Origin of the sequence: Acinetobacter sp. YH12094 (assembly GCF_013419295.1) — a bacterium.
Lineage (GTDB): Bacteria > Pseudomonadota > Gammaproteobacteria > Pseudomonadales > Moraxellaceae > Acinetobacter > Acinetobacter amyesii.
On the sequence record NZ_VPAK01000017.1, the window covers coordinates 1 to 57,671 of the forward strand.

General features: G+C 40.1%; 48 protein-coding genes, 1 pseudogene and 1 riboswitch (1 of these 50 running past the window's edge). Of the genes and pseudogenes, 27 read left to right on the plus strand and 22 right to left on the minus strand.

Features of this window, described 5'->3' with window-relative positions; all coding sequences use genetic code 11:
• Positions 1-320 precede the first annotated feature (320 nt).
• The 6 genes from FTU34_RS12540 to FTU34_RS12565 all read left to right on the plus strand — a co-directional run bounded on the left by FTU34_RS12540 (position 321) and on the right by FTU34_RS12565 (position 9,172).
• The gene (locus FTU34_RS12540; RefSeq protein ID WP_180035810.1) at positions 321-1,607 is read left to right on the plus strand and encodes a sensor histidine kinase KdpD; all 1,287 of its coding nucleotides are present in this window, start codon (positions 321-323) and stop codon (positions 1,605-1,607) included.
• A 92-nt stretch (positions 1,608-1,699) separates the two neighbouring features.
• On the plus strand, positions 1,700-4,459 hold the full coding sequence (glnE, locus tag FTU34_RS12545) for a bifunctional [glutamate--ammonia ligase]-adenylyl-L-tyrosine phosphorylase/[glutamate--ammonia-ligase] adenylyltransferase (protein WP_180035811.1): 2,760 nt from the start codon (positions 1,700-1,702) through the stop codon (positions 4,457-4,459).
• Positions 4,460-4,477: 18 nt separating this feature from the next.
• Positions 4,478-5,404 carry a branched-chain amino acid transaminase gene (locus FTU34_RS12550; protein ID WP_078191262.1) on the plus strand — a complete coding sequence of 309 codons (927 nt, stop codon included), beginning with the start codon at positions 4,478-4,480 and terminating at the stop codon, positions 5,402-5,404.
• Positions 5,405-5,487: 83 nt separating this feature from the next.
• Positions 5,488-6,375 (plus strand): mitochondrial fission ELM1 family protein, encoded by an 888-nt coding sequence (locus tag FTU34_RS12555; RefSeq protein WP_180035812.1) that lies wholly within the window; start codon positions 5,488-5,490, stop codon positions 6,373-6,375.
• 198 nt (positions 6,376-6,573) lie between these two features.
• Positions 6,574-8,193: a sulfatase-like hydrolase/transferase gene (locus tag FTU34_RS12560; RefSeq protein ID WP_180035813.1), complete on the plus strand. Its 1,620-nt coding sequence runs from the start codon at positions 6,574-6,576 to the stop codon at positions 8,191-8,193.
• 172 nt (positions 8,194-8,365) lie between these two features.
• Complete coding sequence (locus FTU34_RS12565) at positions 8,366-9,172, plus strand: polysaccharide deacetylase family protein (RefSeq protein ID WP_180035853.1); 807 nt, start codon at positions 8,366-8,368, stop codon at positions 9,170-9,172.
• Here the strand turns inward: FTU34_RS12565 and FTU34_RS12570 are convergent.
• Positions 9,169-10,107 carry a glycosyltransferase family 2 protein gene (locus FTU34_RS12570; RefSeq protein ID WP_180035814.1) on the minus strand — a complete coding sequence of 313 codons (939 nt, stop codon included), beginning with the start codon at positions 10,105-10,107 and terminating at the stop codon, positions 9,169-9,171. The two genes, FTU34_RS12565 and FTU34_RS12570, sit on opposite strands and share 4 nt — an antisense overlap.
• A 1-nt stretch (position 10,108) precedes the next feature.
• The gene (locus tag FTU34_RS12575; protein WP_180035815.1) at positions 10,109-11,077 is read right to left on the minus strand and encodes an ELM1/GtrOC1 family putative glycosyltransferase; all 969 of its coding nucleotides are present in this window, start codon (positions 11,075-11,077) and stop codon (positions 10,109-10,111) included.
• Positions 11,078-11,255: 178 nt separating this feature from the next.
• On the opposite strand from FTU34_RS12575, the gene FTU34_RS12580 reads away from it, so the two are divergent.
• The 3 genes from FTU34_RS12580 to FTU34_RS12590 are packed head-to-tail and all read left to right on the plus strand — an operon-like array spanning position 11,256 to position 14,276.
• Positions 11,256-12,341: a glycosyltransferase family 4 protein gene (locus FTU34_RS12580; RefSeq protein ID WP_180035816.1), complete on the plus strand. Its 1,086-nt coding sequence runs from the start codon at positions 11,256-11,258 to the stop codon at positions 12,339-12,341.
• 58 nt (positions 12,342-12,399) lie between these two features.
• On the plus strand, positions 12,400-13,551 hold the full coding sequence (glf, locus tag FTU34_RS12585) for a UDP-galactopyranose mutase (RefSeq protein ID WP_180035817.1): 1,152 nt from the start codon (positions 12,400-12,402) through the stop codon (positions 13,549-13,551).
• Positions 13,551-14,276 (plus strand): DUF4422 domain-containing protein, encoded by a 726-nt coding sequence (locus FTU34_RS12590; protein WP_257222615.1) that lies wholly within the window; start codon positions 13,551-13,553, stop codon positions 14,274-14,276. Before glf ends, FTU34_RS12590 begins: the two co-directional genes overlap by 1 nt.
• A 107-nt stretch (positions 14,277-14,383) precedes the next feature.
• Here FTU34_RS12590 and FTU34_RS12595 read toward each other — a convergent pair whose 3' ends face one another.
• The 5 genes from FTU34_RS12595 to FTU34_RS12615 form a co-directional block, all read right to left on the minus strand.
• Entirely contained in the window at positions 14,384-15,274 is an 891-nt protein-coding gene (locus FTU34_RS12595; RefSeq protein ID WP_180035818.1) for a capsular polysaccharide synthesis protein, read from the minus strand.
• Between the two features lie 39 nt (positions 15,275-15,313).
• On the minus strand, positions 15,314-15,532 hold the full coding sequence (locus FTU34_RS12600) for a hypothetical protein (RefSeq protein WP_111885360.1): 219 nt from the start codon (positions 15,530-15,532) through the stop codon (positions 15,314-15,316).
• A 125-nt stretch (positions 15,533-15,657) separates the two neighbouring features.
• Positions 15,658-16,524: a lysophospholipid acyltransferase family protein gene (locus FTU34_RS12605; protein WP_180035819.1), complete on the minus strand. Its 867-nt coding sequence runs from the start codon at positions 16,522-16,524 to the stop codon at positions 15,658-15,660.
• Between the two features lie 315 nt (positions 16,525-16,839).
• Entirely contained in the window at positions 16,840-18,624 is a 1,785-nt protein-coding gene (aspS, locus tag FTU34_RS12610; RefSeq protein ID WP_180035820.1) for an aspartate--tRNA ligase, read from the minus strand.
• Between the two features lie 159 nt (positions 18,625-18,783).
• Positions 18,784-19,563 carry a DUF4184 family protein gene (locus FTU34_RS12615; protein WP_180035821.1) on the minus strand — a complete coding sequence of 260 codons (780 nt, stop codon included), beginning with the start codon at positions 19,561-19,563 and terminating at the stop codon, positions 18,784-18,786.
• A gap of 147 nt (positions 19,564-19,710) precedes the next feature.
• Here FTU34_RS12615 and znuD point away from each other — a divergent pair, with 147 nt between their 5' ends.
• Both znuD and FTU34_RS12625 read left to right on the plus strand, forming a co-directional pair.
• Positions 19,711-21,795 carry a zinc piracy TonB-dependent receptor ZnuD gene (gene znuD, locus FTU34_RS12620; RefSeq protein ID WP_180035822.1) on the plus strand — a complete coding sequence of 695 codons (2,085 nt, stop codon included), beginning with the start codon at positions 19,711-19,713 and terminating at the stop codon, positions 21,793-21,795.
• 109 nt (positions 21,796-21,904) lie between these two features.
• Positions 21,905-23,371, plus strand: coding sequence for a phospholipase D family protein (locus tag FTU34_RS12625; protein ID WP_180035823.1), 1,467 nt, complete (start codon positions 21,905-21,907; stop codon positions 23,369-23,371).
• 89 nt (positions 23,372-23,460) lie between these two features.
• On the opposite strand, the gene FTU34_RS12630 is transcribed toward FTU34_RS12625, so the two are convergent.
• A complete protein-coding gene (locus tag FTU34_RS12630) occupies positions 23,461-23,919 on the minus strand; it encodes a hypothetical protein (RefSeq protein WP_180035824.1) in 459 nt (152 codons plus the stop codon).
• A gap of 183 nt (positions 23,920-24,102) precedes the next feature.
• Here FTU34_RS12630 and FTU34_RS12635 point away from each other — a divergent pair, with 183 nt between their 5' ends.
• The gene (locus tag FTU34_RS12635) at positions 24,103-24,567 is read left to right on the plus strand and encodes an RcnB family protein (protein ID WP_373686504.1); all 465 of its coding nucleotides are present in this window, start codon (positions 24,103-24,105) and stop codon (positions 24,565-24,567) included.
• A gap of 68 nt (positions 24,568-24,635) precedes the next feature.
• Here FTU34_RS12635 and FTU34_RS12640 read toward each other — a convergent pair whose 3' ends face one another.
• Positions 24,636-25,133 (minus strand): phosphate-starvation-inducible protein PsiE, encoded by a 498-nt coding sequence (locus FTU34_RS12640; RefSeq protein WP_078194156.1) that lies wholly within the window; start codon positions 25,131-25,133, stop codon positions 24,636-24,638.
• 170 nt (positions 25,134-25,303) lie between these two features.
• Here FTU34_RS12640 and FTU34_RS12645 point away from each other — a divergent pair, with 170 nt between their 5' ends.
• Both FTU34_RS12645 and FTU34_RS12650 read left to right on the plus strand, forming a co-directional pair.
• A complete protein-coding gene (locus tag FTU34_RS12645) occupies positions 25,304-25,936 on the plus strand; it encodes an FMN-binding negative transcriptional regulator (RefSeq protein ID WP_180035856.1) in 633 nt (210 codons plus the stop codon).
• 14 nt (positions 25,937-25,950) lie between these two features.
• On the plus strand, positions 25,951-26,496 hold the full coding sequence (locus tag FTU34_RS12650) for a GNAT family N-acetyltransferase (RefSeq protein WP_180035825.1): 546 nt from the start codon (positions 25,951-25,953) through the stop codon (positions 26,494-26,496).
• A 111-nt stretch (positions 26,497-26,607) separates the two neighbouring features.
• Here the strand turns inward: FTU34_RS12650 and FTU34_RS12655 are convergent, their stop codons facing one another.
• From FTU34_RS12655 to FTU34_RS12665, 3 genes and pseudogenes are all read right to left on the minus strand, one after another.
• Positions 26,608-28,389 (minus strand): acyl-CoA dehydrogenase C-terminal domain-containing protein, encoded by a 1,782-nt coding sequence (locus FTU34_RS12655; protein ID WP_180035826.1) that lies wholly within the window; start codon positions 28,387-28,389, stop codon positions 26,608-26,610.
• Positions 28,390-28,582: 193 nt separating this feature from the next.
• On the minus strand, positions 28,583-30,385 hold the full coding sequence (locus FTU34_RS12660) for an acyl-CoA dehydrogenase C-terminal domain-containing protein (protein ID WP_180035827.1): 1,803 nt from the start codon (positions 30,383-30,385) through the stop codon (positions 28,583-28,585).
• Positions 30,386-30,701: 316 nt separating this feature from the next.
• Positions 30,702-31,332, minus strand: a pseudogene (locus tag FTU34_RS12665) (hypothetical protein).
• A 134-nt stretch (positions 31,333-31,466) separates the two neighbouring features.
• Between FTU34_RS12665 and baeS the strand changes: the two are divergent.
• The 4 genes from baeS to FTU34_RS12685 all read left to right on the plus strand — a co-directional run bounded on the left by baeS (position 31,467) and on the right by FTU34_RS12685 (position 37,485).
• Entirely contained in the window at positions 31,467-33,137 is a 1,671-nt protein-coding gene (gene baeS, locus FTU34_RS12670) for a sensor histidine kinase efflux regulator BaeS (protein WP_180035828.1), read from the plus strand.
• Positions 33,138-33,149: 12 nt separating this feature from the next.
• Positions 33,150-33,836 carry a response regulator gene (locus FTU34_RS12675; RefSeq protein ID WP_078191240.1) on the plus strand — a complete coding sequence of 229 codons (687 nt, stop codon included), beginning with the start codon at positions 33,150-33,152 and terminating at the stop codon, positions 33,834-33,836.
• Between the two features lie 243 nt (positions 33,837-34,079).
• On the plus strand, positions 34,080-35,777 hold the full coding sequence (locus FTU34_RS12680; protein WP_180035829.1) for a carboxypeptidase regulatory-like domain-containing protein: 1,698 nt from the start codon (positions 34,080-34,082) through the stop codon (positions 35,775-35,777).
• A 352-nt stretch (positions 35,778-36,129) separates the two neighbouring features.
• On the plus strand, positions 36,130-37,485 hold the full coding sequence (locus FTU34_RS12685; RefSeq protein ID WP_180035830.1) for an amino acid permease: 1,356 nt from the start codon (positions 36,130-36,132) through the stop codon (positions 37,483-37,485).
• A 247-nt stretch (positions 37,486-37,732) separates the two neighbouring features.
• On the opposite strand, the gene FTU34_RS12690 is transcribed toward FTU34_RS12685, so the two are convergent.
• The 5 genes from FTU34_RS12690 to FTU34_RS12710 all read right to left on the minus strand — a co-directional run bounded on the left by FTU34_RS12690 (position 37,733) and on the right by FTU34_RS12710 (position 42,035).
• Positions 37,733-38,044, minus strand: a complete 312-nt coding sequence (locus FTU34_RS12690) for a 3-hydroxybutyryl-CoA dehydrogenase (protein WP_180035831.1) — start codon at positions 38,042-38,044, stop codon at positions 37,733-37,735.
• 136 nt (positions 38,045-38,180) lie between these two features.
• The gene (locus FTU34_RS12695) at positions 38,181-38,552 is read right to left on the minus strand and encodes an MmcQ/YjbR family DNA-binding protein (protein WP_218950078.1); all 372 of its coding nucleotides are present in this window, start codon (positions 38,550-38,552) and stop codon (positions 38,181-38,183) included.
• Between the two features lie 36 nt (positions 38,553-38,588).
• Positions 38,589-39,194, minus strand: coding sequence for a murein L,D-transpeptidase family protein (locus FTU34_RS12700; protein ID WP_180035832.1), 606 nt, complete (start codon positions 39,192-39,194; stop codon positions 38,589-38,591).
• 112 nt (positions 39,195-39,306) lie between these two features.
• Complete coding sequence (locus FTU34_RS12705; protein WP_180035833.1) at positions 39,307-40,752, minus strand: YdiU family protein; 1,446 nt, start codon at positions 40,750-40,752, stop codon at positions 39,307-39,309.
• Between the two features lie 122 nt (positions 40,753-40,874).
• Positions 40,875-42,035 (minus strand): acyl-CoA desaturase, encoded by a 1,161-nt coding sequence (locus tag FTU34_RS12710; RefSeq protein ID WP_078194143.1) that lies wholly within the window; start codon positions 42,033-42,035, stop codon positions 40,875-40,877.
• Positions 42,036-42,224: 189 nt separating this feature from the next.
• Between FTU34_RS12710 and FTU34_RS12715 the strand changes: the two genes are divergently transcribed.
• Positions 42,225-42,758 (plus strand): META domain-containing protein, encoded by a 534-nt coding sequence (locus FTU34_RS12715; RefSeq protein WP_180035834.1) that lies wholly within the window; start codon positions 42,225-42,227, stop codon positions 42,756-42,758.
• 66 nt (positions 42,759-42,824) lie between these two features.
• Here FTU34_RS12715 and FTU34_RS12720 read toward each other — a convergent pair whose 3' ends face one another.
• The 3 genes from FTU34_RS12720 to FTU34_RS12730 form a co-directional block, all read right to left on the minus strand.
• A complete protein-coding gene (locus tag FTU34_RS12720) occupies positions 42,825-43,538 on the minus strand; it encodes a glycerophosphodiester phosphodiesterase (protein ID WP_180005543.1) in 714 nt (237 codons plus the stop codon).
• 185 nt (positions 43,539-43,723) lie between these two features.
• Positions 43,724-44,308, minus strand: a complete 585-nt coding sequence (locus tag FTU34_RS12725; protein ID WP_078194212.1) for a cob(I)yrinic acid a,c-diamide adenosyltransferase — start codon at positions 44,306-44,308, stop codon at positions 43,724-43,726.
• A gap of 46 nt (positions 44,309-44,354) precedes the next feature.
• Positions 44,355-46,202, minus strand: coding sequence for a TonB-dependent siderophore receptor (locus FTU34_RS12730; protein WP_257226287.1), 1,848 nt, complete (start codon positions 46,200-46,202; stop codon positions 44,355-44,357).
• Between the two features lie 236 nt (positions 46,203-46,438).
• Positions 46,439-46,604, plus strand: a riboswitch (cobalamin riboswitch).
• 126 nt (positions 46,605-46,730) lie between these two features.
• Here FTU34_RS12730 and FTU34_RS12735 point away from each other — a divergent pair.
• The 6 genes from FTU34_RS12735 (at position 46,731) to FTU34_RS12760 (ending at position 53,190) form a co-directional block, all read left to right on the plus strand.
• On the plus strand, positions 46,731-48,551 hold the full coding sequence (locus FTU34_RS12735; RefSeq protein ID WP_180035836.1) for a TonB-dependent receptor domain-containing protein: 1,821 nt from the start codon (positions 46,731-46,733) through the stop codon (positions 48,549-48,551).
• 160 nt (positions 48,552-48,711) lie between these two features.
• On the plus strand, positions 48,712-49,353 hold the full coding sequence (locus FTU34_RS12740) for a phosphoribosylanthranilate isomerase (protein WP_180035837.1): 642 nt from the start codon (positions 48,712-48,714) through the stop codon (positions 49,351-49,353).
• The gene (gene trpB / locus FTU34_RS12745) at positions 49,337-50,563 is read left to right on the plus strand and encodes a tryptophan synthase subunit beta (RefSeq protein ID WP_180024528.1); all 1,227 of its coding nucleotides are present in this window, start codon (positions 49,337-49,339) and stop codon (positions 50,561-50,563) included. Before FTU34_RS12740 ends, trpB begins: the two co-directional genes overlap by 17 nt.
• A gap of 222 nt (positions 50,564-50,785) precedes the next feature.
• Entirely contained in the window at positions 50,786-51,511 is a 726-nt protein-coding gene (locus tag FTU34_RS12750) for a CPBP family intramembrane glutamic endopeptidase (protein WP_180035838.1), read from the plus strand.
• A 22-nt stretch (positions 51,512-51,533) separates the two neighbouring features.
• Positions 51,534-52,052: a DUF1543 domain-containing protein gene (locus FTU34_RS12755; protein WP_180035839.1), complete on the plus strand. Its 519-nt coding sequence runs from the start codon at positions 51,534-51,536 to the stop codon at positions 52,050-52,052.
• A gap of 145 nt (positions 52,053-52,197) precedes the next feature.
• On the plus strand, positions 52,198-53,190 hold the full coding sequence (locus FTU34_RS12760) for a DUF2804 domain-containing protein (RefSeq protein ID WP_180035840.1): 993 nt from the start codon (positions 52,198-52,200) through the stop codon (positions 53,188-53,190).
• Between the two features lie 51 nt (positions 53,191-53,241).
• On the opposite strand, the gene FTU34_RS12765 is transcribed toward FTU34_RS12760, so the two are convergent.
• Positions 53,242-54,117, minus strand: coding sequence for a metal-dependent hydrolase (locus FTU34_RS12765; RefSeq protein WP_078191325.1), 876 nt, complete (start codon positions 54,115-54,117; stop codon positions 53,242-53,244).
• A gap of 145 nt (positions 54,118-54,262) precedes the next feature.
• On the opposite strand from FTU34_RS12765, the gene FTU34_RS12770 reads away from it, so the two are divergent.
• Entirely contained in the window at positions 54,263-55,291 is a 1,029-nt protein-coding gene (locus FTU34_RS12770; RefSeq protein ID WP_180035841.1) for an AraC family transcriptional regulator, read from the plus strand.
• A gap of 84 nt (positions 55,292-55,375) precedes the next feature.
• Here FTU34_RS12770 and FTU34_RS12775 read toward each other — a convergent pair whose 3' ends face one another.
• On the minus strand, positions 55,376-56,710 hold the full coding sequence (locus FTU34_RS12775) for a Na+/H+ antiporter NhaC family protein (RefSeq protein ID WP_180035842.1): 1,335 nt from the start codon (positions 56,708-56,710) through the stop codon (positions 55,376-55,378).
• A gap of 363 nt (positions 56,711-57,073) precedes the next feature.
• On the opposite strand from FTU34_RS12775, the gene trpA reads away from it, so the two are divergent.
• Positions 57,074-57,671, plus strand: the 5' portion of a protein-coding gene (gene trpA, locus FTU34_RS12780; RefSeq protein ID WP_180035843.1) for a tryptophan synthase subunit alpha. Its footprint extends 206 nt past the window's final position; only the first 598 of its 804 coding nucleotides appear in the window; it begins with the start codon at positions 57,074-57,076; the stop codon falls past the right edge of the window.

The window sequence follows — 57,671 nt, forward strand, 5'->3', positions numbered from 1 at the left end:
AGATTCATGCACGTGTGGCCGTGCTGAATAGATTTACAGAGTTAGGTCGTCCTCATACCCGAGTTGTAACTTAAATTTGAGTGAGTTGGCGGATGCTTCAAATTATAAATCTTTGTGCAACAAAGCCCCTTTAATGTTATGTTCTTTATAGATATTTTTATTTTCTAATTGGATGAAAGTTCGATTAAATAGCGCATTCGTAAATGATGTTTGTCTTTTTGTTGGGTTTTGTTATTGAGTGTTTGGGCTATTTTTGCTATTAATCTTGAACATAACAGTTGGTTTTTATCTTTAAGATAAACCCTGAGGAGAGCAACGGGATGGCTTTACGTTTACTGGATATTGGTACACAAACCGAATTATTAACTTCCTGTCGTTTGTCTTTATTGATGGGGGTTTATACGGACGACAACCGCATTGCAGAATTTTTAAAGTTCGCGCGTGGTATTGTGCAAGTCGATAATGCTGTCCTCGCATTTAAAAATGAACCTTATATATGGTATGCGTCAGAGCACATATTTAAGGCCTTTATGGCCGAAGCTGATGATGATCGTCTAGATCAGTTTTTTGCTGAACATTCTCGTATAGACCAAGACGCTGAAAATTACCAAGCTTATTCCGACTATATGCAAGAACTTGGATTAGGGCATCAGCGTTTAGTCGCTTTCGATTTAAAATATGATCAAGAATCTATCGGTAAAGTTATTTTATTCGATGATCAAGTCACTGCATTTGAAGCCAAACAATTAAAGATCGTTGAAGAATTTGTACAAAGTCTAGTCAATATTATTCAACTTCGTGTTGAAAATGCTGAATTAAAAGAAGCCTATGAACAGCAGTCGGCACTTAATTTTAGTAAGACTAAATTTTTCCAAATTATTGCTCATGATTTAAGAGCACCTTTTCATGGTCTACTTGGATTTTCTGAAGTTTTGGCGCAGGAACGCAATACCTTAGATGATTCGAGTGTGCAAAATATTGCAGACTATTTATATGACACCACACAGTCGACGTATAACCTTTTAGAAAGCCTGTTGAACTGGGCCATGGCAGAAGGTGGTCGCTTTGTTTATCATCCGATTAATTTTGATTTACATCAGTCTGCAAAAATCGTAAGTGATGTCTTAAATAGCTTGGCTGTGAAGAAAAATATTCGACTGATCAATGCCGTGCCTGAAGGCATTAAAGTCAATGCAGATATCAATATGATCACATCAGTGATGCAAAACTTGGTGTCAAACGCATTGAAATTTACCCATACCGATGGTAGAGGTGTGGTGACGATTTCAGCCGATCGAGATGGAGGACGGGTTGTATTCACTATTCAAGATACTGGATTGGGGATGACCCAAGCTCAGATCGATGATTTATTTCAGCAAAAACTGACGGTTAGTATTAAAGGTACGGCAGGAGAACGTGGTACGGGGTTGGGTTTAGTCCTTTGTAAACGTTTTGTGGACTTAAATCAGGGTGAAATTGTGGTGAACTCGAAAGAAGGTGAAGGCACACAATTTAAAGTCTGGTTGCCACAGGCGACGAGCCTGCATCAAACCCTAAGTACCGAGAGCAGCAGTGCGCAGAAAGATGAGACCTTAAGTGAACTTTAATGTGCATCTATTGGTATAAAAGCCTAAAAATACTTTTCCCTAAGCGTTATCAACTGTTATAACTAGAAAAAAATCACGCTAGGGTTTGTGAAATGAATGCGGAGCAATTGCAGAAAACATTACGTGCCAGTCAATATGCTGAACAGGTGCTCGGAATTCATCAGGCCAGTTTAGAACAAGACTATGCAATTGATCAGTTTCAAACCTCGCTCAGTACAGCACAAATTCAACATTTTGTCGTAAGCAGCCTTGCCGATATCCAAGATGAAAATAGTTGGATGCGTGCAATTCGTGTGCTGCGCGCACGTCTGATGTTTCGTTGGATTTGGCAAGATGCCAATCAACTCACCGATGTCGTCACCTTAACGCGAGAGCTTTCAGACTTTGCCGATGCGTCCATCTGTGCGGCAAAAGATTTTGCACTAAAGCCGTTGATTGCGAAATATGGCGAACCGCTAGGCTATAAGGGGAAAGTTCAAGACCTAATTGTGGTTGCCATGGGAAAACTTGGTGCACAGGAACTTAATCTTTCAAGTGATATTGATCTTATTTTTGCCTTTGATGAACAGGGCGAAACCAATGGTCGAAAATGTATTGATGTACAGCAGTTCTGTATTTTGTGGGGACAAAAATTAATTTACCTGCTTGACCATATTACCGCAGATGGTTTTGTCTTCCGTGTAGATATGCGCCTTCGCCCATGGGGTGATGGTTCTGCCTTGGCAATCAGTCATGCGGCATTAGAAAAATATTTAAGCCAGCATGGACGCGAATGGGAGCGCTATGCCTGGATTAAGGCACGGATCGTCACTGGCGGTAAAGAAGGCGCCGAGTTACTGGAAATGACCCGACCTTTCGTCTTCCGTAAATATGTCGATTACACCGCTTTCGAAGCCATGCGTGAAATGAAAGCCATGATCGAACGTGAAGTGCTACGTCGTAATATCGAAGATGACATTAAACTCGGTGCAGGCGGAATTCGTGAAGTAGAGTTTATTGTTCAAGTTTTTCAGCTCATCTATGGCGGTTCAAAACTCGAGCTGCAAGACCGTCAATGTTTAGTGAGTCTGCATCATTTAGGTGAAGTTGGATTATTAGAAAAAACCGCGGTTGCTGATTTAGAGGATGCATATTTATTTTTACGTCGTATTGAACATGCGATTCAAGCACTCAATGATCAGCAAACCCAATCGTTGCCACATGAGCCTGAACCCCGCCAACGTATTTTAGATACTTTAGGTTTTGCATCTTGGGATGACTTTTTGCATGTACTCAATCAGAAGCGTGCCAAAGTCATTTACCAATTTGAGCATCTTATTAAAGAAAAAGAACCCGATCCGTTATTGGAAAGTTTTAGTCATTTAGAAGCCCAGTTGAACGATGTTCTAGATGATGATGCCAAAAATTTAATTCACGAATTTTGGTATGGACATGCGCTGAAAAAATTACCTGCCAAAGCTGTACAGCGCTTAAAAACCTTTTGGCCACATCTCATTGAGGCGATATTACAGTCAGATAAACCTCAGGTGGCCTTACTACGTCTCATGCCTTTGGTGGAGTCGGTGCTGCGCCGTACGGTCTATTTGGTGATGCTGATTGAGAGCAAAGGGGCATTACAACGATTAGTGAAAATGGCAACAGTGAGTCCTTGGATCTGCGAAGAATTGACGCATTATCCCGTGCTGTTGGACGAGTTTTTATCGATGGATTTTGAGCTGCCAAAGCGTAAAGATTTAGAAGACTCTCTACGTCAACAACTGCTTCGAATTGAAATTGATCAAGTCGAAGACCAAATGCGTGTTCTTCGATTATTTAAAAAATCCAATGTCTTAGCAGTAGCTGCTAGTGATGTTTTGGCAGAAAGTCCGTTGATGAAAGTGTCGGATGCATTGACCGATATTGCTGAAGTGTCGGTGAATGCAACCTTGCATTTGGCATATCAAATTGTTGCCAAAAAACATGGCTATCCAATCGATGCAGAAGGGCAGCGTTGTTCGATTGATCACACGGCTTTCGCGGTAATTGGCTATGGCAAGGTGGGTGGCATCGAGCTGGGTTATGGTTCGGACTTGGATTTGGTGTTTATTCACTATATGGACGAACAAGTGGATACCGATGGACAGAAACCAATTAGTGGCTTTGAATTTGCCATGCGGGTGGCACAAAAATTTATGTCCTTAATGACCACGCAAACCCTAGATGGTCGAGTGTATGAGGTGGATACACGTTTACGACCTTCGGGAGAGGCGGGTTTATTGGTGACCAGCTTAAAAGCCTTTGAGCAATATCAACATAAAAATGCTTGGGTCTGGGAGCATCAAGCTTTAGTACGTGCCAGAACGATTGCAGGTGAGCACAGTTTACGGATTGAAATTGAAAACTTGCGCTGCAATATTTTGACTCAGCCACGAGATGAGAACAATGTTCGTGCAGAAGTGCTAAAAATGCGCCAAAAAATGAAAGACCATCTAGGTTCTTCTAAAGAGCAGCAAAAAGATGGAATTTTTCATTTAAAACAAGATGCAGGTGGTATCGTTGACATCGAATTTATGGCACAGTATGCAGTATTAGCATGGAGTGGGTCGAATCCCGATCTCGCCCATTACTCTGACAACGTACGAATCCTTGAGGATGCCGCAAGAACGGATTGCTTATCCAGCGCCGATGCGACAGCATTGATTCAAGCTTATCTCCGTGAACGAGCCGAGAGCCACCGTTTAGCACTTGCGAATCAATCCATGCAAGTTTCAGCTGACGATTGGCACGATACCCGAGTGGTCGTTTGCAAGCTATGGCAAAGATTAATTGATCCAACTGCAACGTTTGCATTGGATAAAAATGACTGTGTATAAAAATTTGGAGTGTGTGCCATGAACTTGGCTGATCGTGATGGTTTTATTTGGCAAGATGGACAATTGGTTGACTGGCGTGAGGCGAAAACTCACGTATTAACACATACATTGCATTACAGCATGGGTGTGTTTGAAGGCGTCCGTGCTTATGAAACTCCGAATGGAACGGCTATTTTCCGTTTAAAAGAACACACTAAGCGTTTATTAAATTCTGCAAAAATTTATCAAATGAAAGTCCCATTTGATCATGCAGCATTAGAACAAGCTCAAATTGATGTGGTTCGTGAAAATAAATTGGCTTCTTGCTATTTACGCCCAATTATTTTTATTGGTTCAGAAAAATTAGGTATTGCAGCAACTGACAATACAATTCATGCCGTTGTTGCTGCATGGAGCTGGGGTGCTTACCTTGGTGATGAAGCGATGGCGAAGGGTATTCGTGTTAAAACGTCTTCATTTACGCACCATCATCCAAACGTGACCATGTGTAAAGCAAAAGCATCTGGTAACTATACTTTGTCAATTCTTGCACACCAAGAAGTGGCACATGCTGGCTATGACGAAGCAATGTTACTCGACCCACAAGGTTATGTATGTCAAGGTTCAGGCGAAAATGTATTCTTAGTTCGTGATGGCGTGATTCATACTCCTGACATCGCGGGTGGTGCACTTGATGGTATTACCCGTCAAACCATTATTACGATTGCGAAAGACCTTGGTTTTGAAGTGGTTGAACGTCGTATTACACGTGACGAATTCTATATCGCAGATGAAGCATTCTTCACAGGTACAGCTGCTGAAGTGACGCCAATCCGTGAATATGATGACCGTCAAATTGGTGAAGGTTGTCGTGGTCCAATCACTGAGCAAATCCAAACTGCATTCTTTAATGCGGTTCAGGGTAAAGACCCTAAATATGCGCACTGGTTAACTTACGTAAAATAAGCTGATCGGTTAAGATGAAAAGGCGAAACTAAGTTTCGCCTTTTTTATTAGCTTGAAGATATTGAATTTTTTGGAACGTGACTATGCATATTGTTTATGTCAGTGATGGTAAAGCAGGACATCGCTCACAGGCTCTAGGTTTATTTAAGGCCATGCAGCGCCAATCTCAGGAAGCAGTCACATTTCAAGAAATTTCAATTGATGATTTGCCTATAGTGACACTTATTTCTGCGCTATTTAGCCATCAGCTTCATGCCGTAGAACACGAGCCAACCTATATTTTTGGCGTCGGCAGCCATACGCATTTTAGGGTATGGCTGTTAGGCAAAGTGTATAACAAAGCCAAAACCATTATTTTAATGAAGCCAAGCTTGCCGTTTGCATGCTTTGATTATGCGGTGATTCCACAGCACGATGGTATTCAGGCATCTAATAAAGTACTAACCACACAAGGTGCGTTAAATCCTATTGTAAATGAAGAGCGGCATCAGCATGGTCGAATCTTGATCGCTTTGGGTGGCTCTTCAAAACGCCATCAGTGGAATGCAGCTAAAGTACTTCATGCAATTGAACAGATAGTCGAGCAGAATCCAAATTCACAAATCATTTTGACCACTTCACGGCGCACACCACAAGCGTTTTTAGCAGAATTAAAACAGTTAAAGAATATTGAAAAAGTACAGATTTTCCCAGTTGAAGTCACTCCGCAAGGTTGGATTTTCGAAGAAATGCAAAAAGCTGAAGCGGTTTGGGTAACTGAAGATAGTGTTTCAATGATTTACGAGGCACTCACCGCGGGTTGTAAAGTCGGGGTGATTGAAGTGGATCGACTCAGACATGATCGAATTACAACATCTGTCGATCACCTTTTTCATCAACAGTATATTACTTATTTTACTGCCTTGTCTAAGTTAGCTCAACCACAATATTTTGCTGAAGCAACTCGAGTTGCAGTTGAAATATTCAAATAAAGAACAGATTCTTTAATATAAACATCTTGATAAATTAAGATACTAAAATGCAGTGACTAAGGCTTACGCTTTTTTTGAACAATATCAATAAAATAAATGATGGAAAAAAAGCCGTAACTTAAGTACAGTGGCGTTCAAAATTTGTATCTAAGGAAAATAGCAGCAAGTCCTGATACAAGAACATTATTGGAGATAGGAATGACATTGCTTCTACATAAAAAGAGTGTAATTCACTTTTTTTATACATTTTTTTTAGTGCTTTTTTTGGGGGGGGCAGAATACTTTTTAACAAAGAATGGCGTAGTAAGTATTGAGTTATCAAAATATGTTGAAAGTTACTTATTAGTTTTCATTTTATTTTATCTCTGTTTATTATCTGGGTATAAAACTTTTTCCTTAATTGTAACTAACTTTATTATTTACATTATTGGTTCCAATATTGTTTTTTTGACCTATTTTGGCCGTTTATTAATGCCTTATGATATTAGTCAATTTTTTTATGAATTTGCCGATATTATGGGAGGATTGTCTGGTGGAATAAAAATTTTCTTTATTCCGCTGTGTCTATATTTACTGCTGATTGTTTTAAATACTATTTATATTTTGAAATATGTAAACAATAAAGAAGCAGGATATAAAAAATACCTCTTTTTTATGGTTGCCGTATTAGGTTTAATGGGACTTATGGTTCCAGCCTTAAAGGGAAAAGTCTTTGAAAATAATCTACATTACCCAGTTGTGAGAAATACCATTAATTGTATTTCCAGCTTTTTAATTGGAAGCAGTAAATCTTTATTTTCAGAACCTGAAGCTAAAAAAGTATATTCAAAATACAGTGTTGAAAATATTGATACAGTGCAAGACTTTAATGTGATTGTGGTCGTTGGTGAAAGTACTGCATTTAAACATTTGGGCTTATATGGTTATGAAAGGCAAACCACCCCATTTTTGAGCTCACTTAATGGGCAATCAGGATTTAAATATTTTTATGGCATCAGTCGAGGTTTTTCTACACGTATAGGTGTTCCACTTTTGCTTAATGTTATTTATGAACCAGATAATGCTGAGCAGTTATTATCCATGCAAACAAATTTATTTACGCTTGCTAAAGAGACTGGCCGCAATACCTTATACCTATCTAATCAAAAATCTGGCGTTCTCGCATCTTTAGTAAACATGAAAGATATTAATCAATTTCATGATGTTTTCTCTAAAGAAATGCCAGAGAATACAACTGATATGCGATTAATAGAGTTGATGGAAAAGAAGAAAGAGGCTTTAGCGAAAACGCCATATTTTATGGTTCTGCACCAGCGTAATAGTCATTTTGCATATGAAGAAAACTACCCGCAGGCTTATAATTTTTATACAGGCAATAAAGATGAGTTTTCAAAATTAGTTGATACTTATGATAACTCAATGCATTTTCAAGATGATTTTTTTAAAGCCTTGAGAGCCTCAGCTCAAAGAGTGAGTTCTAAGCCAACGCTTATTTTCTATACATCAGATCATGGTGAGTTATTTGGTGAGAATAGTTTATGGGGGCATGGAACTCCAATTTTGCAGTCCGCTGCTGTGCCAATTCTGATGTTTGGGGTCAACGGTGCTGAAAAATGGGTAGATGATCTTCAATATTCAAATTGTTATATGACAAATTATGAATTGGGTAAAATTGTTGCTGCTTCATTTGGACGTAAAATTATTAATCCAAATGAAAATAACGATCAAATTTTTATTAATATTAATTTACCGCTGGATAGCTCTAGTAAATTTACAGAAGTAAACGCTAAAGAAGCCAAAGGCTTATGTTCACAATAAGGCAGCACTCAATTTAAAAGGGACTTAAAAACTGATTTCTATTCAATATAGAATTCAGTTTTTTAATGGAATTTTAAATACACAATACGGCTCGCTCAATTTGAGAACTTTTCTTTTCTTATGAAGAGGACTGTGGCACTATTTGGAAAGGAACTTTGGTTTGGTCCATATTGTGATTTATATTTGTATTTTTACACTCATGATTTTACTCGCGTGGAGTTATAAATATGCTTGGTGGAAGCCCGCTGTAGATTGGAAAAGACCGCGTATTTTAATGTATCACATGGTGTCTGAGCATATCGATGGTGCAAAATTTAATAAGTTGCGGGTTAAACCTGAAGAGTTTGAGAAGCAAGTGGCTTGGATGAAAGCTGAGGGTTTTCATTTTGTCACAATGCATGAGTTGCAGCAAAATTGGGGGCAGCATCCTAAAAAAACTGTAGCAATTACCTTTGATGACGGCTATTTAGATAACTTGGAAAATGCTTATCCAATTTTAGAAAAATATCAAGCCAAAGCGACGATTTATGTAGTGGTTGATCGCCATAACCGTGATTGGTCAACCTACAAAAAAGCCCATCATAATAGCGGTGAGTTAGCGCGTGAGCCGAAATTAAGTGATGAGCAAATAAAGCAGTTGGCACAGAGTGGTTGGGTTGAAATTGGTTCTCATACTTTGACTCATGCCAATTTGGATAAATTGGATGATGCAGCATGCTTATTTGAACTTACAGAATCTAAAAAACAATTAGAGCAGTTAATTGATACGTCTGTGAGTAGTTTTGCCTATCCATTTGGTATTTATTCGGACCGTGACGTACGTATGGCAAAGGAAGCAGGTTATAGCAATGCTGTGACCACCAAAGAGGGGATTGATGAAACCTCACTAGATTTCATGCAATTACAACGGATTAAAATTAGTGGAAAAGATTCAATGTTTGCTGTGAAGTTGCGGATGAAATTAGGGAAAAGAGCTTAATTGCTCTCCCTGCTATTAATTTTCCTTACATGATTTAATTGATTGAAATAGCTAGTGAGTTTCATGTGGTGTTTGTCCCACGTTTGAATTGGATCAATGCGCGCAGCTAAATAAATAAGAAAGTCTGTAAAATTTTTCTGTGGTGTATGGCGTATACTTTTCCAATAGGTTGAAATCGCTTTTTTGATCAGTAGTTTTTTATTTTGTTCAGTAATATCTGGGTAATCTTGGATAAAATCATCAATTGTGAAGAACATATCATGGTGTTGTTGCTCTAGATGGCGAGATAGACGGTTTTCTCCACGGATAGATTTTGTTTCGGCTTCATCTAAAATAACAAAAACACTATGTAAGCCACTAGAAATTATTTTTTTTGAATATTTAGCTAAGTTTAAAGCTAGTGATTCATCTTGAATAAATATATTTTCATTGCAACCTTTAGATTTTTTAAATAAGTCACGTGTACACATAACGCACATCTGCATAATATTATTTTCAAGTACGTAATTTAAAGGTGTGGTGCTAAATTGCCATGTTGCAAGAGTATGCTTCTGAATTTCATTCAGATCGTGAATTTTTACTTTTTCTGCATAACATAAATCGGCATTTTGCTTTTGCATTTCTTCTAAAAACATATTGAGACGATTAGGTGCTAAAACATCATCAGCATCCATAAAAAATAGATAATCACCTGTTGCAGAAAATGCACCTTGATTTAAACGAACAGCTGGGCCTTTATTATCTGTATTTTGAATGATTTTAATTTTAGGGTAAGTATCTAGTAGATATTTACTGTTTTTGCACCATTCTGGGTCTGTAGAACAGTCATCTACCACAATAATTTCGTGTAAATTTTCATTTTGAGGTTGTAGTGATTCAATGGTTCTATTGAGTAATAGGCCTTTATTGTAATGAGTGAGGATGACTGAAATCATTTTAATATCCTAAATTACGTTTAAAAGCTTGGGTAATTGGGGTTGATGAGTTTAAATCTTGGGTATTTCTAATACTTGGATACTGAAAGATTTCTTCAAGCTTTTGTCGCTGCATGAGTTGAGCTTCAATATATTTCTTATTTAAAGGTTCTAAAATAGACTTGGGGCTATATATGGAACTGACAAAACGTCCACTTTGGATAGTTTCAGCAAGCATAGAAGTGCTATCTTCTGTGACAAAAATATAAGTGGCTTGTTGAATAAGCTGAATGAGAGACAAAGCTTTTTCAGTATGGATAAAATGTAATTGGATATTTTTAGGAATATCGGTTTTATTCAAAAATGTACTTAGATTTGGTGTGCGGCGTGAGTTGGTAATTAAGCCTTTAAGTTGATTGTTTCTACAAAATAGAATGAAGTTATTAATGATTTTTTCAAAATCTGTATAAGTAAAAGGGTGTTCATCTGTAGCCCCACCTAAAACGAGTAAAGCTGTTGTTTGATCGAGTTGATCATGTTGCATGTTAAAAAACTCTTTTTTAACAGGTGGTGTTGTTAGTACAACTTGATCTGACAGCGTGTTTTGTGGGAGTGCAGTAATTGTGCAGCTGACTAGTTTGCTGTTTACCTTACGTAAGTCACCTGCATAAAATAGAGAAACTTTTAAACTACGGCTTACAAAAATGCCATAGATTAGGTTGGGCATTCCAGAGCAAATAATGCAGTTAATATCATGATTTAAAATAAAATTTTTAAAAAATAAAGCAGCAAATAAGTCGAATAAACGCGGATACCAACTAATTTTTTTTAAGAGGCTGATTTGCCACTTTTTTAAGGTGGGTGTAACTATTTTATATAAAGTTGTTGAATAAGCGGTTTCTAGGCAGTCATATACGCCAAGGCTAGGATTTAAATGTCCAGCACGTTGGTCATGAATCAGGAGAACTGCAAGGCTAGGTTTGCTTTTCATAATATTTGAAAGTTTGATCTATTTATTTGGTATGGTAGCAAAATTCATTAAATTTGTCAGAACTGCTAGTTATGAGCTAAGGGTGTGGAATTTAAGAAAGGGGAATAGATTAAATAAGTTTAAAATATTAGAATATTGAGATAAAGGGTCACTGCTTAAATTGTTTTAAGGTTATATTTTGAAAAAATTGAAGATTATTAATACTGTATATGGTGATGCAACTGGCGGTAGATGGCAAGCTATGTTGAATATTGCCGATACCTTAGAGCAGATAGGAGGACATGAAGTTGTTCTATTGCGCGGTGAGGAAAATAAACATTTAAGCAGTGGTCAACGTCCTATTCATGTAATTCCAAATACTGGATTCTATAGCATTATTGCTGCCATGAAGGTTCGAAATTTTATCCAACAGCAACAACCGGATGCTGTAATCGCTCATAGTGGAAAAGCGGTATGGCTTTTCAAGAATGCTATGATTGGTATGGAAAAGAAAATTCCTGTTATTGCAGTTAATCATAGTCATAATGTGAAACGGACAGTGCGTGCAGATGCATTTATTCATATTACTCCTTATATTCAGGATTTAGTTAAATCAAGGCTCACTAAGGAGCAAGATGAACATAAAATGCATCGTGTCATTTCAAATCTTATGCATTTACCTGATGAGCCAGCACTTCCATCTCCTTTGAAATCTCCACCAACTATTGGCATGCTGACACGAATGATTCCAAATAAGGGAGTTCATGTTGTAATTGAAGCTATTCATATACTTAATAAAAGAGGAATATCTATAAATGCTATTCTTGCTGGTGATGGCGAGAATAAACAAGAATATCAAGAAATGGTAAAGAGCTTCGGAATTGAACATCTAGTAAAATTTCCTGGCTGGGTAGATGCTCAACAAAAAGTCGAGATTTATCATCAAGCAGATATGATGGCGATTACCTCATTAACTGATATTCAACCACTCGGTATTTTAGATGCATTTGGCTGGGGAAAGATCGTATTGAGTAGTGATCATATTGGACCTATGCAAGTATGTAAGCATCGTGAAAATGCTTGGGTTAGTAAAGTTGGAGATCCTGAAGACTTGGCTAATGGTATTGAATATCTGATAAATCATCCAGATGAAGCATTAGAAATTGCACAAAATGCAAAACAAGAAGCATTAAATATTTATTGCTTTGAACAAATTGCGAAAGAGCATAATAAGTTTATTTCAGAAGTGGTTGAGTATTTTAATAGTTTAAGAGCAAAGTCTTAAATTTCAACTGTTTTTTAAATATAGAGTTGCGTAAACCTTTAGATTGATAGAGTAAATAATGAATTTTCTTATAGTTGGAGCTGGTTTTACAGGTGCTGTTATTGCCAGAGAGTTGGCCCAACACGGACATCAAATCACGGTGATTGATCAGCGTTCTCATATTGCTGGAAATTGTCATACTTTACGAGACGAGAATACAGGGATCATGGAGCATGTCTATGGGCCACATATTTTCCATACAAGTGATGAACTAGTATGGAAATATATTAATAAGTTTGGTGAATTTGTTCCTTACATTAATCGTGTGAAAACAACATATAATAATGAAGTATATTCGTTACCAATTAATTTACATACGATTAATCAATTTTATAAAAAAAGTATGAACCCTCAAGAGGCAAAGGATTGGATTAAATCAATTGCATCAGATGATATCCAAGAACCCAAAAACTTTGAGGAGCAAGCTTTAAAGTTTATTGGTAAAGATTTATATGAGTCTTTTTTTAAAGGTTATACTAAAAAACAATGGGGATGTGAACCGAGTAGTTTGCCTGCCAGTATTCTAAAGCGTTTGCCTATTCGTTTTAATTATGATGATAATTACTTTTCACATAAATATCAGGGTATGCCTCGAGATGGTTATACTTATTTAGTGCAAAATATTTTATCGCATGAAAATATTGCTATTAAACTTACTACAAAATTCGATGCTTTATTAAAAAATGAATTTGATCATATCATTTGGACGGGCAAGCTTGATGAGTGGTTTGATTACAAAAAAGGTCATTTAGGTTATAGAACTCTAGATTTTATTAAGTTTGAGGCGGAAGGAGATTTTCAAGGTACTGCAGTAATGAATTATGGAAATGAAGAGGTTCCATTTACACGTATTTCAGAGCACAAGCACTTTACACCTTGGGAAGAACATCATCGAACTATTTATTTTAAAGAATATAGTCGAGCATGCACAGAAAAAGATATTCCTTATTATCCTATTAGATTGGTTGATGACAAAAAAATCTTAGATGAATATATAAAGCTTGCTCGGGATGAGCGAGGAGTAACATTTGCAGGACGTTTAGCAACTTATCGTTATATGGATATGGATGTAACAATAAGAGAGGCTTTAGATTTGTCAAAAAAAATGCTTAAAGATATCGTACAAGGAAAACTGATTGAAAGTTTTTACCATCAGGAGGGTATTTCCTGATGAAACATGAGGTCTACATCGCAACGCACAAAGCATATGATTTTCCATGTATAGAGCCTTATATTCCGATTCATGTGGGAAAGGAAAACTCATTATTAGATCTAGGTATTATCGGTGATAATACTGGAGATCATATATCTCACCTTAACGCTTCATTTTGTGAATTAACAGCTTTGTATTGGATGTGGAAAAATTCTGAGGCAAAAATATTAGGATTAGTACATTATCGACGTTATTTTGTGAATCAACAAGGTGAGCTACTAACAACAAATGATATTAGCCAATTAGCTGAAAATCATATTTGGGTCGCAAAGAGAAATCAGTTCTTTAAAGTTAAAAAATTTTTTGGATTACGATTTTCAAAAAAAGCTATTAGCGTTAAAGAACATTATGAAAAAGATCACTATCTGGCTGACTTTATGTTATTACGTCAAATAATTGAGAAGAATAGTCCTGAATATATTAAGGCATTTGATTGTTTGAGTAATTCGATTAAAGGAATATCTTTATTCAATATGTTTGTCATGCATAAAATTTGGTTAGAAAAATACTGTAATTGGATGTTTAAAATTTTATTTGAGCTTGAAAAAGAATTAGATATTTCTTCTTATAATTCATATCAAAAAAGAATATTTGGTTTTTTGTCTGAGCGATTATTTAATGTGTTTTTATTGCATCATAATAATGAAATAAAAGTAAGTGAAATTGATGTCGTAATGAAATAATATTAGACTTCTTGCGTTAGTCACATTTTAAGCAGCCAAAAGCTATATTTTATGAGGCTTTAGCCAATTCAAAAATTAGATAAAACTATACTTTCGCAAGAGGTCTATTATTTGTTTAATATATATTTCTCGTAATATGTGCTGTTGATACTCTGTGATAGGGTATCAACTCTATGAGAAAGCTTATAAATTTTTATACTGTCTTGTTCTAATCGATAATTATTTGTAGGCGTGATAGGTTCGAAAAGTATTTCTGCAAGTAAGAAGATGTTATCGGCCTCAGGAGCGTTATTATCGACTTGTTGTTTAAATGTGAGATTGTTTAAATAATTGAGTTTTATTAAATAATCAATTAAAAAATAGTCAATTAAATAATCATTGTTTTCCCAATAGTTTAAAAAACATTGAAAAATGATTTTTGGCGTTGAGTCACCAGGACTAAATTTTATAAAATTACCAGACCATTTTCCCTCCGGAATCCACTGTTTAAATGTAGAATGATTACTAGAAAGGGTAAAGAAATCATTCATTAACATTTGTTTAGGTACTTTGTTTAGAATTAAATAGGTAGCATCTATCCATGTGCCACCATGTTTAGCTAATAATGCAAATCTTAAAATATCTGAAAAATGAGTTGGAGTGATAATTTTCTTATTGAGCTTATCAATAATGAAATTAGGAATATCTACATATTTTTTATAATTATTAATATCTATTAGGCATACATTGCTATTGTATTGCTTTATAGAATTAATACATGTTTTGACAAGTGGAGGGGCACTTTCTATACCTTGGAGCCAACATACCCAGACTATATCGGAAGATGAGTTTGTAGACTGATTTATAGCGTCTACAAATAGGTATCCATTCTGTTCATATAAATATTGAAGTAACGACTTTTGATAGTATTTTTGAGCTGATTTTTCTAAAGAATTTAACCCAAGTTTCTTAAAGAATTTGGGAGCTTTTTTAATTAGTCGTAAATATGTCAAGTTCAAGTGTAATACCATTATTTTGAATGAGTAGCCTAATTTAAATTATTCTTTATCCGCATTACCTTTCAACACCATATAAATCAAACCGACAAAGATTAATAAAGCACCCGCAAGGCTGCTGACACAGAATAAAACGATTCGGTTATAGGTGGTTAAGTTGAATAATTCATTGGCTAAAATGTAGCGCATGAACAACCATTGTACGACAGAAAAAACAATCAATACGATTGCACGACGACGGACTTCAGGACGCATAGCCATAGGAGAATCACTTAAAGTGGAAATTGAGGCTATTATGCCACTGTCGATAATCGATCTCAATTGAATAAGATTAATTCAAGCCTGTGGAACACAACTCTAAAGGTTGAGATGTTCTTAGATCACCTTTATTTGCGGTATATATTGATATTGCCAAAGCAGACCCGAAAGCGCTTATAAGACCAGATATACTGTTCTGGTGCTTGGTTAATGATGTCTTGCATCGCGATGTTGAGGGTGTCGACAGAGGATTGTAAGTCTTTAGATAAAATCTCGTCTGATAAAGTTTGGCAATGCACATCAAAGTACTGTAGGTTAGGTTGTCGGATACAACTTAATCCAATGACATTGCATTGGGTTTTTGCAGCAAGTTTTGAAACAAGTGTGATCGATAAAGTATTTTGCCCAAAAAAATTGGAATAAATACCGCCTGAAGGCTTCGGTAAATGATCAGGTAAAATCACTGTTAAGCCGCTTTGTTTCAAATGTTTAAATATGGCACGGATCCCAGTTTCATCTGTCGGGACTAAGGTTGCATTAAACTTCTCTCGTGCTTCTAATAGATACCGATTAATCCCTTTATTTTTATTCGGTTTATACATAATCATCGGTTCTGTATACAAGTTCAGCCATGCATTGAGTAGTTCCCAGCAGCCAAAATGGGGAACCACCACGATCACACCTTTTTTATTTGCCAGTGCTTCCGTGAGGATATTTTCACCATAAATATTTTTCAGTAAGCTCAGGCTATAACTCGGCGGCATGCCCCAACATTTAATAAATTCAATATAGGTCAGGCATTGGCTGCGGATACTTTGACTGACGAGCTGTCTCCGCGCTGTCTCGGACAAGTTTGGGTAGGCCCGTTGAATATTGATACTAGTGATACGTTTGATAGATGAAGTAAATAGATTAAGAATAAACGCGATCATCAAAGCCAATTTTTGTAACAGCCAAAGTGGCAATAGTGCAATGATTTTGAATATAAAGTACATGAATCACAAGGTCTCAAAATTGACAGCATGGGATAAAATAAATTTTGCCAAGAGACCGGACTTATTCAGTGAAAAGTACAAAAAGATCTGAATCTAAAAACAAAATAATTGGAAGTGGAAAATTGAGCTATCCATTGCCCAAAGGATGTAGTGCAACATCATAACGCAGTTGAATCATTTTGATATTAGCAAAGTCAATCAAATCTTTAATTTATGTTTTGTAGGTTTTCAACGACCTTTTGTTGATCGAAATAAAAAACCCTGCATTGAGCAGGGTTTTTTTAAACCTTTAAATCTAAATCTAAAAATGTAAGATTATTTAGATTCTTCAGCTTTAGGTTTTTCGCGTAAACGAATACCTAGGTCACGCAATTGTGTTGCTTCAACTGGCGCAGGCGCTTGAGTCAGTGGACATTCCGCAGTCTTAGTTTTCGGGAATGCAATCACGTCACGGATTGAAGATGCACCAGTCATCAACATCACTAAACGGTCAAGACCGAATGCCAAACCACCGTGAGGAGGCGCACCGAATTTCAAGGCATTAAGCAAGAAGCTGAATTTCTCTTCTGCTTCTTCTTCAGAAATACCAAGCGCTTCAAAGATCGCTTTTTGCATTTCTAGATTGAAGATACGTAATGAACCACCACCGATTTCAGTACCGTTCAATACCATATCGTAAGCAACAGAAAGTGCAGCACCTGGGTTGTTCTTCACTTCTTCAACGCTTGATTTTGGCAGCGTGAATGGGTGGTGAACAGACGTCCATTTACCGTCATCAGTTTCTTCGAACATTGGGAAGTCAACAACCCAAAGTGGCGCCCACTCACAAGTTGCAAGTTTCATGTCGTGACCGATTTTAATACGTAAAGCACCCATCGCATCATTTACGATTTTCGCTTTGTCCGCACCAAAGAACACGATGTCACCATTTTCAGCACCAACACGTTTCAATAGATCAAGCACGATTGGCTCGATGAATTTAACGATTGGAGATTGAAGACCTTCAATACCTTTTTCAAGCTCGTTGACTTTAATGTAAGCCAAACCTTTCGCGCCATAAATGCCAACGAATTTAGTGTATTCGTCGATTTGGCTACGTGGAAGCGCGCCAGCACCTGGTACGCGAAGCGCAACAATACGGCCTTTAGGATCTTTTGCAGGACCTGCGAATACTTTGAACTCAACGTCTTGCATCATGTCTGCAACATCAACGAGTTTCAAAGGAATACGTAAGTCAGGTTTGTCAGATGCATAGTCACGCATTGCATCTGCATAAGTCATGCGAGGGAATTTGTTGAATTCAACGTTTAGAAGTTCTTTGAACATCTTAACCGTTAAACGTTCCATTAAATCTATGATGTCATCGTCACTCATGAACGATGTTTCAACGTCGATTTGTGTGAATTCAGGCTGACGGTCAGCACGTAAGTCTTCATCACGGAAACATTTAGCAATTTGGTAGTAACGATCGATACCGCCAACCATTAACAACTGTTTGAACAATTGTGGAGATTGTGGAAGTGCGTAGAAGCTACCGTTAGAAACACGACTTGGTACTAAATAGTCACGCGCACCTTCAGGAGTCGCACGAGTCAAAATCGGTGTTTCCACGTCTAAGAAACCATTTTCTTCGAAGTAGTTACGAATTAGGTTAGTCAATTTAGAACGGAAACGAAGACGATCTAACATTTCTGGACGACGGATATCCAAGAAACGATATTTCAAACGTACTTCTTCAGAAATATTTGTGTTGTCGTCATTCAATGGGAATGGCGGAGTTTCTGAACCAGCAAGCACTTCGATTTCTTTACCAAGAACTTCGATTTGACCGCTAGTCATATTCGCGTTTTCAGTACCTGCGTAACGACGACGTACACGGCCTGTAATTTTTAATACGAATTCTGAACGTGCTTTGTCCGCAGTTGCGAATGCTTCAGGAGTATCTGGGTCAATAACCACTTGAACAAGACCATCACGGTCACGCATGTCAAGGAAGATTACACCACCGTGGTCACGGCGACGGTGAACCCAACCGCATAAGGTAACGGTTTGGTCAATTTGAGCTTCGGTTAAAGAACCGCAGTAATGAGTTCGCATCATAGCGTTAGAAATCCAACTATATGGGTTAAGGTCAGCGAATACGTAAACAGCGCACCGCTTTTATTCGAATAGAGGATTATGCCTCTTTTTGGCTATTTTGTCACAAGGACTTCGGCTTTATAGAACAAAAATCCTTGCATTGAGAGATTCTGAAACGATTTATGAGGTTGTTTTTGAGAAAATATTCGTTGTTGATTTTAATGACAGGAAAATAAGACATCCCAAACTAAAAGTACTTAGGAATGCACGGAAAAAATAATTAATGGCTTTGCCGACATAGGCATACAAGTCATGCACAAATGCATCTGAATAAATACTGTCAGCAAAATAAAAATAACTAGCGATTCCCGCAGCTAAAGACAGGGCCGCTAAACCATATACATAGACTTTGATGGTTGTGGGGACGTTTACAGTACTTCGATAGTGAAGATGATGACGATAAATCATCCATGCCAAAACGGGGAGTGCCAAGCCAGATAATCCAATTTGCAACACGCGATGTAGGGGATATGAATGACCAAAAAATTGAATCGGTAGACTCAATAGATCCTTAAATGCAAAGGTACGAAAGTCAACATGGGTCAAGCCATCCCAAACAATATGCGTCGATGTTCCAATGATGAGTGCGAGGATAAGGCTGAGTATAAATCCGCAAAATTTATTGAAATTCTGTAGATTCAGCGGCTTATTTAAACCAAAAAAAGCAAATAACATCGGGCGATAGAGCACATACCACAGCACACAAAACAGCAAACCTAGGATTAAGTTTGGAAAAATTAACCCCGACCATTGATGGGATCCATTGTAGTCAGCATTAGTAAATAAACGGAATAAATCCGGCACCATGCTACCAATTGCGAGTGCTGCAATAGGCAGGCGGTTTCCGCTTAACTTGGAAATAGGCGGTGCGAGTACAGCATGGGATATGGTAAAAGGCATTGAACTAAAATAAATATATGAATAAATACAATGTGGTATAGATGAGTGTATATGATTTGGGCAGATTAGAATGTTTTTTATTGCAAAATGAATGAAATGTTATATTATAACATTATTCAAAAATAGCCTGATTTGAGTCTCTCCAACATGTCTTTTCATAAGAATTTAATAACTGTTTCGATTTTTGCAGTGATTGCACCCAACCTTTATGCCGATGATCCAGAACAACAGGTACAAAAGCTCGAAGCCATTAATGTTCAGGTCCATCCTTTAAACCAAAGTGCGGCAGATTTTGCTGTTGCCGATAATGTCATTCAACATAAAGCCCTTGCACAAGGTGGCGTCACAATTGGTGATGCGTTAGCCGGACAGCCGGGTGTATATTCAAATCAGTTTGGTGCAGGTTCAAGTCGTCCTGTGCTGCGAGGTCAAGATGGTCCTCGTGTCAAAGTCTTAGAACATGCCTCAGAAACTGCAGATGTTTCGACCTTATCTCCTGACCATGCGGTTACGGTTGATCCGATTTTGGCAAAACAAATTGAAGTCATCCGTGGGCCATCAACACTGTTATACGCGGCAGGCACAGTTGGCGGTTTGGTCAATGTGACGGATCAAAAAATTCCAACGCAGATGCCTGAAAATGGTTTAGAGGGGCAGGTTGGGCTACGTTATAACTCAGGTAGTGACGAAAAATTAGCAAGTGCAGGTATCACTGCTGCGCTAGGAGAAAATTTTGCACTGCGAGTTGAGGGATCAAAGCGTAAAGCCAATGACTATATTGCACCCAGTTATTTTCATGATCATGATGGTGAATTAGAAAAAGAACGCCGAGTCGGTAATACTTTTGCAGAAGGGCAAAATGTCAGTGTAGGTGCGTCATGGATTCATGATCGTGGTTTTGCTGGACTGTCTTATAGCAACCGTCAAGACCAATATGGCTTGCCGGGTCATAGTCATGAATATGAAAGCTGTCATCCACATAATGACCATCTACACTGTGATGGTCATGATAACCATGGGCATACCGATGAGCATGATCATTCAGCGCATGACGAACATGATCACGATCATGATGCCGCAGGCCCATGGGTCGACTTAAAGTCAGAACGCTATGATTTCCGTACTGAATTGGCTGAGCCGTTTGCAGGATTCCAAAAACTACGTGCGCATGCGAGTTATACGGACTATAAACATGATGAAATTGAAGGTAACACCGCAGCAACGACCTTCAAAAGTAAAGGTTATGATGGCCGTTTAGAGTTGGTGCATAACCCGATTGCGGATTGGGAAGGGGTGATAGGCGCACAATACAATCAGCAAAAGCTCAATATCAGTGGCGAAGAGTCATTGATGAACCCAAATAAAACCCAAAAATGGAGTGTATTTGGTTTAGAACATAAACAATTTGGTGATTTTCATGTCGAGCTGGGCGCCCGTGTCGATCAGCAGAAAATTCAGATCGATTCTGCACAAAAAGATTATGACGATTATGGTATTTCCTACTCAGGTGCTGTGAACTGGGCGTTTGCACCTAATTATAAATTATCCTTGGTGGGTTCTCATCAAGAGCGTTTGCCATTGGCGCAAGAGCTCTATGCAGATGGCAAGCATTTTGCGACCAATACCTATGAACGTGGGAATGAAAATCTAGATGTTGAAAAATCTAATAATCTCGAATTAGGTTTCCATTATGAAAAAGATCAGTTGGATTATCACGTTCATGTGTACCACAACTGGTATGACAACTACATTTATGCCGCAACCAAAGATAATTTTGAAAACTTCCGCTTAGTTGATTACACCCAAGACAAAGCCAAGTTCTATGGCGCGGAAGCTCAAGTGGGTTATGCCATTAATGATATGTATAAACTCAGTGTCTTTGGTGATTATGTACGCGGCAAAATTGATGGTGAAAATGCGCCACGTGTGCCTGCAGGGCGCTTAGGAACCAAGGTCGATGTTGACTTTGCCGATGGTTGGTCAGGTCTTGCAGAATATTCACATGTATTCAAACAAGACAAAATCACTGCATTTGAGCGTGAAACAGATGGCTACAACATGGTGAATTTGGGTGTGGCCTATAGTGGTCAATTGAAAGATCAAAATGATTATCGAGTCTATTTCAAAGCCAATAATTTATTGGATGAAGATGTTTACTCTCATACGTCATTCCTTGCCAATATTCCACAAGTCGGTCGTAATTTTACGGTTGGTCTTGAATTTGGTTTCTAATTGAATTTGCACAGACTTCTCTAAGTAAGTCTAGGTAAAGTCACAGAAATCCTCTTGAAAAATCAATGAATAAAACCTAGTCTGAGCGCATTAGACTAGGTTTTTTCTTATGCGCATCATTCAACGAATACATCACAAGCTCAATTGGTCACGTCGTCGCTATGTGGGCGTGGTCATGGGTTTATTGGTTTTAGGTTATTTGGCATCGGCAACCTATCACACGCTAAAGCCACTCCCAGAAGGGTTGAACTACACGGGAAAACTTCGCCATGCTGAAGTGAACTTTTTAGTGGATGAAACCTATATCGATGCGCAAGGAAAGCAGCAACAGGAACATCGCATTTTTAAAGAAATGCTGAAAATGATTGAGGAAGCACAGTCGACCATTGTGTTGGATATGTTTCTCTTTAATCCGCAAGTTGGTGACTCTCAATTAAAACATGAACAATTAACACAGGAGTTGACCGATGCGCTGATTTTGAAGCGTCGACTATCTCCTCAAGTGGAAATTTTTGTGATTACTGACCCCGTCAATTCGGTATATGGCAGCATTCAACCTGAACATTATCGTCAATTGCGTCAAGGTGGAATTGAGTTAATCGAAACCAATTTGGTACCGCTTCGTGCATCCAATCCTGCATGGTCAGGCTTTTGGTATATCTGCTGTCAAGATATTGGCAATAATCCTGAACAAGGCTGGTTACCGAACCCATTGGGAACCGAGAAAGTGACGATTCGAAGTTATATGGATCTGTTTAACTTTAAAGCCAATCACCGAAAAACTTTGGTGGTGGATACCGTAGATGGGTGGAAAGGCTTAGTCACTTCAATGAACCCGCATGATGGTAGTTCGCGACATTCGAATGTTGCCCTGACTGTAAAGGGAATGACTGCAATTGATCTATTAAAGACCGAGCAAGCCGTAGGCATGATGTCTAAAGCTAATATTCCATTTGTCGTGATTAAAGATGTTGAAGCCGCGAAAACTCAGCCACAGGTTCAAGTGCTGACTGAAAAAGCCATTTATGATGCCACACTCGACTTAATTGATAGTGCGAAGAAAGCTGGAACTGAAATTGATATTGCTATGTTCTACTTGTCAGAACGTAAAATTATCAAAGCACTCATTGCTGCGCATGAACGTGGCGTGAAAGTTCGGGTATTACTCGATCCAAACAAAGATGCCTTTGGTCGAACCAAAAATGGTATTCCAAATCGTCCTGTTGCTTCTGAATTACATGATGCCGGTATTGATGTACGTTGGTGTAATACCCAAGGTGAGCAGTGCCATAGCAAGATGATTTTAAAACGAACAGCCTATCAGGCAGATATGATTTTAGGTTCTGCCAATTTCACAGCGCGTAACCTGAAAAATTATAATTTAGAAACTGATTTGCGCGTGATTGGTCTGAAAAATGCGCAAGTTTTTAAAGATGCATCACAGTACTTTAATACGGCTTGGTCAAATCTGGATGGTAAACAAATGAGTGTCGATTATAGTAAATATGCGGATGAATCGACCTTGAAATATGTGTTGTATCGCTTTATGGAATGGAGCGGATTATCTACTTTTTAATTTTCCCCTCATCCTAACCTTCCCCCAAAGGGGGAAGGAATTCCCTCTCATTTCAGGAGAGGGTTAGGGAGAGGTATATTCAGCAATTATTAATTCTTCGGTACAGGATTCGGCGGAACGATTTGATCTAAATCTTTATCTGACATTTGATCCAATTCTTTAATATCGGTTTTGATTTTCCATTTATCGGCATCATCTACTGGTTGTGGCAAACGAGCTTCTAACCAGTCACAGATGACATCTGGTGGAAAATCGGCGTGGTTACATTGAATCACCCAAGACAAGAATTGTTTTGCTTCGCCATTCATATATGGTGGCGGAGAAACCGGTAAAAATTGAGTCGGTAAGCGTTCATTTTTAGAAATATAGTTCAATACATGGCCCAATTCTTGAACAGTTTGCCATGCTAAAGGGTGATCTACATTAATTTGAAATTTAAACCACCACGCATTTTTGCCATCGGTGCCGTAGGAGTCGATTAAGGCTTCTTGGATACTAGGTACTTTCGAAAAAAATTGATGAAGTCGGTCAAAACTTAATTCAGACACAGCGTTTGATCCACTACGAAATAAAATCAATCTTAGCATAATCCAATCAAAAACAGGCTAGCATGAAGGTGCGATCAGCTTGGTCGGAAAATTAACAAATTCTTGCATTTGATGGATTTTCATTCATTTTTTCTCCTAAAATGGGTTTTATACTTAATCTATATACCGTGAAGGAAAGCTTGAGTGAAAGCAACATTATTCTATGCAATGGCAGGTGTGATGCTGATAATGACTTCAGCCAGTACTTTTGCGGAAAACAAATGGGCAAATTACCAAGGTGTAGATACGTCAAAGCCACAACACCGCCCACAGTCGATGAATCGGCCTGGCTATCCGCAGCATGCGCCGAATTATCCTCAACATTATCCTCATTATCCAAGTCGCCTGCCGGTTTATCCGCAATATCCAAATCGACCTTATCCGCAGTATCCACAAAGTGGCATTAGTATTCAATACAATGCGCCGACCACGATTACTCAAAATTCGCAGAGCTATAGTTGGGTCAATGGCGATCCTGCCAGCGCTAGTATTTCGAGTTCGACCTATACGTTTATCAGTGATTGGCAGCGTTTAGGTTTACCTGCACCCCCAAGTGGCATGTACTGGATCTTTGAAAATGGTCGCTATGTGCTGGTGCCTAATCGATAAGGTTTATAACCTCTCCCTTGCGTAGCAGTGCTACTCATCTCCTAAAAGGAGAGGGAACGATTTAGTGTTTAAGCCAATTCATCATCTTGTGGGCGAGGGGTTTTTCCTTCAGGCAGAGGCTTCTCGGAATGCTTATCTCGAATAACCGAAGGGTAAGTCCAAGAAGCATAGCGCACAATCAAAATGGCCACAGCAAGGATGAGGATCGAACCTGTAGTAATGACCAAGCCCATATCCGCTTTATGATCATGCTGAATGTCCGAAATGAGCAAACGGGTCAGGGCAGTAATGGCAATATAAATCAGGAAGCGTACCGGCATGTGGTTTGTTTTAAAATAAATACCGACCATGGCACCGAGTTCAAGGTAAATAAACAATAATAAAATATCGTCAATCGTGGCGAATTGTTTAACCGTAATAATTTCAAAAATGGTATGACCCGCAGACCATAAAATCATACAGCCGATGACAAACAGCGCAAGATAATGAAAACCTTCTACAGCAATATTGCCAAGTCGGTCGAGGAGGGCTTCGATTTTTTCTACTTTAGGATCACGGTGTGTCATATATATTCCTCCTGTGTAAATTGCGTGAATATTCAATGAAGAACAAGTCATTAAATACCAAGCAAATTTCATGCACATGAAGCGAATATGACAAAAATATTTTTTAGGTTTAATAAAGGTTTTAATGTTAAGTTTGAGCTTAAATTTTGTCCTATAAGAATGAAGCGACGATGTATCAACCAACGCATTTTCAACATGATGAACTGCCTGATCTGATTGATCTAATGCGTAAGTATGCTTTGGGGACAGTAATACTGACTGCACCCAATGGTGAGTTGGAAGTGAATCATTTACCACTAGAATATGACGCTGAGTCAGGCGAATTGGGCATATTGCGCGGTCATATTGCCAAGGCCAATCCAATGTTTGAATTGCTAAATCAGTCAGCACAAGCCTATGTGATTTTTCATGCCGACGAAGCATATATTTCGCCAAGCTGGTATGAAGGAAAGCAGGAACATCATCGCGTTGTGCCGACATGGAACTATCGCGTGGTACATGTCAAAGGCACAATTCGTAAAGTTGACGATGAAAAATATTTACGAGGAGTTTTGGCTCGGCTGACTCGACAACATGAAGCTAGCCAACCCGTGCCATGGAAAATGGGTGATGCACCGAATGATTTTATTGCGGAACAACTGAAAAAAATTGTAGCGATTGAAGTCGATATTCAGTCGATAATCGGTAAGTTTAAAGTGAGTCAAAATCGCAGCACTATAGATGCGATGAATGTGGCAAAAGCTTTGGAAAGGTCGAATGCTGACATGGCGGAGTCGATCAAAAATTTTTATCCCATGAAATAATAGGCTAAAGAATCATGCCCAATAGGATTGAAACGGAACGTTTATGCCTGAGAAAGTATCAGTTAGGAGATGAAATTTCATTATTTGATACATATTTTTCGAATATAGAAGCTACTCATTATCTGCAGCGGTTGCCACATTTAACGATTCAACAGACTAAGAGTGTTTTAGAAAAGTGGGCAGATCATTGTTGGTCGATACACAATCCTGATTTTGCATGGGTGATTAGTGATAAGGATACGCATTTAGCGATGGGCTTACTGTATTTCTTCAATCAAGACAACCATGGGGAAATACATTTTGGGTTAGGGGTGAATTTTCATGGTTGTGGTTATATGACTGAGGCTTTAATTGGGGGAATTAAGTATTTAAAGCAGAATCAGGTCACGAAGGTTGTTTCATCGTTTTGTGCTGAGGAACATCTAGCATCACAAAATGTCTTAATGAAGGCAGGATTTAAACAAGATAAAGATAAAACGCATTGGGCTACATTTCCAATGCTAGACGATCAGCTCCATCCTTGTTTTACATATCGAATGGAATTGGAAGATTATGAATAAGTTGGTACGTTTATTATTTTTGCTTAAAGAATCCTATTCATTGGTTATGTATGAAGAGTAATAAGTAAAAAATGCCCGATAAATCGGGCATTTTTGATTTTGTGTATTTAATTAAGCTTGGTTGGTAAAGTAATCTTCAGAGAAGTTCATGATCACTTCAGAACCTGCTTTTACTTTAGCAATGCGTAATGCCAATTCAGGTAAAATACGCTGCGTGAAGTAAAGAGTCAGTGCAAGTTTGTTTTGGTAGAACTCGCCATCTTTGTCTTTTGCTGCATCTGCAATGCGGGCAAACATATAGGCAAAGCTGAGTAAGCCTACAGCATGTAGGTAATCAACGGCTGCTGAGTTCGGGAACTCAATGTTTTCACGAGCAGCTTCGAGTACATATTGAGTCACTGCTTCAACTTCAGCTGCTGCATCTAATGTTGCATCTTTAATGTAGTTCAAGCTAGCATCTAAGTTGTTTGTAAAATCACGGATTTCTTGGATATATTCAGCAATGAATTCACCATTGCACTTAATGGTTTTACGACCAATTAAGTCTTGAGATTGAACGCCGTTGGTCCCTTCGTAAATCTGTGCGATACGCAGGTCACGAATACATTGTTCCATACCCCATTCACGAATAAAGCCATGACCACCGAAGACCATTTGCGCATCGAGTGTTGCTTGGAAAGCTGTATCTGTTAAATACGCTTTCGCAATCGGTGTTAATAGCGCAACACGGTTATTGGCTGCTTTGACTGCTTCTGGGTCAGTAGAGAACTTGGTAATGTCTAATTGTTGACCGACATAAACCGCAAATGCACGAGATGCTTCATTGTTGGCACGTGCGTTCAGCAACATACGACGTACATCACCATGAACTAAGATGCTGTCTGCAGGTTTTGCAGGCGATTGAACGCCAGAAGCGCTACGGCCTTGTAAACGATCAGTCGCATATTGCGCTGCATTTTGATAAGCAAATTCAGAAGCACCTAGGCCTTGAATACCCATAGACAGACGTTCGTAGTTCATCATGACGAACATCGCTGCAAGGCCTTCATTTTCTTTACCAACCAGGTAGCCTTTCGCGCCATCAAAGTTCATCACACATGTTGCAGACGCTTTGATCCCCATTTTATGTTCAATAGAACCAGGGCCTACAGCATTACGCTCTCCCAATGAACCATCTGCATTCACCAAGAATTTAGGTACGATGAATAGTGAAATTCCGCGTGAGCCCGCAGGCGCATCAGGCGTTTTCGCTAAAACTAAGTGGATGATATTTTCAGAAAGGTCATGGTCACCGCCAGTGATGAAGATTTTCGTACCAGTAATGTTATAAGTACCGTCTTCATTACGTTCAGCTTTAGTTTTGATAATACCTAAATCTGTACCTGCATGCGGTTCAGTTAAGCACATCGTGCCTGACCATTCGCCTGTATACATTTTTGGCAAATAAGTTTCTTTTTGCTCTTGTGATGCATAGCTGTTTAACGCCATGCCTGCACCAACAGAAAGAAGCGGGTAGAGCATGAATGATGGGTTGGTTGCAAACAGCATTTCATCAGACAGAACAGTCAGCATTTTCGGCATGCCTTGACCGCCCCATTCTTCATCTGCGCCTAGACCAATCCAGCCGCCTTCTGCATATTGTTTAAATGCTTCTTTGAAACCAGCAGGAGTCGTGACATTGCCATTGCTATAGGTTGCGCCTTCTTCATCACCTGTGCGGTTTAAAGGATGAGTGACGTTTTGCGCAAATTTTGCCATTTCTTCAAGAATGGCTTCTGCAGTTGCAGCATCAACGTGAGCAAGATTTTCGTTGTTTTGCCAGAATTGTTCTGCTTTAAAAACATCATTTAAGATGAATTTCATATCTGCAAGCGGCGCATTATAAATTGGCATGTTCGTTCACCTGTTTATTGTTTGAATCTGTGGACTTGGGGCAATTTGTATCGACATAAAGCGTGGAGAAAATTGACCAAAGTAAAATTATGAGACTATTTATAAAGAAAAAGGACTGCCAATGCTATGACCGTCCTTTCTCTATTTCTGCACTCACGAGTACAATTTTTTGAATATGTTTTAGATATTCACATTAGAATGCAAAGTGTTCTGCATCCAATGCCATAAGAGGATCTAGGCCACCTGCAATCACTTCTACATGAGAGCGAACGCGTGGTAAGATTTTCTTGAAGTAGAAGCGAGCAGTCGTTACTTTTGCATTGTAGAAATCAACATCTGTTGTTCCTGCAGCTAAAGTTTCTTTTGCAACTAGTGCCATGCGAGCCCATAAATAAGCAAGCGTTACATAACCAGAGAAGTAGAGGTAATCGACTGCAGCAGCACCTACTTCTTCAGGGTTTTGCATTGCTTTCATACCAATCTGCATGGTTAAGTCGCCCCATTCTTTGTTTAGCGCAGCAAGCGGCTCAACAAATTCTTTCATGGCAGCGTTGTCTTTGTTAGCTTCAACAAATTTATGGATGATCTTGGTGAAGTCTTTCAACATTGCACCTTGAGTACCCAATACTTTACGGCCTAACAAGTCAATTGCTTGAATTTCAGTCGTACCTTCGTACAAGCAAGAGATACGTGTATCACGTACGATTTGCTCCATACCGTGTTCTGAAATGAAGCCGTGGCCACCAAATACTTGAACACCGTGTTTTGCAGATTCAGAACCTGTTTCAGTCAAGAATGCTTTAGCAATTGGAGTTAATAATGACAAGATATTGTCAGAGAACTTACGTTCTTCTTCAGTTGCACCTTGTTCCACGATATCGGCATGGAAAGACAATAAGTAAACCAGAGCACGACCAGCTTCAGCAAATGATTTTTGCGTAAGCAGCATGTTGCGCACTGCAGGGTGCACGATAATTGGATCTGCTTCTTTTTCAGGTGCTTTAGGGCCTGAAAGTGAACGCATTGCCAAACGATCTTTTGCGTAAGCAAGTGCACCTTGGAAAGCGCCTTCAGAAGCTGAAAGACCTTGTACAGCAGTACCGATACGTGCAGTGTTCATGAATGTGAACATGCAGTTTAGACCGCGGTTTTCAGGGCCAATCAAGAAGCCTTTTGCGTTATCAAAGTTGATGACACAAGTCGCGTTACCATGGATACCCATTTTGTGTTCAATCGAACCACAACGTACCGCATTGCGCTCACCAATTGAGCCATCAGCATTTACATTGAATTTAGGTACGATGAATAATGAAATACCTTTCGTGCCTTTTGGTGCACCTGGAAGACGAGCAAGTACGATATGGATGATATTTTCAGCCATGTCGTGTTCACCAGCAGAGATAAAGATTTTCTCGCCAGAAATTGCATAGCTACCGTCTGCTTGTGGTTCAGCTTTAGAGCGGATAATACCTAAGTCAGAACCTGCATGAGATTCTGTTAAGCACATCGTACCAGTCCATTCACCTGAAACAAGTTTAGGAAGGTAAGTGTCTTTTTGTTCTTGAGAACCGTGGTGTTCTAAAGTACGTACAGCACCATGAGATAGACCAGGGTACATACCCCATGCCCAGTTCGAAGTACCCACCATTTCTGAAATGATGTTGCCTAAAGAAACCGGTAAGCCTTGACCGCCGTATTGTTCTTCAGCAGATAAAGATGGGAAACCGAGTTCGATATATTTTTGATACGCTTCTTTAAAACCAGTTGGTGTTGTTACAACGCCATCATTCCAAGTACAACCTTCACGGTCGCCGACTTGGTTAAGAGGAGAAAGTTCATTTTCACAGAAGTCAGCAGCAGCTTCTAGATATTGGTCAACCAACTCACGACTTACGGTGTCTGAAAATGCAGGCAGTTGTGCATAGTGATCTTCTGCTTTTAAAAGTTCATGCAGAACAAATTGCATATCACGTAAGGGCGCTTTGTATTGTGGCATATCGTTTTCCTCAATACTGGTTTCTACCAGCGTTAGTAATCCTAAATAACATTTGAACGTGTCTTCAATGACACGTATTGGAATGGTTCTAATCGTGCAACATCTTCTTATTGGGTACAAGCATTTCAGGGTGATTTGTTGGTGACTGTAAAGTCAAAGAAATATCCCTTGAAAAAGCTAAGTGCATTGAGTGTAAACGCTTTTAGATGAAAATAAATGACACAAATAGTCAAAAAGCGTAAAAAGATATGTCCAATAAAAAAGGCACTCATGGGAGTGCCTTTTTTACGCAATGATATTGCGATCTAAGTTTGGATTATTTTACTGGTGCTGGCGTTGGGGCAACAGGGGCTTTAGGTTGGAAGCGAAGCTCACATTTACCATTGATTTGCTGTTCGCCAACTTTAATCGCAACCGCACTGCCATCGGTTTTGCCTTGGCATGCTTTCATAATCGCTTGTTGTTTGGCTTGGCGTTCCGCTAAACGCTGATCAAACTGTTTAGTCAGCTCTGCACGTTTTGCATCAGTCCAGTGGCTCACCGCGTTGCATCTGACCACGTATGTCGCCACGCATTGGACGATGTTCACCGCGCATTGGTTTGTGTTCACCACGTGCTTTTTTCATGTCTTGACGGTCTGCTTTGAACACCATGGTACATGTACCATCAATATTTTTATCGCCAGCTTTTACTTGAACTGTTGAACCTGTAGCCTTGCCATCGCAGGCTTTTTGCATATCAGCAAACACTTGACGTTGCTCGGCACGCATTTGTTTAAAATGTTCACGTTGCTCAGGTGACATACGACGATCTTGATCACCATGATGTTGTTTCATCATACGGCCATGATCGTTATCTTTTGGTGCGGTTGTCGATTGACAGGCAGTTAATGCACCCATGCTCAGTACGCTTGCACCGATTAAAGCAATTTTGGTCATTTGTTTCATAGTCTTTACCCCACCAGATTAGATCTTTTTCCGATGGTTAAAGATTAAATAATAAAGATGTAGAAACAATGGAGAGTTTTTTAGTTGCGTGTTCGCTACAATAATGAATATAGAAGAAAAATGAGAGTTCTCGTTTGAAAATACGTCGTATCCCGATTGCCCTACGCTTGTTTCTGACTGTGCTGTTGACGACGCTCGTCATCACAACGGTAAGTCTTGGCGTTTTGCATTGGAATATGCAGCGTAATTTCACCAAATATGTGGCCGATGTCGAGATGCAAAAGCTTGACCATGTCATTGAAAATTTAGCCGATGTGTATACGGTCTATCATGATTGGGGCAATGCGATTCAGGCACAGATTCTGCAAATTGAAGGGCAGGCAGCGCCAGATGACTATGATCGTCTCTCTCGGTGGTGGCTACGTCGTCAATATGACATTGCATTGCAGCAGCGCTATTTCCAAGATCATAGTTTAAATGCAGCATCGATGCTGGCAACACCACAGCATACGGCAGAGCAAAAAATTGAAGAGCTGAAATGGCTGGAACAAAACTTACCATCTGAGTTCCAACCCTTTGAAGGTTTAAAATTTCCTTTAAGTACGAACCAAAATGTATTCCGTCCAAAAGAGTCGAACACAGATGAAAAAGATGCAGATCAATCCTCACAAAGTAACAGTAATAATGGTGGTAAGAAACAATTTATCCAAATGCCTGACCGCTTGGGCTTGAGTTCGCGTTTATCTTTATATGATGCACATCGCCAATTTGTTGTGGGTGAGCCGACAGATGAACAAATCTCTTATCGTCCGATTATGGTGAATAATCAAATCGTGGGATATTTGGGGCTCAAACCTGTACTCGATCAAGATGATGCGATCAGTATTAACTTCTTTAGTAAGCAAAAACGTTATTTATTATTGGTTTATGTGATTACGTTTATTGCAAGTTTGATTGCAGCATTGTTATTGGCAACATACTTTAAAAAACCGATTCAGCGTTTGTTAATGGGAACACGTGAATTAACCAAGGGCAATTATCAACATCAAGTTGCAGTGAACCGTAATGATGAGCTTGGTGATTTATCGAATGAATTGAATCAGTTGGCCGTAATTCTCGATCAGCATGAAACGTCACGTCGTCAATGGGTGGCTGATACTTCACATGAATTGAAAACGCCATTGGCCGTGTTACAGGCTCAAATTGAGGCGATGCAGGACGGTATTCGTAAGCCAACGCCAGAGCATTTTACTTCGATGTTGAATCAAGTCAGTAGTCTGAAAAAATTGACCAAAGATTTGGCTGATTTGGCGCAAGCTGATGCACAGCAATTAAATTGTTATCTCACTACGATTAATCCGTGGGATGTAGTGATGCAAGAGGTTGAAAGCTTTAAGCCGAAGTTTGAGCAAGCAGATTTGAAAATTACCGCAATGGGCGAAGGGACTTCATTACAATTAGATATAGACCGTTTTAAACAGATTATGGTCAACTTATTGGGTAACAGTATTCGTTATACGGAAGCTGGTGGTGAAGTGCATGTTCATACTGAGCAAGATGAAACCCAGTGGACCGTGTATGTTGATGACAGCCCATTTGGTTTAACTGATGAACAGTTGGCACGTTTAGGTGAGCGTTTCTATCGTGTGGATGATTCACGTACGCGTGCAACTGGTGGTACAGGATTAGGATTGGCGTTATCCGTAAAAATAGCTAGAGCATTGGGTGGAGAGTTGAGTTTTGATCATTCTCCATTGGGCGGTTTGCGTTGCAAATTGACATTTCCCAAACAGATGAAATATTAAAAGGAAGCATGCATGAAACATATCATGTTGGTTGAAGATGAAGTGGAACTTGCACAGCTAGTGCGTGATTATCTAGAGGCTGCAGGCTTTGAAGTCAGCATGTTTCATGATGGTCAAGAAGCCTATGACAGCTTCACGCAGCGTAAGCCGAGTCTAATGATTTTGGACCTAATGGTGCCACGTATGGATGGCTTAACCATTTGCCGTAAAGTCCGTGAGCAGTCTGATTTGCCGATTATTATGGTGACTGCACGCACTGAAGAAATTGACCGTGTATTGGGGCTTAATATGGGTGCTGATGATTATGTCTGCAAACCGTTTAGTCCGAAAGAATTGGTGGCACGTGTGCAAGCAGTATTACGTCGTTTAGAACGTAAAGCAGAGCCAGAGGTGAATGATTTATTCCGTATGGACAAAGCACAGCAGCGCATTTGGTATCAACAAAAAGCGTTGAGCTTAACGCCAACAGAGTTTCGTTTACTAGAGTTGTTTTTAGAGCATGTAGGGCAGGTGTATTCACGTGCGCAGTTACTGGATCATATCAATCCAGACAGTTTTGAAGTGGCTGACCGTGTGATTGACAGCCACATTAAAAACCTGCGCCGTAAAATTTCGGATGCTGCTGAAACTGGCAACCGTCATGAGTGGATTCAAGCTGTGTATGGCGTCGGCTACCGTTTTGAATATCCAGAAGATTAAAATAGATTGTAAATACTAAAAGGACAGGCTTCGGCCTGTTTTTTTTTGCTACGTGTATAGCTAGTTGCATTAATTTTAAATACAAGAAGAACCGAAAGCCATAAAGGCATAAAATGTGAAATTTGCGCATTTAATGAAAATTGGTTATTATTTTGCTGGAATTTTAACCAGTATGTTTGGGCTGGCAGAGTTCAATGTAGACATAACAATTTTTAAAAATGGAACAGCCAGAGGGCAGAACAGATGAAAAATAGCGCTTTTGTAAAAATAATAATGGTCACGGGTGTCTTGGGTTTAACGGCATGTGGTGGTAGTGATCGTGATGAGACAGGGAGTGTACCGCCAGAGCCAGTTGCCGATGCTATGGTACAAAAGAGCGTAGAAGAGCTGACTTTATTAGATGTGAATAATCTTGCTTTAAATGCTGCGTCGATTCAGATTTTAAGTGATGAAGAATGGCAAAAAGTACAAGCAGGCAGTCTGAAAATAGCAACGAATACAATTACAGCAGATGATTCTGAGCAGCTCTTTCCACCGATCAATAGTTTACCGACAGCAACTCATTTTAAAGGTCAAAGTTATCTTGCAAATGCTCAAGGCATCGTTAAACTGCCTAAATTGGCTGCAGGCACATATTATGTTTTGGTCACTAAAAATGGACAGTCTGCAGTTTCGGCATTCTTGATCCATCCTAAAAATACCAATAAGAGCATTGTGTTGAATGTGGTTCTCAACTGCTTAGACCAAGACTGTCAGACACTAAGTGATGCACCAGTCAATGATGCAGTGGTCGGAACATTGTCTGGTCAAGTGATTTTTAAAGGGAAACCTTTGGCGAATGCGCAAGTGTCATTGTCTGGCGGTACAGCGACCAATGGCGCATTTGTTAGTGCTTTGACTGATGCCAATGGATATTTCACGCTTTCATTTAATGTATCCAGTGCGCTGCTTGAAGCATTGAAAAATGCCACGCTCACCATTAACGGTGCAGGAATTAACACTATTACGAAAAAAGTTACGGTCATTGCTTCTTCTGCATCGGGCTATCAATTTGAAGTGCTGCCTGAAACAGTGTCTGCAGATGCAGTTTGGCGTGAAACTTTTGAAGCGGATTCTGCTACTCGCAATGCATGGACAAGGTCGCAGCCAAGTGTGGCCAATGTTGATTGGCAGTTGCTAAACAAAGGTCACAACATCCGTAATAATCAAGTGAATCAGCGTGTACGCTTAGCGCCGAATGACCAAAGTCAAGGCAAGGTGCCTGAGCCACTGCAAGGTAATACGGCATATTGGTATGGCGACAAAGTAAATGGCAACTTTATTGGCGCTTTAAGTGATTCATCTTTGGCTCCAGAGTTTGATGGCGGAACATCTAATACCCATAATATGGGTGAGTTAATCTCACCTGCCATTAATCTAAGCCAGTATCAAGCGCCTTTGAGTTTAAGCTTTAAAACATGGTGGGAAATTGAGTCTGTCAATCCAAATAATCAGGGATTCGATTTGATGAATATTTTAGTTTCTACCGACGGCGGCAATAGCTTTAAGACTTTAGCTCGTTTAAACCCGCTGGCAGATCCATCCTCGGCATATGAGCGCGCGCCGATTCCATACAGTAATTTAGGCTTTAACCTCGCACCGGCTGCTGTTCAGCAAGAAGCAATTTCATTAGATGAATATGCAGGCAAGGCCAATGTTCAGCTGAAATTCCAATTCAAAACGGTCGATCAACTTTATAACGGTTTCCGCGGTTGGATGATTGATGATGTGGTGATACAGAAAAAAGCCGGAACTTTCCCATTATTTGATGGTGCGAGTTTTGATGAAAATTCGGATAGTTTCTCTCAGGACTATAGTGGCGCAGCTGCAAAACAAGCGGGCACTGTGCTGAAAAGCACGAAGAGTTATGCACGGTGGGCTGAAGTGCCACAGCGTAAATAAAAAATTTACATGACACCGCAGCATGAATAAATAGGTTTGACGTTCTGCATTCACTATCAATCATCCATCAATTGAAGTGAATGCTAAAAAGCAGCTCTCTATTGAGGGCTGTTTATATTTAAAGGGACAATATATTCAGCCACTTTAGTATACTGGCGGCTAAAGCTTCCGGCTGTTCGAGTGGAATCTTATGGCCCGTATTGTCCATCCTATCAATTTGACCAAGTGCTATGGAGAAATGCAGCTCACGCGCTGTATTCCATAATGATTCATACAGAAATGATCTGCGAATATTTGGCTGCAAAGAGCTGCACAGGCTACAATCCACTTTTTTATAAGATGAGAACGTGTTGTGAGCAGCGAAATGCCTCAACTGCAGCGCCGATTAAAGAACCGTCATATTCAGCTGATTGCAATGGGTGGCGCAATCGGGACAGGGCTATTTTTAGGCTCTGCGCATATTATTGAGTCGGCTGGACCATCGATAATTCTGGGCTATTTGATTGGTGGTTTGATTGCTTTTCTGATTATGCGCCAGCTGGGCGAGATGATCGTGCAAGAGCCAGTCACAGGTTCATTCAGTCATTTTGCTTTTAAGTATTGGGGCAAGTTTGCGGGCTTTTTAACGGGCTGGAACTACTGGATTCTGTATATTTTAGTAGTGATGACCGAGCTGACCGCGATAGGCAAATATGTCAATTACTGGTGGCCGCATGTGCCTGCTTGGATTTCAGTTTTGGTGTTTTTTGCTGTGATTACGCTAGCCAATTTAGCTAATGTCAAACTGTATGCAGAATCTGAATTTTGGCTGTCGATGATTAAGGTTGTGGCGATTGTTGCCATGATTATTTTTGGTATATACCTGCTACTTACAGCGGGCGCAGACTCTACCGCTTCGATTAGTAATTTATGGGTACATGGCGGCTTCTTCCCGCACGGTTTTGAAGGCTTATTCTACATGCTAGCCTTTATGATGTTTGCTTTTGGCGGCATTGAATTAATCAGCATGGCGGCGGCTGAAACTGAAAATCCTGATCAAAATATACCGAAAGCGGTGAATCAGACCGTAATCCGCGTGTTCTTATTTTATATCTGTTCCTTGGCGGTACTGCTGTCGCTGGTGCCGTGGAATCAGTTGAAACTTGGCGGTTTGGATCATAGTCCTTTTGTGATGATTTTTAATCAGATGGGGATTGATTGGGCGGCACATTTGCTGAACTTTATTATTTTGACTGCATCCGTTTCGGTCTGTAATAGCGGCATGTATGCCAATAGCCGCATGCTGCTGGGCTTGGCAGAACAAGGCAATGCGCCAAAAGCATTTAAGCAGGTGAATAAACACGGTACGCCGATTGCCGCGGTTTTATTTTCTGCTTTGCTGATTTTTGGCTGTGTACTGCTGAATTATTTCTTGCCTGAAAAAGCATTGAGTTATTTGATTTATATCGTGGTGAGCGCTGCGGTGCTGAATTGGATGCTGATCAGCTTGATTCATTTGAAGTTTAGAAAAGCGATGCAGCAGCAGGCTATTCAAACTAAATTTCCTGCTTTATTTGCGCCGTTCACCAACTACTTTGTCTTAGTATTCATGCTGATGATTTTGTACATCATGTGGAATCAGGGTTTTATGTTGTCGGTGCTGATGCAGCCCGTATGGATTTTATTGCTGTTTGTACTGTTTAAAGTGATGCAATTGAAGAAGATTTAATACCATGAAGGCTTAGGGAAGAGCCTTTGTTCACTGTCACTAAAAAATGATTTTGAAAAATTCTGACAAAATACGCAAATTGAGTGAATATTCATATAAAAACTGCTCTAGTGCACTCAATTCTAGGGCGAATTTATATAAGATTATGATTTATATTGGATAAAACAAATTATTTCGTATAACGTGTATTATGTTAATTTTAGGAAATCTTTAGAATCACTATGCAGATAATCAATTCAATTGCGAATCACTTTATATTGTTTTCTACACAATAGTTTTTCCATTTATTTTTAAAGTCTTCTATAGCTTTTTCTGCTTCTTCCTCTTTGGTATAGACAGGTGATTTCTTCACTTCATCTACTATCTGATTGAAAATTTCACCTTCCTCTTTGAAGAGGTTGCTATAAATACTTTTAGCTTTTTCTACATCTGAACCCATTTGATGAAAAGTCATCAATGTGTCTGCTGCATATGCAATTCCATCACATTGTTCATTGTCATCCGCATTTGAAAAGGAACAAGTTAGTAATAATATCGAAAAAATTATTGGTTTTTTCATAATGGGAAATTTCATTTTAAATATGAATACTAAAAGATTTCTATGGATATTAAAATCCATAGAATTTTACTTCACTTAACATAATTGCGATTATACTAAATTTGCAAAATCAACCAGATCGAAAGGGAAATGTTATCTAAACACTTCTCAGCAATTCAATCCTCTGCCGTTGTCCTTTCTTTAACTTCGACACCACCAATTCATAAGAATTTAGCACCAAATCTTGCAGCAGTTCTTCTTCCAATTCTTCATCTGCAAATACAGAAATCCAATGCTGCTTATTCATATGCCAACCCGCACGAATAAAGGGATAAATATCTCTAAACATTGCGCCATTGTCTGGCAGCACTTTCAAATTGATCGCTGCTTTGCCTTCTAAGTGAAAACTCAGCAAAAAAACCTTATCCATCACTTTAAACACATCACAGCCTTCACCAAAAGGCTGGCTGCATGTGGTTTCAGGCAAGGCTAAGGCCGACTTAGCTGCTGCAGCGTGTAATGCAATCATAAGAAATAACCTAAAAATAAGCTTGAACGTTAAAGTCTAAGGATGAATATGAATAACGGTATCATTATTTACCAATTGCCAAATTTCATCCATATCAATATTACGCACTGCAATACAGCCCCAAGTCCAATCTTTTTGTGGGAAATACGTCATCAGTTGTGGTGCAGCTTTCATTTGTAAACTGGTCGCCGAACCATGAATCATAATGTCACCACCTGCAGAAACCCCTAGATTTTTAGCCTTCTGTTTATCGGCCGCATTGGGGTAAGAGATATGCAAAGATATATAAAATGCGCTTTGCGGATTGCGCCAATCTATATGATAAGTTCCTTCTGGCGTCTTGCCATCACCTTCTTGAACTTTATGTCCAAGCGGTTGAAAACCCAGACGCATCGGGTAACGCCGAATGACCTGATCCTGATGTTTTAACTCTAAATAACGCTCAGCTTTATGTACCTGAATATTGTCGATCGGCGTTTCTGTGCGAATTTTTTGAATTTGCAAATCACTTAATTTAGGTGGAAAGGCCAGTGCATTGGCAGGTGTAGGTAGATATTTTTCAAATTTTTGATAGCCCGAATAGCTTGCAACAAGGCAGATTAGGATAGCGAAACTAAAGATCGTGATATTTTTTCTTGTCATTGTAATTTAGTGGATAAACTGCTTTCGCAGTCCATCGATTTCTGAATTGTGGATAATGTTTAAATTATCCACAATTTTGATTCGAGTGAAATGTGGATTTGTGGATAATTTTTTAAGACGAGCAGCTGACCATCACTTCAGGCACATCACTTGGTAAAGGTCCTAAATCTTCAGTTTTTTCTAGGTCAAGTTGTTTAGTAAATGGTTGGCTCAATAATGTAAACAAACGCTCAACTTCTGAAAAATCATTACGTTCAGCAAGCTCAATCGCCTTTTGCGCCATATGGTTACGCAAGATATATTGCGGATTGGCCTGTGCCATTTCCGCATCTAAAGCATCGGTGTCCTGATGCTCACGGATACTTTCATATTGTGCCAAGAAACCTTCAAAGGCGCGGCGGTCTAAGCAGTCATCTTTAATGGCTTCATATTCATGATTTTGCAGACGAATAAAGCTTTGCGTGTAGTCCAGCTGTTCACTTTGCAGAATACGCAAAAAGGCCATGGCGCAGTCAAAGCTGTCTTTATGGAAACTTGGCAAACCCATTTTCTGAGCTAAGCCCAATTTATAATGTTCCAAGAAGGTCAGTTCAAAATGCTCTAAGCACTTAGCTAAATCTTCTTTCCACTGTTCTTTGTCATAGTCCGTAGGGCAGAGCGGAATGAGATTATTCAGCCATTGCCATAAATTCCAATGCCCGATACTTGGCTGCTGCTGATAGGTATAGCGGCCTTGGTAATCCGAATGGTTATTGATCCAGTTTGGACGGAAGCGTTCCATAAAGCCATAAGGGCCAAAGTCCAAAGTTGAACCGGTAATATTCAGATTGTCAGTATTCATCACGCCATGTGCAAAACCAATCAGCTGCCATTTGGCAATCATCACTGCGGTACGCTGAATAACTTGAGTGGCAAAAGCCAAAATGGGCTGTTCAGCATCCAAGCATTCAGGGTAGTGCCACTCAATACATTTTTGCGTGAATTCAGGTAGTAAATCACCCTGATATTGATTGATCCATTCAAAATGTCCCAATCGGATATGACAGTCAGATGTACGCAGCATCATCGCGCCGAGCTCGAGTTTTTCGCGCTGTACACCTTGCTCAGAACTGGTAAAACCCACCGCATTGCTGGATGCAACACCTAAGCTGTTCAGCGCATGTCCTGCCAAATATTCACGAATAGTCGAGCGCAATACTGCACGACCATCGCCCATGCGTGAGTAAGGGGTCGAGCCGGCGCCTTTAAGGTGCAGGTCAATGGTTTGCCCATGTTTATCGATGATTTGCCCAATCAATAAGCCGCGTCCATCGCCCAATTGGCCGGCCCATTGTCCAAACTGGTGACCTGCATAGACCATGGCCAAAGGTTCAAATTCCTCAAAGGTTTTTTGCCCACTGCAAATCTCTACCCATTGAGCTTTATCTTCATCCGACCATTGTAACTGTTCAGCCAAAGCAGCATTGAAATGTCCTGATTTTGAGCCTTTTAAGGGTACAGGCTGCTGATGATGGTACAGGCGAGGTGGCAGGGTGTTATATCGGGCATTGAACAGCATAATGATCTTTAAAAATTCAAATTATGTTTAAACTATAGCAAAGACCAGATAGAAAAACTGTAGCTTAAAATCAATAAAGCCTCCACAAGGGAGGCTTTATCATTTGAGGAGCTTTAAAACAGTTAAGCGGTTTTCTTTTTCAAATTACGCATTAATTGATTCAGTGTTTCACGGTGCTGAGATAGGCGTTGTTCAACTTGCTGGAATTCAAGTTTGAGTTTGTCATCCATTTGATGAATTTTTTCAGCAACTGCTGTTTTCTTCGCTTGAATTTCCTGTTCTTTTAATTTTGCCCAGTCATTCAAGGTTTGCGAAAACGCATCATATTCTTGAGAAATACGTTGTTTTGCTGTGGCGATGTCATCGGTCATATTCAGACCATAAATCGCAAGGTCTTGTTCAGCATATTTAAACTTCATTGCCAACTCAGCTTTTTTAATATTAAAGCTTGGAATACGGCGTAAGTTCTTTGCCAAACCTAATTTAGAACATGACCAAATTAGCCATTTAGTGGGGTCATATTGCCACCATTTCACACCATTACGGTAGTCGTATTGAAAAATGTGGTGATAGTTATGATAACCCTCACCCCAAGTAGCAATAGCTAGAACAAAGTTGTCGCGTGCTGTATTTTCATCAGTATACGGACGTTTTCCCCACATATGGCAAAGTGAGTTAATAAAGAAAGTTACATGATGGCTTAAGATTAAACGCATTAAACCGCCCAATAATAGAACGCCCCACATGTCGCCTACAGCCCAACCAATTGGCAACAAAATAGCTGCGTGAACGGCAATCACTAGAGGGATGTAATATTTGTCTTGGAACATCACGACTTTATCTTTTAATAAGTCAGGTGCATTTTTATAGTTTGGTGCTGCTGCAGGATAATCACGAAGCATCCAACCAATGTGTGCATACCAAAAACCACGGTTGATTGAGTATGGATCTTGATCCACATCATCAACATGACGGTGATGTGTACGGTGGCCTGAAGCCCAAAATAAAATACTATTTTGAACTGCAAAAGTACCCATGAGCATTAAAATGATTTTTAAAGGCAAGGTTGCTTCATAAGCACGGTGTGCCCATAAGCGGTGATAACCTGCGGTAATACCTAAACTACTGACACCCAGTAAAACAAACATACTGATCCAAGCAGCGGCACTAAAATCATGATTAATGGCATATAACGGAATTGCAATAACTGCGACAATAGGTAAAAACACCAATGCAAAAATGGCAATCCAGTTCATTGGGGCTTTGGGTAGGGGAGCATTCATCTCCAACAGCACTCCTGAAACCTTGGGAGGTATAGATAGGACGAATCCCATTAAACTTTTAAGGGATTTTAAACGTACAGAATAGTAGCACGGGAAAACCCGTTTTCACCACTGTTATTGTACAGTTGTATTGTTCTAAACAGTAACATAATACGACTGAAGTTATTTGACTTTTTGTGGAGTAAGAAGATGCCAAAAAATCAGCAAATTTGTCAAAATAATCTGAAATTACTTATCAAATACTGCATCTGGGGCAGCTTTCTGATCAGTTGTCTTGGACTGATGGCTTGTCAAAATTCTCCTACGCAGACGGTGACTACAAAGTCACACGGCAAGTCACTGGGCAACAGTATTGAGCAGCCATTAAAAGTTATTCGCGTGAACGATGGGATACAAGATATTCCATGGACGATTGTGAAAATCGCTGGACAAAAAGCCAAGTTCTTTCATCATCAACCTTATCTTCAGTTCAATTCGCAATTTCGACAAATTCAGGGAAATACGGGATGTAACACTATCAGTGGCACTTATGTGATCGATACCTTAAAACACAGCATTGATCTAAATGCCCGAGCAGGTTATTTCAGCTGTGATTCGGCTTTGGCTCAAGAGGCTGAACTTTCAGATGCCTTGCAAGCCGCAACACAATTCCAAATAAAAGGGAAACACATGACGATGCAAAACAGTCGGGGACAAACTGTATTGGTTTTGGAAAGAAAATAGACCGATTAAAATAGCGACGTGTTGATCGAGAAGTGAATTACACAAATCTAGGTGGATAAAGCAGCATTAAAAATGCTGCATCATTAATTTAGGATAGTCGGTAATTAAACCGTTAATGCCCCAATCTTTAAGCTGTTTAGCACGATCAACGTCGTTGACAGTCCACACGCTCACATTTAATTTTGCCTGCTGTGTGGCCTGAATAATGTCTGAATTGGCAAGTTGGTTCATCCAACCGATTTGGATACAACCTAATTCAAGTGCTTGTTCAATCGCTTTAAATTTTACGTCCGTTTCAACCAAAAGCCCGCGTTTGAAGCCAGATTTTTTTTGTTGCAAAGCAAGATGAATTTTAGGGTCAAAACTAGTGATCACCGCGGAATGTTCGAAACCTTGGAGCTGTTGTTCCAAGGTTTCAGTCAACGCTTCAGCTTCAGTCTGTGTCTTAACTGCTTTCACTTCGACTTCAATATGATCGAAGTTATGAATAATTTTGAGTGTTTGTTCGAGCAGTGGCGTCGGCTCAACTTTATTCCATTCTGACCATGTCACTGCATGGTTATACGGTTCTAGTTCAGAACTTTCGCATTCATAAAGATACTTATCTTGGCCGGTGGTACGGATGAATTGATCATCATGCATCACAATTAAGGCGCGATCTTTTAGCTGTCGCACATCAAATTCAACTGAGCGTATGCCTAAGTCTTGAATATATTGGAAACCACCTAGGGTATTTTCAGGTGCTTCACCACGAGCGCCACGGTGACCGATTATGCGCATACGAGGCCTACAAAAAAGGATGTTAAGAACATAATGTCCTGTAAGAATGACAGGGAGATGACACTGTTATTTTGATCCGATCATCCTGAAATACAAGAATGATCGGACGAAATGTTTCGATTTATTTCAATGTAAAATAGACTTTTAATTGGTCAAAGGATTTGAGCAATTTTTGAATCCAAAACTTATTGATCAATCGTGTCGTTAATATTTTTCTGCCACAGCACCTCAGAGCCACCTTCAGCACGTTGTAATGTACGCGATGCGACAAATAACCAGTCTGAAAGTCGGTTCAAAAGCTGCAATGACGGTGCTTGAATGTTCTGGTCGCGGTTATGTACAGCCATTAAACGGCGTTCTGCGCGGCGGCATACGCTACGAGCCTGATGGGCAAAGCTACATACTAAAGTGCCTGAAGGCAGGATAAAGTCTTTCAGCATCGGCAGCGCTTCATTCATGCGGTCGATGTCATTTTCCAAAAACTCAATCGACACAGGCTGTACCAAGTTGAAGTTTGGAATACAGACTTCACCGCCAAGGTCGAATAACCAATGTTGAATTAGGCTGAGGGATTTATCCCAAGTCGCTTTGTCTTCAATGCTGCTAAGTGCAATGTGTGAACGCAGAATACCAATACTTGAATTGAGTTCATCGACATCGCCTAGGGCTTCGATGCGTAAATCATCTTTAGCTACGCGAGAACCGTCGCCTAAACCTGTCGTGCCTGAATCGCCTGTGCGGGTATAAATTTTACTTAAACGGTGGCCCATTTTAATTGTCCATTTTTTGATTAAAAGTTGAATAAAGTGATGTGTATTAATATTTAACAGTGACACCGATAGAGGCTAAACGCCCGCCATTCATATAATACAAATCTGAACCATACGATGAGGTTTTGTATTCGACATCACCAATATTTTGTAAATTGGTAAAGACTTTGAGGTTGGGATTGATATTCCAAAATGCACTCATATCAATAGTGGCATATCCGGGATTGCGTGCCTGATAATCCACGGTATCTGACTTGGCATTTAAGGTTGCATTCATGCCATAAATGTCATTGCTCCAACCTGTAGTCAAGCTTAAATTCTGACGTGGGCGACGCTGTAAATCTTGTTTTTTCTCATCATCTTGCGCTTTCACATAATGATAGCTGAGTTTGCTTGACCATCCGCCATTTTGCCATTGCAGATAGGTTTCCACACCTTGATACACCGCTGTATTTAGGTTTTCTAAGGTGTAATTTGGACCGTTCACAATCAAATGATCGACTTTGGTGTGGTACAAGGAAAGGCCGGTACTTAGCCCATGATTCAGCTTTTGATCGACGCCAATTTCATAAGAAATACTTTCTTCAGGCTTTAAGTTTGGATTGCCTGACCAACTGTTATAGCGTTCGTCTAAGGTTGGTGACTTAAATGCAGTTCCAATATTGGCATATACACTGGTAAGAGGCAGTGCTTGCAGACGAATTGCAGCTTGACCAATGGTATGGCTGCCATACTTCGCATCGTCTTCTAGGCGAATTCCGAGTTGTGTATTAAGACCATCTTGATGATATTGATGCTGTAAGTAATAACCTGTGCTGCGGTTATCATCTTGATAAGCCGTGCCATAAGACACAATATCACCGCTGATTTTACGGTGTGTGATCCCGCTTAAAAGCGTTTGTTTTGGTGTCAGATCAAATTTGGAATAGATTTCCGCTTCTTGGGTTTTATTGTGGGTGAAGTCGGTGGTTGTGACCTGATCTAGCTCATCTTTAAATTGAGAAAGTCGAGCGTGCAGTTCTAAAGCAGGTAACAGATGCACTTCACCACGGAGGTTGATCATTTCATTGTTAAAGTCTTGCGCGACATTGCTGTAGTTCAAGCAGTTATAGTCTTTATCTTCATTGCTACAACTGACATAAAAGCTGCGACCATCGTTATGACTATAGTCCAATGAATATGCATGATTTTCTTGTTTTGATCCGACTTTTGCACTCCAGCCTTTTTGGTCATAGCTTGCTGTACTCAGTTCATCTAGGTCAAACACTTTGGTGGCATCGGATTCTAAGCGTTGTCCTCGAATCTGTGCGTAATAACCATTTTTTGTGGCATCTGCGCCAATAATACTTTTATAGGTTTTGTGTTCACCTACTTCTGTACTGGCAAAGGCAGTATTTTTCGTTGGTGTCTTGGAAATAATTTGTACCACACCGCCAATCGCATCTGAGCCATACAATACAGAAGCAGGGCCTTTTAAAACTTCAATTTGCTGAATATCGGTAGTATCTAAAAACTGTAATGGCGCCATGCCTGATGTTGCCGAGTTCAAACGCACGCCATCGCGCAGTACTAAGGTATGGTCGGATTCTGTACCACGTACAAAAATCGAAGCCACTTGTCCTAAACCGCCGTTTTGCACCATATTGATAGACGCATCGTCACGTAGTAAATCGCTCATTTGGGAAATAGGAGATTGCGCTACGGTTGCAGGTTCAATAATGGAAATACGCGCAGGCACATTTTCTAATTTTTCTGCAGAACGTGTTGCTGTGACGACAATGGTATCCATTGTTGGTTGAGCAATGCGCGATTCATTTGCAAAACAAGATGTAGAAAAAGCCCAAGCGGCAGCAATGCCTGTAGCGAGTGCTGTAGGGCGAGCTAAAGTTGACATGCGATGCTCCATACATTTACCCCACGTAAATGATTGAGTGATAGAACACAGTGAGCAGGTATCGGACTGGCAAATTTACTTTTGCGCACCGTTGCGGGGGCAGTGTTGTGGAAACTTCCCATGCCAACTGTTGTGAATGGCTTAAGTATAGAGAACTCCGATTTATCGAACAATCGAAACTATGGGGTATTTGAAGATAGGTACATATACAGCTTGACTTGCTGTGGAGCAGAAATTAATCTGCCTGCGCTTCAGGTGCTTTCTTAATTGAGAAGTGAAACTGGGAAGTCAGTCTAAACATTGAAAAGTGATTTGAATCTGACACTGCCCCCGCAACGGTGAATAGGCTTTATTTCGATAAATCCTTAAGTCCGGAGACCGGCCTGATGCAGACCTATTCATAATGCGGCGGGCGTTATAGCGGGATTGCATGCTTCTGTCTGAAAAATGGCAAGCCATCGCTTACCCAAAACCGCCACGCGTTAACCACTTTTATTTCGCACGGGCGGTGCGATCGGGGAATACAGCATGCATTCTTTTTCTAAGACTCTTACCGGGTCACTTTTTGTTTTATCTCCACTTTCTGCTGCGATGGCAGCAGACCAAGTTTATCAACTTCCAGTGATTACCAACACGGTTGCCAATATTGTTGAGCAAGACGCACAAAAAACTTTGGCAGCAGTCACAGTCATTAATCGTGAAGAAATTGAACGTAAGCAATTTACTTCTTTGCAAGAATTGCTTCGTACAGTGCCGGGCGTAACGTATACCAACTCTGGTGGTTTAGGTCAGCCAACAAGTATTTCCATTCGTGGTACAGGCTCTACTGCGGTATTGGTATTGGTGGATGGTCAAAAACTGGGTTCAGCAACTTCAGGCCAAACTTCATTTGAGCATTTGCCAGTTGATCAAATTGAACGTGTAGAAGTGGTCAAAGGTCCGCGCTCAAGTTTATATGGTTCTGAAGCTGTAGGCGGTGTGATTCAAATCTTCACCCGTAAAGGGACACAAAATGGCGTAAAACCATTTGCTTCGCTCAAGTATGGTTCACATGAAACTTACGATGCAAATGTCGGTGTGAATATTCGTCAGGATAATTCTTGGGCGACGCTGAGTTTGGCAGGCTTGAAAACACAAGGTTTAGATGTAACAACTTTGCCGACTGAAATAGATAAAGATGGTTATGAAAACTATTCTGCGTCAATTAAAGCGGGTCATCAGTTTAATGATCAATTTGCAGCTGATTTTAATGTTCTCTATGTAAATGGCGAAACAAATTACGATAGTCCATATAACCTAAATCCTTATAACAAGGTTGAACAAAATGTGTATGGCGTTGGCTTTAGCTATTCTCCTGTAGATCTTTGGAAAATGCAGCTTAAATTTGGCCGTTCAGAAGATAAATACGAAACCTTTAGTGCAGATAAATCGACGGGTGTATTTGATACCACAAAAGATAGCATTAGCTGGTTAAACACATTATCTTTCAATGCAAATAACACACTATTGGTGGGTGTGGATTACTTAAATGATCAAGTCGACAGCACCACCAATTACGATGAAAAAGAGCGTGATAATGTCGGTTACTATGCGCAATATCTTGGTGATTTTGGTCGAGTGAACCTGCAAGCTGCTATTCGCTTAGATGATAACGAACAGTTTGGTGATCACACCACAGGCAATGCCGCTGTTGGTTATTCATTTAATGACAACTACAGCACTTATGTTTCATACGGTACCGCTTTCCGCTCACCAACATTTAATGACTTATATTATCCGGGCTGGTCAAATCCAAACTTAGTCCCTGAAGAGTCTGAAAATATTGAAATTGGATTCAAAGGGTCGCAATGGCTGAACTGGTCTGTTTCTGCCTTCCATAATGAAATTGATAATATGATTTCAGGCGGAACCAATATTGCGAAAGCAAAAATTAAGGGTGTGGAAGCTGAGTTCGGACAGTCACTGGACAACTTCACGTGGAACTTAAACTATACGTATCAAGAGCCTGAATATAATTCGGGGGCGACCAAAGGCAATCAAATTGCGGGTCGTGCAGGTCAATTATTGAATGTATCTGCAGATTATACGATGGATAAATGGACGCTAGGTGGCTCTGTACACGCAGAAGACCAGCGTTATAAGGATGCCGCTAATACAACAAGCTTTGGCAGTTTTGCGACAGCAGATGTACGTTTAACCTATCAAGCGACCCCTGAATTTTCTGTACAAGCCAAACTTGCCAATATGTTTGATAAAGAATATTACACCGTGTATGACTCATTTGATGACTATTACTACCGTCAAGACGGCCGTACTGCTTGGCTAACCTTACGTTATGCAATGAAATAATTGAATCAATTATTCAAAAAGCTCTGATCATTCAGGGCTTTTTATTTTTGCGCAGTAATCATGCTGAAAATCCACGCAATGCATGAAAATTGCATTACAATGATTCGCCTTCATATTCATAGATGGGCTATGAATAGGGCGGAGTTAGAGCCAAAACAACATGCGAACCCGTGCCAAAATCTGCGGAATTACACGTATTCAAGATATTCAATCTGTCGTCCAAGCTGGCGTAGATGCGATCGGATTTGTATTCTTTGCGCCAAGTCCGCGCAGTGTAACGGCAGTGCAGGCTGCTGAACTGATTCAGCATGTGCCGCCGTATGTGCAGACCGTCGGTTTATTCGTGAATGCATCGGCTGCAGACATACAGGATATTTTAAAAAATTCGCCTGTAGACATCCTGCAGTTTCATGGTGATGAAAGCCCTGAACAGTGCCAAACGATTGCGCAGTCCGTTGGGCGCCGCTGGTATAAAGCCATTCAGGTCAAACCCGATTTGGACGTGATTAGAGAGATTCAAGCCTTTCAACAGGCTGGGGCAAGCGCCGTACTATTGGATGCATGGCATCCAGAACTGAAAGGCGGTACAGGGCATAGCTTTGACTGGGCACAGTTCCCAAAACTCGATATTCCTTTAATTTTGGCAGGCGGTTTAACTCCGACCAATATTGAAGATGCGATTCGAACCACAGACGCTTACGCCGTAGACGTGAGCGGTGGTGTAGAATCAAGCAAAGGTATTAAAGACCAACAACTCATAGAACGCTTTATGCAAGGAGTCCTTCGTGGATCAGCAAAATAAAATCGACTATACCCAATTCCCAGACGCACAAGGGCATTTTGGTATTCATGGCGGGCGTTTTGTGTCAGAAACTCTTATGGCAGCACTTAAGGACTTAGAAAAGCTCTATTTCCGCATGAAAGATGATGCCCAGTTTTTGGCAGAATTCGACCGTGACTTGGCGTATTACGTCGGTCGTCCTAGTCCTTTGTATTATGCTGAACGATGGTCGAAAGAGTTGGGTGGTGCGCAAATTTATTTAAAACGTGAAGACCTGAACCATACAGGTTCACATAAAGTGAATAACACCATTGGTCAGGCTTTGCTGGCTAAGCTTTCAGGTAAAAAACGTATTATTGCGGAAACTGGCGCAGGTCAGCACGGTGTAGCAACGGCAACAATTGCAGCGCGTTTAGGCCTTGAATGCGTAGTGTTCATGGGTGCAGAAGACGTAAAACGTCAAGCGATGAACGTGTACCGTATGCGTTTGCTTGGCGCGACAGTTGTACCTGTAGAAAGCGGTTCAAAAACATTGAAAGATGCCATGAACGAAGCGATGCGTGACTGGGTAACCAATGTTGATTCAACTTATTATGTGATTGGTACCGTTGCAGGTCCGCATCCGTATCCGCAATTGGTTCGTGATTTCCAATCGATTATTGGTCGTGAAGCGCGTAAACAAATTCAGGAACAAGCTGGCCGTTTACCAGATGCGCTTGTTGCATGTGTAGGCGGCGGTTCAAATGCAATGGGCTTATTCTATCCATTCTTAAATGATGAAGATGTGAAAATGTACGGTGTTGAAGCTGCAGGCTACGGCATTGAAACGGGCAAGCATTCTGCACCATTAAACGCAGGTCATGTCGGTGTACTTCACGGTAACCGTACGTACTTGATGTCGGATGATCAAGGTCAAATCATTGAAACACATTCAATCTCTGCAGGCCTGGACTACCCAGGTGTAGGCCCTGAGCACAGTTTCCTCAAAGATATGCACCGTGTGAACTATGTGCCAATCAATGACACTGAAGCGCTACAAGGCTTCCGTGATTTAACCCAAATTGAAGGTATTATCCCTGCATTGGAAAGCTCACATGCGATGGCTTATGTGACGAAACTTGCGCCGACCATGGACAAAGACCAAATCATTATTGCGACTGTATCAGGCCGTGGTGATAAAGACTTAATGACCGTTGCCCGCATTGATGGCGTGGAAATGGTTGAGATGTAAACTCCTTTAAACCTCTCCCTTTGGGATGAGAATCTCGGAATATATTCTGAGTTCGCAAGTGGAGAGGGTGAATTAAAAATCGCGCAGAAGCAATTCCGCGCGATTTTTTTTTTGGCTGAAAATTTTATTAAGGCAAATCACTACAAAACTGATGCAGAATAAAAGTGTGAAATAAATCACAATACTGTGTAAATTTTATTGCTTTAGAAAGACTTTATAACAATGACGTTTACCCAATTGGTTCGTGCAGAATCCTTTCCAACCCATATTTATTGGCAATGGCGTGATACTTTTGCGCTGTGCATTCTTCCGCTGATCTTGCTCAACAGTTATGTCTTAGACCAATTTTTTGGTGTTTCAGCTCAGGTTGCTTTGGGTGATTCGATTTTTCGCGGCATTTTATTTATTGCTGTATGTTGGCTCTATAAAACGATGCTGTATACACACTGGCAAAAGTATAAACAGGCTTTTTGGCGTTCAAGCCTGTTGGTGGTTGTCGGTGCAGTCGTCTTACAAGTGGTGATTTCTTTTACACGCAGTCTGTTGCCCGTTGGTGAGAGCATTGAAAAAGAATCGACCCTTGATCCTAATACGATTGCGTTTTTTAGCTTGCTGATCATCAGCCTTGGGCCATTATTTACCGCATTGCTCGAAGATATTATTTTCCGCTATACCTTGCTACAAAAGCTATTTATACAGCCGTGGCTATGGCGAGTGATTTTGGTCTTACTGAACTCAATCTTATTCGGCTTGATTCATTATCATAATTTTGATGGCGATTTGATTGCGACCATCAGTTTTATGGCGGCAGGCCTATTTCTCAACCTCATCTATTTGTGGACGCGTAACATTTGGCATGTCTTACTCATTCATTTCGTTAACAATGCGGTACTATCGTTAGGCGGTGTGATTTTATTGAAATTGCTTCAGCCCTATGTGGGCAGTTGAAGTCAAAAATAGGGGGAAGATTGTGTCCAGTTTATTTATGGTGATGCTCGGCGGACGCCATCCAAGAGCAAATATTGAAGTGCATGACGTCATTCTTGCAGTGGGTAACGCATTAGAAGAGGTTTATCCACAACTGAGAACGGCATGGTTTGGTGAGCAAAAAGGCTTACATATTGATGCTTGGACACAAGTACATACAGTCAGCACTGAAAATCGGCATTATCGCATCCAATTTTGTGATGCCGCGCCCCGAGCTGAAGATGAAAAATTATGGCTGATTAATCTTGGTGGATATGATGCCCGCGAATTTGGTGAATTACATCGTTATGTTTTGGTGACAGGACAAAACGCTAGTGTTGCGAAACAACGGGGCAAGGCTTTTTTTGAGTCACATTGGCAAAAACAACATACCGACCGAACCCTAGATGTTGATGATTGTATTGCGATTGATCATGTCTATGGGCGCTATATCGAATTGGTTGAAACCCCGCATAGCCAGCAAAATTCATGGAAAAATGATTACATCTTAATAAATGAATAATTGTGATGATTAAGAGCTGAAATGTCAGCTTTTATATTTTTTTGTGATATTCGCCTGAAATCAGATGGATTGTCTTTTCAGGCGTTAAATAATAGGCATAATAACATTCAGGATTTAGACCTTAAACCTCAATGGAATGGCGTATATGGATTTAATACGGCCGAATGGACAGCCGCATTATGGGCGTTTTAGTGAACTTCCCAATCGCATCGATTTAAGTAAGTATGAATATAAGACACCGTATGGAAAACGACTTCAAGGTTGGCGTAAGCGTTTAAAATATAAAAAATTTAAATTTTGTTGTATTCAGCATGAACATTATACGATTGGTCTAGCAATTGCTGATATCGCGTGGGCAGGGCACGGTTTTGTCTATGTGTATGACCATATTACGAATGAAGTGTTGGAATGGAATTCGATTAATTTCCTGTCACGCAATACCGTTTTAGATGAACAACCTTTATTTAATCAGAGTCATTTTATTAAGTCAGGGATTCAACTGGACATTCAGCATGCCAATGGTGTGCGATACATTCAAATGTCGAAACATGGCGAACTCAAACTGAGCGCTCGAGTGTTTTGTGCGGGGACTGATCCGCTGAGTATGTGTAGCCCCACAGGGATTAATGGTTGGACCTATACTCAAAAACTAACGACGTTAGGCTGTGAAGGTTTCTTTATCAATAAGCAAGGCAAGACCATTCAATTCCATGACCGGACATTGGTGTCTTTAGATGATACCTGTGGTTTTCTTCGTCCTGAAACCGCATGGTTCTGGCTGTCGTGTAACTTTTGGGATAGTCAAAATCGACGCGTTGGGATCAATCTTGCCTCTGGTGTAAATGAAAGCTTTGGCAATGAAAATTGCCTGTGGGTCAATGGACATTTGTATCCCATGTCTGATGTGCTGTTTCAGCAACAAGGCGATAATCAATGGAATATTAGCTCATTAGACAACAGCTTAAATTTGATCGTCAGCACAGGTTGGCGGCGCTATGAAAACCTGAATTTAAGATTGGTCGGTAGTCAGTTCAGTCAATGGCAGGCAAAAATTAGCGGTACAATTCAACGTGATGGCGAAGAAATTGTATTCTTAAATGAATATGGTTTGCTTGAGCAGCACTATGCCAAATGGTGAGTCTAAGCCAATAAAAAAGCCGCAATCGATGCGGCTTTTTTTATTCAGTTGTTATTTTGCAGCTTGCCAAAACACTTCCGCAGCTTGAATTGGATCATTGGTTTCTTCATAAGTTTTTAACCAAAGATCATAATTTTGCACAATGGGATGCTGACTCGGATGGAAGTCTTTTTTAAACCAATCTCGATATGGCTTGCTCATTCGGGTGAGGGTACCATTTTTACCAAAGAACCACGGTAAGCCTTTCATATTTAATTTTAAACGTTCAGTGAAACTAAAGCCGTCATGTTTCAGCATCACATTGGCACGGTATAAGGTAAAGCCGAGCATCAATCCACTGGTCCAGACCAAAGTAAATTTCTTTAGATTTTCATCGACCTTAGCCACATCTTTCATCACATCAAAAGCCACATCGCGATGTTCCATTTCTTCTATCGCATGCCAAATAAATAATGCACGGACATAAGGATGCGCAGATTCTAAGACGGACTTTTGGCTACAAAAGGTTTCAGCCATCAATGCAGTCAAATGCTCGGCGGAAGCCGTCATGGCAATGTTGTATTCTGGTGAGCGCTTGCTCAGTTCAAATTTAAAAATTTTATTCAGGCGTTTAATGAACGCATCGACAGGCATGCCTTGTTGTTTCATCAACATGTTCATTTTGTCATGCGCCATACCGTGCTGCGCTTCTTGACGAATAAAGTCAGCGACACGTTGTTGTAAATCAGGGTCTTGAATTTGACTGCGGAACAGACGTACAGATTCAATAAAATAGCGCTCGCCATCAGGAAAGGTCAGGCTCAAGGCATCAAACATACGTGTTAAAAAGGGGTCTCCGCCAAACCAATAGCGCGGGATTTCTTCTAACTTAAAATTCAGCTTTGTGCGAACAATGGGTTCGACTTGATATTTGACGATAGCATTCATGATATTTTTTCTGTGCGAGTCGTATTGATTGCAGTATGTCGGAGAAATTGCACTTTGTTTTGACAGATATTGCCAATTTTTATACATTTTACGCCATGAAGAAAATATAAAATGTCAGAATTGGCAGGTCAGAAAGAGGGGCGAGATGGCTGAAATTCAGATCCCAAATGGTTACTTCCAACTATGGAATATGGTCTTAATTGAGCGTGAATTAAACTATACACAGCTCGAATGGATTGCGCCGTATGCTGCGCAAATTCAGCATGTGCTGTCTTTGCCGATCGACTCTCAATCGCCGAATTCTTTTTTTAACAGCATCATGCAACTGACTCAGCAGCATCTGGATTGCCCGCAATTGGTTTTTGAAATGGCCAAGTATATTCGTGCGGAGCATTTTGGGGTGTTAGGCTATATGGCGACACTGAGTAATAGCGTAGCAGATGCTTTGCAATATGTGATGCGGTTTAGTCGTTTGGTGATTGATGGCGCGCAAATTGTGCCGATGAATATGAGCCATCAAGATCATCAAATTATACTGTCTTGGCCACAGCATGATGATGAATATGCTTTGGTCAATGAATTGACCATGGCCTGTATGGCATATTTGGCCAAGCAAATTTTTCCAGATTCTTTAAAGTTACTCCGCATTCATTTTGCCCATGCGCCGCGGATGGCTCGTTATCACTATGAAAAGTTTTATGGCTGCCAAATGGAATTTTCGACCTTTAAATATTCATTTGTGATTGATGCAGAAAGTTTGGATTTAAAATCAGAACTTGCTGACCCATCGCTGATGCAATTGTTATTACGTCAGGCCGAAGAGGCGATAGCCGCGCGTCCGCAACATGCAGATCCAATTCTACAGATGCAACAATGCATCGCAGATTATCTCAAATTACAACAGCAAGCCCCTAAAATAGAGTGGTTAGCAGAAGAGTTACATCTGTCAGTGAGAACCCTGCAACGACAGCTACAGGAGAAAGACACCTCGTTTAAACGACTTTTGGAGATTGAACGGATGAAACGCTGTGAATATCTACTTTCACAACAAACCAATTTGACAGATATCGCTTTACAGCTAGGTTATTCAGATCAGTCTGCTTTGGCACGTGCTTTTAAGGCATATAGCGGAGAGACATTATTAGCGCGAAAAAAAGCCTTGAGATTAGAATAAAACTTGCAGATTGCTCGTTAAGAAAAGCCTTTCAAACAACATTAAAAAAAGCGGTCAAACGACCGCTTTTCTTTTAAGCCAAACTTATGCCGCAGCTTTTAATCTTGGATAACGAAGTAAAATGGCCAGGATGGCAAAGATTGCCAAGACCCAACAGTAATACACACTACCAATCAGTTCTACAGGCGAAAGTTTTGCGATCGAACAAGCCAGTAACAGTTGAGCGCCATAAGGAATGAGACCTTGGACTACGCAAGAGAAAATGTCCAAGAGCGCAGCAGCACGTTTAGGGTCTACACCATATTCTTTCGCGACTTCACGTGCCATGTCACCAGATAAAATAATTGCGACAGTGTTGTTTGCCACAAATAGGTTGGAGAAAATCACCAAGAAACTGATACCAATTTCACCTGCGCGTTCAGCACCAACTTTAAAGTAGCGTGTCATGCTGTAAATGCGTTGAATTAGCCATTCTAAACCGCCTTCTTTTTGCATAATGGCAGAAATACCACCCAAGAAAATAGAAAGCAGGGCAACTTCAAACATGCCAGTAAAGCCATCATAAATAGAATTATTTAAGCTTAAGAAATTAAATTCAGGTTGAATCACCATACCAATCAAGCCAGACAGTAAGACACCAATAGTCAGTACAGCAAGCACGTGCAAACGTGAAAAGGCCAAAATAAATACGGCTAAATACGGCAAGATCAGCCACGCATTATAGGCTTTGTGTTCAATCGCTTGTGAGCCTTGACTCATGAATAAATAGATACAGATGCTGACGATCGATGCAGGAACAGCAATCCAGACATTGACCTTAAATTTATCGCGAAGTTGAACTTTTTGACTGTTCGTTGCAGCAATGGTGGTATCTGAAATCATCGACAGATTATCACCAAACATAGCACCACCGACCACAGCACCAATGGCATACACCACTTCAATTTCGGTGACTTGTGTAAAACCAAAGGCAATTGGCGCGCAGGCTGCAATGGTGCCCATGGAGGTTCCCATCGCTGTGGCAATAAAGGCCGCAATAATAAACAGCATAGGCAGCACGAACTCAGGCGCAATTACCGATAGTCCGAATTGCACTGTTGCATCGACACTACCGATGGCACTGCTGACACTGGCAAAAGCACCAGCGAGCATAAAGACCATGAACATTAAGATCAAATTCGGGTGGCTGGCACCTTTCATAAATGTGTCAATCGCGTCATTGATCTTGCCGCGATAGAGCAAAATTGCCAATACAATTGCAGGAAGAGCAGCGACTGGGGCTTTCACTTGATAGAACGCAAACTCAGTTCCAATGATGGAATGGTAAATACCACTGCCCAAAAAAATGGTCAGAAAAACAATAAGCGGTAGCAGTGCAAATGCCCGAGCAGGCACTTTCACTTGTGAATCGGAGGACATAGGAGATAAAAAAATAAAAGTATGCGGCTAGTATAAAGCAGGTTTTGCAATTTAAGGAAAATTAAAATGTAAATGCTAAGCCTGTTATTTTTAACATTTTTTTGATGATAAAATTAAGTTAGTCTAAAACCTTATAATTTTGCCAGATCCTAAAATTAGGCATCTTTGATCATTGTGAAAAAAACTGAAATATCGGTAAATGATGCTTTCGGGTTGTTCTGGAAAATTATGTTTGCATGAGAAATGCCGACTGAGGATTGTATGCCCTGTTCAATGGGTAAAAAATAGCGTTACAATGCGATGTCTTGTATTTCGACAAAACCCACATCATAGTTTTGATTCATTCAAGGAAAGTATAACCCTATGTCACGTTTAGCCACTCGATTTGGAACGCTTAAATCTCAACAGCGTAAGGCCTTGGTTTCTTATGTTATGGCTGGTGACCCTCATCCACAAGTAACGGTACCTTTGTTACATCAAATGGTTGAGGCAGGTGTAGATGTGATCGAATTGGGTCTTCCATTTTCAGACCCAATGGCGGATGGTCCTGTTATTGCACTTGCCGCGGAGCGTGCGCTTGCTGCAGGAACCAATACTCTAGATGCCTTGAACATGGTGAAAGAGTTCCGTAAAAACGATTCAGAAACACCCGTGGTACTGATGGGCTATTTAAACCCCGTTGAAGTAATCGGCTATGAAAAGTTTGTTGCCTATGCACATGAATGCGGTGTAGATGGCGTGCTCTTGGTGGACCTTCCACCAGAAGAAGCAAAAGATCTAGATGTAGTATTGAAAAAATATGACATGGATCAAATCTTCTTACTTGCGCCAACATCCACTGATGAACGTATTCAGCATGTGGTGAAACAAGCCAGTGGATTTATCTACTATGTTTCTTTGAAAGGTGTGACAGGTGCAGCGACATTAGACGTTGCTGAAGCTGCGGCACGTATTCAAAAAA

Excerpts from the sequence above, each read along its gene's own strand:
- FTU34_RS12540 (WP_180035810.1), top strand. The coding sequence starts at position 321 with ATGGCTTTACGTTTACTGGATATTGGTACACAAACCGAATTATTAACT.
- glnE (WP_180035811.1), top strand. The coding sequence starts at position 1,700 with ATGAATGCGGAGCAATTGCAGAAAACATTACGTGCCAGTCAATATGCT.
- FTU34_RS12550 (WP_078191262.1), top strand. The coding sequence starts at position 4,478 with ATGAACTTGGCTGATCGTGATGGTTTTATTTGGCAAGATGGACAATTG.
- FTU34_RS12555 (WP_180035812.1), top strand. The coding sequence starts at position 5,488 with ATGCATATTGTTTATGTCAGTGATGGTAAAGCAGGACATCGCTCACAG.
- FTU34_RS12560 (WP_180035813.1), top strand. The coding sequence starts at position 6,574 with ATGACATTGCTTCTACATAAAAAGAGTGTAATTCACTTTTTTTATACA.
- FTU34_RS12570 (WP_180035814.1), bottom strand. The coding sequence starts at position 10,107 with ATGATTTCAGTCATCCTCACTCATTACAATAAAGGCCTATTACTCAAT.
- FTU34_RS12575 (WP_180035815.1), bottom strand. The coding sequence starts at position 11,077 with ATGAAAAGCAAACCTAGCCTTGCAGTTCTCCTGATTCATGACCAACGT.
- glf (WP_180035817.1), top strand. The coding sequence starts at position 12,400 with ATGAATTTTCTTATAGTTGGAGCTGGTTTTACAGGTGCTGTTATTGCC.
- FTU34_RS12590 (WP_257222615.1), top strand. The coding sequence starts at position 13,551 with ATGAAACATGAGGTCTACATCGCAACGCACAAAGCATATGATTTTCCA.
- FTU34_RS12600 (WP_111885360.1), bottom strand. The coding sequence starts at position 15,532 with ATGGCTATGCGTCCTGAAGTCCGTCGTCGTGCAATCGTATTGATTGTT.
- FTU34_RS12605 (WP_180035819.1), bottom strand. The coding sequence starts at position 16,524 with ATGTACTTTATATTCAAAATCATTGCACTATTGCCACTTTGGCTGTTA.
- aspS (WP_180035820.1), bottom strand. The coding sequence starts at position 18,624 with ATGATGCGAACTCATTACTGCGGTTCTTTAACCGAAGCTCAAATTGAC.
- FTU34_RS12615 (WP_180035821.1), bottom strand. The coding sequence starts at position 19,563 with ATGCCTTTTACCATATCCCATGCTGTACTCGCACCGCCTATTTCCAAG.
- znuD (WP_180035822.1), top strand. The coding sequence starts at position 19,711 with ATGTCTTTTCATAAGAATTTAATAACTGTTTCGATTTTTGCAGTGATT.
- FTU34_RS12625 (WP_180035823.1), top strand. The coding sequence starts at position 21,905 with ATGCGCATCATTCAACGAATACATCACAAGCTCAATTGGTCACGTCGT.
- FTU34_RS12640 (WP_078194156.1), bottom strand. The coding sequence starts at position 25,133 with ATGACACACCGTGATCCTAAAGTAGAAAAAATCGAAGCCCTCCTCGAC.
- FTU34_RS12645 (WP_180035856.1), top strand. The coding sequence starts at position 25,304 with ATGTATCAACCAACGCATTTTCAACATGATGAACTGCCTGATCTGATT.
- FTU34_RS12650 (WP_180035825.1), top strand. The coding sequence starts at position 25,951 with ATGCCCAATAGGATTGAAACGGAACGTTTATGCCTGAGAAAGTATCAG.
- FTU34_RS12655 (WP_180035826.1), bottom strand. The coding sequence starts at position 28,389 with ATGCCAATTTATAATGCGCCGCTTGCAGATATGAAATTCATCTTAAAT.
- FTU34_RS12660 (WP_180035827.1), bottom strand. The coding sequence starts at position 30,385 with ATGCCACAATACAAAGCGCCCTTACGTGATATGCAATTTGTTCTGCAT.
- FTU34_RS12675 (WP_078191240.1), top strand. The coding sequence starts at position 33,150 with ATGAAACATATCATGTTGGTTGAAGATGAAGTGGAACTTGCACAGCTA.
- FTU34_RS12680 (WP_180035829.1), top strand. The coding sequence starts at position 34,080 with ATGAAAAATAGCGCTTTTGTAAAAATAATAATGGTCACGGGTGTCTTG.
- FTU34_RS12690 (WP_180035831.1), bottom strand. The coding sequence starts at position 38,044 with ATGAAAAAACCAATAATTTTTTCGATATTATTACTAACTTGTTCCTTT.
- FTU34_RS12695 (WP_218950078.1), bottom strand. The coding sequence starts at position 38,552 with ATGATTGCATTACACGCTGCAGCAGCTAAGTCGGCCTTAGCCTTGCCT.
- FTU34_RS12700 (WP_180035832.1), bottom strand. The coding sequence starts at position 39,194 with ATGACAAGAAAAAATATCACGATCTTTAGTTTCGCTATCCTAATCTGC.
- FTU34_RS12705 (WP_180035833.1), bottom strand. The coding sequence starts at position 40,752 with ATGCTGTTCAATGCCCGATATAACACCCTGCCACCTCGCCTGTACCAT.
- FTU34_RS12710 (WP_078194143.1), bottom strand. The coding sequence starts at position 42,035 with ATGAATGCTCCCCTACCCAAAGCCCCAATGAACTGGATTGCCATTTTT.
- FTU34_RS12715 (WP_180035834.1), top strand. The coding sequence starts at position 42,225 with ATGCCAAAAAATCAGCAAATTTGTCAAAATAATCTGAAATTACTTATC.
- FTU34_RS12720 (WP_180005543.1), bottom strand. The coding sequence starts at position 43,538 with ATGCGCATAATCGGTCACCGTGGCGCTCGTGGTGAAGCACCTGAAAAT.
- FTU34_RS12725 (WP_078194212.1), bottom strand. The coding sequence starts at position 44,308 with ATGGGCCACCGTTTAAGTAAAATTTATACCCGCACAGGCGATTCAGGC.
- FTU34_RS12730 (WP_257226287.1), bottom strand. The coding sequence starts at position 46,202 with ATGTCAACTTTAGCTCGCCCTACAGCACTCGCTACAGGCATTGCTGCC.
- FTU34_RS12735 (WP_180035836.1), top strand. The coding sequence starts at position 46,731 with ATGCATTCTTTTTCTAAGACTCTTACCGGGTCACTTTTTGTTTTATCT.
- FTU34_RS12740 (WP_180035837.1), top strand. The coding sequence starts at position 48,712 with ATGCGAACCCGTGCCAAAATCTGCGGAATTACACGTATTCAAGATATT.
- FTU34_RS12750 (WP_180035838.1), top strand. The coding sequence starts at position 50,786 with ATGACGTTTACCCAATTGGTTCGTGCAGAATCCTTTCCAACCCATATT.
- FTU34_RS12760 (WP_180035840.1), top strand. The coding sequence starts at position 52,198 with ATGGATTTAATACGGCCGAATGGACAGCCGCATTATGGGCGTTTTAGT.
- FTU34_RS12765 (WP_078191325.1), bottom strand. The coding sequence starts at position 54,117 with ATGAATGCTATCGTCAAATATCAAGTCGAACCCATTGTTCGCACAAAG.
- FTU34_RS12770 (WP_180035841.1), top strand. The coding sequence starts at position 54,263 with ATGGCTGAAATTCAGATCCCAAATGGTTACTTCCAACTATGGAATATG.
- FTU34_RS12775 (WP_180035842.1), bottom strand. The coding sequence starts at position 56,710 with ATGTCCTCCGATTCACAAGTGAAAGTGCCTGCTCGGGCATTTGCACTG.